Origin of the sequence: Natronobacterium texcoconense, assembly GCF_900104065.1 — an archaeon.
Lineage (GTDB): Archaea > Halobacteriota > Halobacteria > Halobacteriales > Natrialbaceae > Natronobacterium > Natronobacterium texcoconense.
The window spans coordinates 1-55,065 of record NZ_FNLC01000003.1; the positions used below are offsets into that span (position 1 = coordinate 1).

Sequence of the window (55,065 nt, forward strand, 5' to 3'; positions counted from 1 at the left end):
ACCGTCTCCGGGCTCTTGCTCTCACAACCCGTACCGATTACTGGCACGGTGGGCCGTTACCCCACCGTCTACCTAATCGGCCGCAGCCACATCCTACAGCGCCGAAGCATTTCGAGCTCTCCGCAGTTCCAGCGTGAGAGCCGTATGCAGGATTAGCCTCAGTTTCCCGAGGTTATCCCGCTCTGTAGGGTAGTTTGGCCACGTGTTACTGAGCTATCTGCCACGAGTCTGAACTCGTGCGACTAGCATGGCTAAATCGGACTCCAATAGCAATGACCTCCGGCAGGATCAACCGGAATGCTCTTCCCCCATACGGGGGAGGTCTGGCGGGTGACTGCAAAGAGTCACACCATAATTTTGAGTCCACGTTCGACGACGCCAATCGAGCGGTCGACTGGGCGTCACCGAACTGTCGAGGCTAACATCAGATCCCATCTGTACGGAAGACCGCAGGGGTGGAATCCTCATCTCCTTCGTATTACTCCATAATCCCCGACCACTACTTAAGGCCGTTGAATCGGGACTCCAGAGGTAGTGAGTAACACACAATTTCCCGAATCCGCACGCAGGTAATATTTCGTTCTAAATCATCTCCATACAGACAGTCAATCGATATCGAACGGGTGACCTTGCCGCCGGATCCCGTACAGTCAGTATGGTCTAAACCCTGCTTCCAGAAGTTCACACGGCGAAATCAGCAGGAAGTCGATCCCGACGGGATGGTCCGAATAGCAATCGTCGGGGCCGGAGGATTCACTTGCAATCGTACTTCCCCGCGATTACCGAACTCGCCAGCGAGTTCGACACCGAAGCGGCCATCGACCACGACGAATTCCTCGAGAAGCAGGCCAGTGACGCGTACGCTGCGGTCTACGCCGCGACGCCGAACGGTCCAGAAAATCATCGACGCCTACAGTACGTTATAACGCGCACGCGACGCGTGGACTCCACGTGATCGGAACGAACAGTCCGGTACCGGTTTCTTTGCCGTTCGATAGCATCGTCCCGCAGGACATCTACGTCGGGCGTAGCGATATCGGGATGGAGTATCGGGGGCGACCGGCCAACGAGATACTCGAGGAGTCCGACGACGTCGGCTACTGCACTCACTGGAACCGATCCCGAGCCGACAGCGAAGACGTCCGTCGAGAGACAGTGGCTGTCGAGCCAGCGTACGAATCGACAACGTCGCGAACTCGCCTCGAGATCGGTCGAGATATCGGTTCGATCAATCACCGTCATCGTTCCGGGGCCGATCCTCGATCGAGATCGTGATCCCGTCGATGGCTCTCTCGAAGTCGATGTTCCACATTTGTCCGATTACCAGGAACGCGACGGCGGTCGTCGTAAATCGAATCTCCGGCGGTGGTGGGTCGGCTTCGGGGAAGAACATCGGTCCGAGGACGATCGCTGCCCAGACGCCAAAGAGGATTAGCGTTGCACCGGTTCGCTCGAGTGAATCTCTGGTAGACATGGTGTTTCGGTAGTTTTCGTCGGGTCCGGCGGACGGCGGAACGGGGAACTGCGGCGTCGATCGAGGCACAATCTGCTGGGACAGACGTTCTCGGTGATTTGGCCGGGTAGAGTGGTCGATATCGCCGAATCGTCGCTGCTCAAACGGTCGCGATTTCGATTCTGCTGGATCTGATCTGGTTATCTGATGGGCCACGTTCGATATGTGGATCGGGAGTACCGTTAAACCGATTTAGAATTCCGAAAGGCAAGCGCATCGTCGAACGATCGGCAGGCTGGGGGGGGACGGAATTTCGTGGAGCCTCAGTACAGGAGACGGTCGGCCGACGACGACAACTCGAGTCGCGGCGTGACGCTCTCGTCGACCACCCAGTAGGTCCGGTCTCGAGTCGAGCCTTCGTAGTCGACGAGGTCGTATTCCCGGAGTTTCGGGAACTTCTCGCGGCGCGCTCGTTCGCCGATCGGGCACGCGGGCACGCCTCGATAGACGTCGTCTTTGATCTCGTCGTAGCGGTCGTGCAGTTTCTCGCCGGAGATTTCGCCGGCCTCGTGAACGATCGCGTACAGCACCTGATGGTGGGTGGGAAGCGACTCGAGGTTCAATTCGCGGACGCGACGCCACGCGCGTTCTTTGCCGTCCCGGACGTCGTCGGTATGGATTGTAACGTGTTCGCGTTCGTGCGCGACGGTGGCGGCACCCCAGAGCCACTGGATGCCGTTGCGGGCGACGCCCGCGACGCCGTCGGCGATGTATCGAAGCTGGTCTCCGGAGACGACGTCGGGCTGGTGGAATCCCTGGCGGGCACGCCGTCTGAGGATTTCGGTCAGTTCGGGGATGCCGTAGCGCTCGAGTTTGACGTGGCCGCGGTCGAACGAGTGGCCGTCGTCGACGTCGAGTCGCGAGAGCCACCGTTTCTTGTCGTGGGTGATTACGATGAGCGTCACGTCCCGAAAGCCGAGCAAGTCGCCGACGGCGTCGGTCTCGGGGAGGTCGTCTCCCTCGTCGAGCACGACGACCGTCTCGCGGTCGATCGCATCATGGAGTTTTCGCCGAACCGAGTCGGTCGCGGTCGTTCGGGGGACCGTCTCGGGGCCGTTCGGGTGGGCCTCGAGGACGGCGCGGTGGATGCCGGCGGTGGTCTTGCCGAGACAGTTGACGTGGACGCGGTGGATCGGCCGTCGCGTCTCGAGTCGATCCAGCGCTTTGTGGGCGAACAGCGTCTTGCCGACGCCGCTCGGCCCGGAGATCAGTACGTCGCCGCTCCCAACCGATCCCGTCACTCGCTCGAAGAGGTCTCGCATCTCGCCTTCGCGATGGAGTAGTTCGACGCCGTCGTACCCGTCGTCGAACGCCCTGGGATCAGCGATCATGCGTTCGAATACTATCACGTTCCCTAAAAACGCTGGTTGTCGTTCCGAATCCCGAGAGCGGGAGACGTCGTGTGAACTGGAAGGCGAGTCCCTCGAGTCAGAGGGCGGCGATCAGTCCTCGGTCCACCACATCAGGTTTTCTTTCTCGGTCCCGCAGTTCGGGCACGTCCCCGGGAGCCCTTCGTCGATCTTCCCCATCTCGCCACAGTCCGTACACCGCCACATGAGGTGAGCCTCACCAAAGTCGTGTCCGGAACGGGAATGCTCGACGCTGAGTGCCCCCATTCCCTCGCGCGTGGTCACGAAGAAGCCGTCTTCTTCCAGACCTCGTACCGTTCCGAGTTCGTCACCGTGTTCGTCGTAGACTTTCTCTCCGAAATCGATCGAGTCGCGCGTTCGTCCCGATTCTGTTCTCGGCCCGCCGTATTTTTCGTTGGGTTCGTTCATGGGTGGATAGTGTTGCGCTGTTCGTGCTCGGTTCTCGTCAGGTCGGATGCTGGATCGGGGGACCGACCATACCTGTGCTACGACACCACACACTAAAAGACGCAGGTAGAAGAAGAGAGCGCAAACACGTTTGAGAGGCCGAATGTAGCGATATATTGTATTTTACTACGAGTCGTGTTTCGTCACTCGCCGGTGGAACAACGACCGATTCGAACCGGTTCGGTTGGTCCCAGGTGAGGTCGTTGAGATCATCGAACTGAACGGCGGTCGAACCCGGTAGCTCAGCACGACGGGCACGAGATTGTCGACGACAGCGACGACCACAACTGTCCTGCGCGGACGACGGGGAGTCGCCGACGACTCGCGACCGATGGCACGCGACGAGGAAGAGACGGAGAACAATGTGCCGAATCAGTCGGGATGGGGCCATGCGATGGGCAAATCGGTACCGCTGAGTAGGTTGTCTCGAGAAAACGGAACGAGCGCGACGCTACCGACGGTTGCAGGCGTCGGCGTTTTCTGCAGGTGGCGGGTACTGGCGGTGGTGGTACCCATGAGTGAAACACCAACTGACACTGACCCAGGGGCCGATCCGGAGACTGCGCGGAACAGAAATGCCCTCAACACGGACACGATGCAGTGGCTGAGCGCGCTCATCGCAGTACTCGGGCTGTACCTGGTCGCGTCGCCGTTTATCTTCGAGGCGACGGATGCGGCGATCTGGAACGACACCCTCGTCGGGACGGCGATCTTCCTTACCGGCGGGTACAACTTCTATCGCATGAGCAAGGACCGCCTGGCGAGCGTCGGCGTCGCGTCGTTGACGATCCTGCTCGGACTGTGGGTGCTCGCCTCACCGTTCGTCATCGAAATGGGGAGCAACGAACTCGCGACGGGGACGGCGATCACCGGTGCGCTCGTCGCCCTCCTCGCCGCCTACAACGCCTATGCCAACAACAAGGCTGACACGCCCGAACGCGCCACCGCTCGTACGTAATCGGCTGGCAGCGGGCGACTCTCATTTTCGATCAACGTAGACTGCCCTCGAATCGGCAGTGAAAGATTCGTAACAGCCTCCTCGAATCTCACGCCAGTGGACGATAATGGATGACCTCGACGGACTCCATCACGGACTCGCGAGACGACAGTTCAGTCCCATCGGCGTCGTGAGCGTCCGTCGATCCGTTGTCTGATGGATTACAGGAGCTGATCGGCGATGATGTTCTTCTGGATCTCGCTCGTCCCCTCGTAGATCTTCGTGATCCGGGCGTCGCGGTAGTAGCGTTCGGCCGGATAATCGGTGACGTAGCCGGAGCCGCCGTGGACCTGGATCGCTTCGTCGGCGACGTCGACCGCGTGCTCGCTGGCGAACAGCTTCGCCATGCTCGAGAACTGGGCCGCGACCTCCTGGTTGCCTTCTTCGACCTGCGTCGCGGCGCGGTAGGTCAGCGACCGGGCCGCTTCGACGTTCGTCGCCATCTCCGCGAGTTTGTGCTGGATTGCCTGGAACTCCGCGATCGGCTGGTCGAACTGCTCGCGTTCGCTGGCGTACTCGAGTGCGGCGTCGAGTGCTCCCTGTGCGGCACCGACGGCCTGGGCAGCGACGCTGGTCCGTCCGGTGGCGAAGAACTCCATCAGCTGGTAGAAGCCGCCGTCGACCTTGCCGATCACGTTCTCCTCGGGGACGCGGACGTCGTCGAGAATTACCTCAGCGAGGTCCGACGCGCGGATTCCCAGTTTGTTGTCGATCTTTTCGGTCGTCACGCCATCGGTGTCCATCTCGACGAGGAATGCAGTGATGCCGCGGTGACCCTCGCCCGGATTCGTCTTGGCCATGCAGACCCCGACGTCGGCGACGGTGCCGTTGGTGATCCACATCTTGTTGCCGTTGATGACGTAGCCGTCGCCGTCCTCCTCTGCAACCGTCTCGATGCCGGCGACGTTCGAGCCGTGTGCGGGTTCGGAGATCATCGAACAGGAGGCCGACTCCCCGTTGGCGATCCTGGGAAGCCACTCCTCTTTCATCCACTCGTCGCCGAACTCGACGATCATGTTCGTCCCGAAGCCGGCGCTACCGACCGCGCTCCCGATTCCAGGATCGGCACGCCACAGTTCCTCGGTGACGATCGTCGAGGAGAGTTTGTCCATCCCCGCGCCGTCGTACTCGATCGGAATGTTCGGCGCGACGAAGTCGTACTCCGCGGCTTTCCGGCGGATCTCTTCGGGATACTTCCCCTCGCGGTCGTACTCCTCTGCGACGGGCTTGATCTCGTTCTCACCGAACTCGCGGACGGCGTCACGAATCGCGACGTGCTCGTCTGACAAACTGAAGGCCATATCGAACGCTCGACCGAGAGTTACAAAATACCTTCGACGATAACAAACGATGGAAGTTATATCCCATTATAAAGAAACGATGGTAACTAGTGTAGAGTAAGATCTACTGTTGTACGATACCGACCGGATCTCCTCGAGAGGAGTCCCCTGCCGATGGCTCGCGTCTTACTTACCCTCGAACTCGGGGTCGCGGTCCGCTGCGAACGCGGCGGTCCCTTCCATGACGTCCTCGGTCGAGAGCAACAGCCCGAAACTCTGGCTTTCCATCGTCAGTGCGGCCTCGAGGTCCGTGTCCTGCCCGCGGTTCATGACCTTCTTGGCGAAGTCCAGCGCGACGGGCGGCCCCTCGAGGATGTCGCCGACGAACTCCTCGCAAACGTCCTCGAACTCGTCGTCCTCGACGGCGCGGTTGATGAGCCCCCACTCTTCGGCGGTCTCGGCGTCGATGGGCTCACCGCGGAAGACGAGTTCCTTGGCGCGCGCTTCGCCGATCATGCGGATCGCGCGCTGGGTACCGCCGCCGCCAGGGAGCAGTCCCAGGGTGATCTCCGGGAATCCAAACGCCGAGTCTGCGGTCGCGATGCGCATGTCACAGGCCAGCGCGAGTTCGTGGCCGGCACCGAGACAGTAGCCGTCGACCTTGGCGATGGTCGGCCGCGGGAAGTCGTTGACCGTCTCGAACATCGAGGTAATCTCCCCCGCCTCCCAGGGCTCGAGGCCCGCGAAACCACCGATATCGGCACCGGCGGAGAACGCGCGGTCGCCGGCCCCCTCGAAGGTGACACACCGGACCGTCTCGAGGTCGGCGGTTTCGAGGACGTGCTCGATCTCGTCCATCAGGTCCTCGCTGAGGGCGTTCATCCGCTCGGGACGGTCGAGTTCGATCGCCAGCACCTCGTCGTCCCGGAGGACGTTCAGATTGCGGTACTCGCGGTCACCGCCGTCGTCGCCGTACTCGTAGAAGCCTGCGCCGGCGTCCTCGCCGGTCTCGCCCGCCTCGACGCGTTCGACGAGATAGTCGGCCGGCGCGAAGCGCGCCTCGCCGGTCTCCTCGTGTAGCTCCTCGAGTTTCTCGAGAACCGTCTCGAGTCCGAGTTTGTCGGCGCGGCGGCACGGCCCCTCGGGGAAGCCAGCGCCGAGACGCATTCCGGTGTCGACGGCGTCCGGGGTCGCCACGTCGTCGCCGACGAGTTCGGCGGCCCGGTTTATCATCCGTGCCTCGATGCGGAGCCAGTCGAACTCCTCGGAGGCGTCCTCGTGACCGTAGTCGGCTCCGTCGCCGTCCTCGTAGTCGTAGTAGCCCTTCCCGGTCTTCTGACCGAGTTCGTCGTCCTCGACTTTCTCCTCCGTGATCGGCGGGATCGGCTGGCCGGCCTCCTTGCGGACGTGATAGCCGACGTCGATGCCGGTCAGGTCCGCGAGTTCGAACGGCCCCATCGGGTACCCCCGCTCGTGGACCATCGTAGCGTCGACCTCGCGAATACCGGCCTCGCCCTCGCTGACCATCCAGGCGGCCTCGTCCCCGAACGGCCCGAGGACCGTGTTGACGACGAACCCGCGGACGTCCTTGCGGACGTAGATCGGCGTCTTCCCGATCGACTCGACGAACTCGTAGGTCGTCTCCGCGGTCTCGTCAGTCGTCTCCTCACCGTAGATGACCTCGACGAGGTCCATCTTCACCGGCGGGTTGAAAAAGTGCATTCCGACGACCTGTTCGGGCCGATCCGTCGCTTCCGCGATGTCCGTAATCGGCAGCGACGACGTATTCGACGCCAGAATCGCATGATCCGAGGTGAACTCCTCGAGGTCCCCGTAGATGTCCCGCTTGATCTCCAAGTTCTCCGGCGCAGCCTCGATGACGAGGTCCGCATCCGCGACCGCAGACTCGAGGTCGACCGCCGTCTCGATTCGCTCGAGGATTCCTTCGGGCTCTTCCTCGAGGCGGTCCTTTTCGGCGAGTTTCTCGAGGCTCCACTCGATGTCCTCGTAGCCGTCTTCGACGATTTCCTGTTCGATATCGCGCATCACGACGTCGTAGCCGGCCATGGCCACGACCTCCGTGATCCCGTGACCCATGTTTCCGGCACCGAGAACCGTTACCTGGTCGATGTTGTCAACTGACATGGGTAAGGGTGCGTCCGCTATCGGTATAATTCCACCGGAGGTTCGCTACAGACGTTCGTATTTAACCCAATAGAACTTCCAAAGATATGCTCTATTACCCCCAGTCCGAATTTCGTTAACAAATTGTGTGGGGTAAAGAGACAGGTTCGACGATTTAGGGCGTGTTAAGCGGGTCAGTCAGGCCTTCGTAGTTCTCGGGTTCGTCGTAAACGAACGCAGGCATCGAGAGATCCAGTTCGAGCGTGACGACGAGTTCCCACATTTTCGAATCCGCGATGGGTACAGAAATCACGACGGTGGCGTCGATCACCACCCTCGTTCGTGCGTCTACTCCAATCCTCTTTCGACGCGCTTGCGTCCACTTACGTCGATTGTGTCCGCGATTTCCCGAGCGTCACGCTCTATGAGTCCGCTCTCATTGGTGAGCTCGTCCATCACCTCGAGCGCCTCGAACTTTCTTCTGGAGAGGTCAAATTAGAACAACAGGATTGGCTCTTCGCGTCCGTTCGTAGAAGAACGCCGGGCGCTGGCGGGCATAAATAAGCGAGTGTTGCTCCTTCGTCCACTGAACGTGGAGTCATGGCTGAACAGACGAAGTATAGTTACGATATAGGCTGGAGAGGGAACATATTCTAACAGAGTATTAAGATTGTCACGGTCACAGATACCGATATGCAGAATACAATTCCTACTCACGGAGATATACGGGTTGATGCCGAACGTCGTCAGAGTATTGATGGTTCATTACTCACAACGGAACTCGGCATCGATCGTAACGAAATCCAGTGGCGGAAATCGTTTACCAACTTCGAGAAGGCCGACGAACGAGCACTCAAAGAGATTAGTGATCTAATCGAGACCAAAGCAACGGATCTTCCAGATCGATTAGAGGCGCACGTCCACGAGCACGAGGAGGCACTAGTCTATCTCGACCGGTCCACAAAAGGATTCGACCAATTAAAAGATGCCCACTCGTCGTATTTGACGGATCTTGGCCGTGGATCCTATGGGCAGCAGTATTTCGACCAACGAGCTCGTATTGGGCGGATTCACGATATGCTTGGACTTGGTCCTGAGGTCTATCTCGGCGCATATAGCGTGTATTTCGGGGGGCTAGTCGAAGCGATCGGGAACGAAATGAAATCACGATCGAAACAGGACTCTCTTTCGATCGACGAGACAGTGGACCAGACGCTCGAGTACGTCATGGCGCTGTTCAAATTGATTAATCTCGACCAGCAGGTGGTGATGGATACGTACATTCAGTCAGCCAATCAGGAACTCGAAGCGGAACTCGAGCGTCAACAAGCGGTTGCTGATGAGGTCGAGACGAATGTTACAGATGTGAAAGAGAGTGCTGATGACGTAGCTGATAACAGTGACGAGATCAGTGATCTCGCTCGCTCTCAAGCGGATGCTGTCGAAGATGTCTCGTCTGAAGTCGCAAATATGTCTGCGACGATCGAAGAGATCGCAGCGACGACGGATCAGGTTGCCGCGACCAGTGAAAATGCCGAAACCCTTGCAGAAGAGGGACGAAAATCAGCGACGGAAGCAATCGGGGTCATGGAACAGGTCGACGAGTCGACCGCTGATGTGAAAGACGATATCACACGACTCGAAAATCGCGTCGATGAAATCGACGAAATCGTCGAGGTAATCAATGATATCGCCGATCAAACGAATCTGCTGGCACTCAACGCCTCGATAGAGGCTGCACACGCTGGTAAAGAAGGAGATGGATTTGCTGTCGTTGCAAATGAGGTGAAGTCCTTGGCTGAGGAATCACAGGAGAACGCGGGCGAGATCGAGGCATTGGTCGATGGCATAAAGACGGATACGACCGAGACCGTGTCGAGTCTCGAGGAGATGACCCAGCAAGTAGAGCGAGGAATCGATCAGGTGACCGAATCGATGGAGACGCTCGACGAAATCGTAAACGCCGTTCGGGAAACGAGTGCTGGCATACGGGAGGTTTCCGAGGCTACCGACGATCAGGCGGATAGTACAGAAGAAGTCGCGACGATGGCTGACGACCTCTACGAACAATCGGAGCGCGTCGCTACCAAAATCGAAGAAATCGCAGCTGCCAACGCGAGGCAGGCCGAGAAAATCGACGAAATCAACGAGACCGTTGCTCAACTCGTAGATAAGTAGTGAACTCTCGGTAACATTCGGTCGGGACCCCCTATATTGTCGCCTGGTTACATTCCGTCGACAACTCGGAATATGTACCGCTCAACGTATTTGATGCGACAGTACCATTGTGATCCTACCGACAATGGATGAGGGTTCTGCTGGACTTCGGCGATGGACACAGCGCTTTACGATCGTGAGCGGACTATCGTTTCTCGGCTTTTTGTTCACGGCCTCACTCGGTGGTGACCCTCGAGTAGCTGTGATCATCGGGCTGTTCGGGTTCGTCTGTCCGATGATCTTCGGAATGGGCTATCTCTTGTTGCCTCCGTATTTCGGTCGGACGCTTGTCGATTACCGACTCGCTGGTCTCCATTTCGTTCTCGCGTACATCGGTGTTCCGTTGCTGGTTCTCGGATGGGTTCGTGACGGAATCGGGACGATATTCACTGTCGGTGCAGTCCTCTGGGCGCTGGGTGTCGCGACGTTCGTCGGGTCACTGCTCGTGACGGTCGGTCCGGTCTTCGTGTCGAATCCGAGCGAACTCGTTCGCTTCGGCGATCGCCCACAGCGTTCGACCAAACTTGCGACCGCTACGTTGCCGATTGCGATCTGTTATCTCCTGGTCGGGACGGTTGGGTTAGTCGCGGTGACGCCCGTACTCGAGGTTGGTTCGGTTACAGTGACACAGGTTCATCACTACCTTGCCGTCGGCTTCGGTGCGTTACTTGTCTATGCGCTTAGTGCACGCCTGTTGATCGGCTTTTATCACGTGACGCCGCCACGGTTCCTCGTTTGGCTAACTCTTTTTTTCTGGGGCAGTTGCACCGGTGTTGTTAGGAACGTTCCTTTGGCAGGACCCGTGGTTCACAGTCGGTGGAATCCTGGGGACTGTCGCGATGAGCAGCTATTTTCTTGTGGTCCTCATTGTTATGATTTCCACCGATCGATCCCGCGTCGAACTTACCGGCATCCTCTGTGGTGCACTCGCGGGTGTCGCCGCCGTCGCGGTCGCACTTCCGCTGGCTATCGGCGACGGATTACGTGACACGACAGTTCTCCACTGGACCCTGATCCTCGGGGGTTTCTTCCCGCTGACGATCGTCGGCTACGCCTACCAGTTCTTCCCTGTTACGACCGGGCGATTCCCCGGTGCGACGACCCGCGGTGTCGCAGCGACGATCGGTCTGTTGGCCGTGGGTGTTACGGTTCAGACTGCCGGTATCGTCGGTGACGGCTCGACCATTCGATCCGTCGGGATCGTCTGCTCCGCGCTCGGCGGCCTCGGGTACCTGTATCTCCTCACGGGCCGGTTCATGTTGCAGTAACCGTCTCGAGCGCCGACCGTTCGGGACGACACTTATGCTGTTATTTGTACAACAAAAAACGCATGCCAACGACTGAAGACACTGCACCGACGTTCACGGCGACGGTCGGCACCAGCGACCACGAATCGTTCAACCTTGAGAACCACCTCGGGGACGGTCCAGTTGTCCTTGCGTTCTTCCCCGGGGCATTCACACCGCCCTGTACGAACGAGATGGTCGCCCTGCAGGAACGGCACGAGCAGTTCAAGGACGCTGGCGTGACGGTCCTCGGAGTAAGTGCGGATTCGCCGTTCTCACAGGGCGCGTTCCGCGAGAAACACGGACTCGAGTTCGACCTCGTCAGCGACATGGCCCGTGAGGCGATCGACGCTTACGACGTCGAGACGGATATCCCCGACCTCGGCCTTTACGGCATCGCGAACCGGGCAGTCTTCGTTCTCGATGAGGAGGGTACGATTTCGTATCGATGGGTTGCCGACGATCCGACGAACGAACCGCCCTACGATGACTTACTCGAGGCTGTCGGATCGGCCTGACATTCGGCCGAAATCGTACGTCCAAGAACAAAAGGCTACCTCACTGGCGGCGGATTTGCCGCCGATCGGTTAGTTCACTCTTCGTTCAGTTCCGTCGTAACGTAGTATGGGTCGTCCCACTCCTGCACCCACGTCGGGGCTTCTGGATGATCCTGAAGTTGGTTCGCCTCGTATGATTCGTCCGGGTAGACGGTTCCCGCTTCGTCGGTCCCGTCCGCCAGTGGGACGACGTAGGTCACCGGGTCGCGTTCCGGGGCGGGGATCAACTGCTTTCTGTTCCACTCGTGTGCCTGTGCCGAGGTGTCGGTCCACTTTTGCGGATGAAAGGTCACGGCAATGCCGGTTTCGTGGTCCACGTCAGTACGTTCGCTCATGCTTAGAACGGGGGGCCAGAGGATTCAGTCGGTTCCGACGCGGCGGCCGCCGTCTCGGTTTTCCCGATCAGGACCCGGAACTCACCCGGCTCCTTCTTGCGGTATTCCCATCGGAACTCCGGACCAGCTTCGGCGTCGAACTGGTGGTATAGCGGTTTGGGATCGTGGTCGTTCACCAAGACGAACCCTTCTCCACCGGTCAAGTCGGCGTATGAGTCGAAGATCTTTTCGTGGCGCTGGGCCGGCGGCAGGTCGCGGACATCGAGTTCCTCGATGATTTCGAGCGATGTCGATCCGTCGTCGGTCTCGGCGTTGTCGGTTTCACCCCGTTTTGTGATGTGGACGCGACACTCCCCCGGCTTCTGGTCGACGATCTCCCACTCGAAAGAGTCGCTGTACTTCTGTTGGAACTCCTGGCGGAGCGGTCGGGGTTCGTGCGGCGCGATAATCTCCATCGTCCCGCCCTCGGGAATCATACCGTACCGGTGGTGAATCGTCGGATGCCGTTCCTGTTTCGGGATTTTGCGCACGTCGTAGCTTGTGACGACATCTCCGTCCTCGGCCTCCGACTCGCCGGTCTTTTCGATCTCGACGCGCCACTCCCCGTCACCTTTATTCTCGTACTCCCAGCCGACTACATCGCCATGCATCGAACTGAGTTCGTGGTACAGTGGCTTGGGGTCGTGATCGTTCACGAGCACGAACCCCTCGCTGGCATCCAATCCGTTGAAAATTTCGAGCAGGGCTTCGTGGCGACGCTGTGGCTTGAGATCTCGAACGTCGATCGTCCCGAATTCTCCATCGAGCAAATCGCCGACGCTCAACTGGAGTTTCCGCGGTTCCGCATCGGGATGGTCGTACTCCCACTCGAGCGCACGGTCGTGTTCGAGCTGGTAGCGGACCAGATACGGATCGACGTCCTCCTCGGCGACTATCTCGAAGGTGTCCCCGGCCCCGGCGTCGTTCAATACCTCGAAGAGGTACGTTCGATACTCGTCGACAGGTTGCTCGCGAAGGTCGATTTCAGTGGTCATTTTCGTCGTTGGTTCGAATACTCAGTACGAGCGGATGTCCCCTGTGCCGAAGCGATTCGGGACGGGCCTCAAAACACGACTAGTGATCCTCCGAGAGACGGAGCCGTATCGCCGAGTCCATCCCTGCAGCCGTCGGTTGGAGCGATATTAGGATGGATACGAACTCGGTTCGTAGGGAACGAGATGAAGTATTGTACCGTCCCGGTCGATCACCGCTCTGGTTCGAACTCGTCGTTTTGCAGACCGCGTCGAACTGGATCGTGTTCGGCGTCAGTCGGCGGCGGTGCGACCACGAGTACGGCCTCGAGGCGCTCGTCATCGGCGCGGATGCCGCGATCTTGTCCGGCCGGTATTGTGACGAGGGATCCCGGTGAGACGTCGTGTTCTTCGTTACCGTCACGGACGATCCCCGATCCTGACTGGACGACGATCGTGACGTCGCTGTCGGGGGAATGAACCGGGATGAACTGCCCGGGTTCGAAGTAGCCACAGACGGTTTTCGATCGTTCGGTTCGGGAAATTTCTCGGGTGGTGAACTGATCGTCGTCGTACGTCCGCTCGTCGCCGATGGTCGTTGCCGGCATGCCGGACAGTTCTGACTCGACGGGTTCCTATTTTGTGCCGAATATTTTCTTTCTCGATTCCCGGCTACGACGAACTATTCTTTCCGCAGATGGCGCCATAGAACGATTCGAATGCTGTCTTTCAACTCCATTTGAACTGAACTATTCGTTCGCTATACGTACAGACTGATCGGAGACCACTGGAAGAAACCGTACTACTGGCTGACGACCAAACCGTCTTCATCCATTCGAATCGAATACTCATCGAGAGCAAACGAAATCGAGATTGGTTTGTCATCAGTGATGAGTGTATCGAGGGCATCTGGGTTAATATGATCAAACAAGGTGCAGTCAAGTGACATAGACACGTCGAGCGGATCAATATTTTCGAGGGTAGCAATAGCTTCGACGATGGCGATACTCGGTTCAGCAGTTGACCAATCGTATTGAGCGCAAACTGAGGTACTCATTGTGTCAAAATCACCCATGACTTCTCATAAGCGGTGAAGATGCATAGTCCACCGCCCGAACCTGTTCATGATCTTCACCTGTCGATTTAGTCCTGACTTGAACTGATGTCTCTGTTGAATTCCTTAATGAGTTACAGCTTCAGTCGGTGGTTTGAGTAGATGCAAACCCTCCCAAAGTCTCGGTTTTCGGTGTGAAATAAATGAGGTCGTCGTGCTGCACTCCTTCTCTGCATTTATCATGGTAGGACCATGTGCCAAGCCCATGATTTCGTCGACGGTGGCTCCCAGATTCTCCGCCACAATCTCCAGGGCCCGGTCGTATTCTCCTGACATAGGTTAAGAGATCCGGTGCTGGACGATCGCGTCTGCGCCACATGCCGGACAGGTCTCGGTATCCCTCTCGACAGTGGTTCCGCAGCGTCGGCACTCGCATACGACCTCTGTCTGGGTTGTCCGGACCAGCAACCGGCTCATCTCTTCAAATAGCATGCTACGGCGGTTATTGTGGGTTCACGTCGTCTCGACACTCGAGGCACTCGGCGTATACTGCCGGTCCCGTCGCTGTTTCGTACTCGAGGAACACGTTGGTTGTCGTAATCTCGGCGGGACAGAACGGGTATGTACCGAGAGATAGTGAATTCGTTGTGGACATGGGTTCTGAAACTGGTGTGGAAGGGGAATTACGTGTGACTCCGACAGGGTGTGGTGTGTCTGCCCTTCTACAATCAGTATCGAACCCAGAGCGGGATATATGCAATCCAACTACAGTGAAACTGAAATCACAAATATCAGGACTCGAGACTCCGCTTCACTAGTATATTCCGAAGTAGCCGTCGCCAGTAGATTCGTTGAGCGACCGAAGAAACAGGTGTCCAAAGAAGAGAAATTCAACAGAGCCTCTCACATTTCAATTCGAGACAATGCCAGTTGTTTCGCGGTATCGGCGTCTGTGAACGGACTCTCGTCGATCACGATCTCCGAGACCCACTTGATGCTCTCCCAGCAGTCCCGGTCATCATCGAGCGGAACGAGCCGGGCCGGTCCACCGTGTTCGACGGGTAACGGTTCGCCGTCGAGTTCGAGCGCGAGGATGGAGTCTGATAGTCGGGCTAACGGGAATGAACAGGCGTACTCGCCGTCCATCGCACGGACGAGGCCGTACTCGCTTTCTGCTGTCGGTTCGCTGTGTTCGAGCAGTGTTCCGACGTGGACGCCGTACCAGGAGAGCCCCTCGGCAACCCACCTCTCGGCGCACGCGAAGTCGTCGGCTGCTGTTTCGGAGGAATAGGATGCGAGGTCGTCTAGAGTGAAGCGGACCGATCGATCGACCGTACCGCTGATACGAAGCGTCCATTCGGCGGGATCGACGTCCTCAGGAACACCGTGTGGTTTGAGGTCATTCATCAAATCCTTCTACGACGGCTTTGCGTAAGCGGTTGGTTCCGAACATATTTCGACCCCGTCCGAGACTACGTGGATTAGTTTTTGGGCGAACATATTCTCCGCGTTTCCCGGCAGGTAAGAATCTCAACGACCCACTATTTGCAGGTCTTTCAAATATGCCCATATGCCTGAACGCACGAAGAGGTCCGGGAAGTCAGTCTCACGACGACAACTCCTTCTGGCCTCAGGTGTAGCGAGTGTCTCGGCCCTCGCGGGCTGTACGACGGACGAGAATCCATCTAACACGCACGAAACACCATCGGAGACCGAAGCGAAGCCGGCAACTGTTGCATCTCACTCGTCACCAGACCTCGAGAAGTGGATCGACGAAGTACCACGCCCGGGAGTCGTAGAGCCGACGGGAACGAAGAACGGACAGCCGTACTACGAGATCGAAATGCAGGAGTTCGAGCAGGAACTGCACAGCGACCTGTCGCCGACGACTGTCTGGGGATACGAAGGTCACACCCCTGGCCCGACGATCGAAGCCGAACAGGGAGAGCCAATCTACGTGCGCTGGAAGAACGACCTGCCCGACGAGCATCTTCTGCCCGTCGATACGACGGTCCACCCGGAGATGATCCCCTACGATATCGACGGCGTTCGAACCGTCACACATCTCCACGGCGGGAACATCGAGTCCGAAAGTGACGGGAAGGCCATGGGCTGGTTTACCCGGGACTTCGAGAAGACGGGCCCCGTCTTCGAGAAGAAAGATTACTACTACGTCAACGACCAGCCGCCGGCGACCCTGTGGTACCACGACCACGCGATCGGCATCACGCGGCTGAACGTCTACGCTGGTCTCGCGGGCTTTTATTTGCTCCGGAGCGATCACGAGCGACAACTCGACCTCCCCGATGGCGAGTACGACGTCCCCCTTGCTATCCAGGACCGGAGCCTCAACGAGGACGGCTCGCTGTTCTATCCGTCGGCCGTCTCGGAAGAGCGAGGACGCGGACACGATTCACACCCTGATCCGAGCATCGTCCCGGAATTCTATGGGGATGTCCCCGTCGTCAACGGAAAAGCCTGGCCGCGGCTCTCGGTCGAACCACGAAAGTACCGTTTCCGGCTCCTCAACGGCTCGAACAGTCGCTACTACAACCTCGAACTCGTCGAGTACGACGAAGAATCGAGTGAGGTCGGCGACGACGGCCCGTCGTTCGTCCAGGTCGGCAACGACGGCGGTCTCCTCTCCGAGCCGGTCGAGTTCGACGATCGTCTCGAGATCGGACCGGGAAAGCGAGCCGACATCGTCGTCGATTTCAGCGACTACGCGGGGGAGACGCTGTTACTCCACAACGACGCACCGACGCCGTACCGTGGGACGCGGACAGACGACCACATGAAGCCGCTACCCGAGATCATGCTCGTCGACGTCGAGGGGACCAACGAGGACGCCGATACAGACCCAACACAACTCCCGGACGAATTGACGACGGTTCCCGAGATTCCCGTCGAGTCGGTAGACACTCACAGACACCTCACGCTCGCCATGGACACCGACGAGCACGGACGGATGAAACACCGTCTCGGAACGAAAGACCAACCGGAGGGATACAATCTGGAGGATCCTGTGACCGAGGAACCTACGCTCGGGGAGACTGAGATCTGGAGCATCGCCAACAACACGTCGATGTCTCACCCGATGCACCTCCACCTCGTCCACTTCCAAGTGCTGGGTCGAGAGCCGCTCTCCGACTACGACTCCTCGGAGGACGGCGTCGATCCGTCCGAACTCGAGTCGCCCGAACCGTACGATCTGGGCTGGAACGACGTGGTGTCCGTCGATCCCGGCGAAGTTGTCCACATCGTCGTTCACTTCGGGGAATACGAGGGCGTGTTCAACGACCAGACGGGCGAGTACATGTGGCACTGCCACATGGTCGAACACGAGGACTATGACATGATGCGCCCCTACCGGGTGCTGCCGGCCGACGGTTCCGATGGTGATGAGCAGGCTGTGCCCGACGACGGAACGGAGGAACACAGCGAAACAGAACCCGACGACGAGTAACCGCTTACTGGGCCGTGGTTGTCGCTACGAGCGGGCAACATACTGGAGTCGTGGACCGCGAGACGGGAACCGCCCGCTTCACTCGGCACAGGCGGTGACGAAACAACTCCCCGACTCGGGCCGAATCCGATGACACGCGTCCTCACGCGGAGAATCGACCTGCCGTTCCAACCTCTCGATTGCTTCGAATGGGAGACTGAACCCGATCCGGTAGGCGGTCTGACCGTCGATCTCGTACCCAAGGACGCGATCGAAAAACGACACGACGACGCACTGTCGCCACGCGAGCGATTCGGCGATCGCCGTACCCTGAGCGGTCGTCTTGACGCCGTCGTACTTCTTGTGGTGGACGAGATCGGTCGCTGACAGCTTCGTCACCATTTCGGTGACGCTTCCAGGTTCGATACCGAGTTCGGCGGCGAGTTCCCCGGTTCGGACGCGGGTGTCGTTCCGACTCGAGAGCCAGTAAATGGAGAGCAAGTACCTGCCTTCGGTCTCGTTTAGCGACTTGGGGATGGGAGTTCCTCCACCGATATCCGTCGACGAATGTGTTGTGGCCATCGTTCGATCCAATGTAGTGCGGGAATCCGGGAGTTTCGTTTCCCGAATACCTTCGGAGAAACGAGACATAGGGTTGGGCTCTCCAGTCGTCGAACGGATGTTCTATTAAGTAGTTGTGATGACGTCTTCCGTCGATTCCAAGGGGATCGACGATACTCTGTTCGGCTACCGAGATGGCGGTGTCAATCACCGTATAAGCGCACTCCGAAACGTGTTCGGGTGTAACGATTCGTGAATAGATGATATACATACGTACGAGGATGGTGATGTCCATGAGCAACACGGTTCGTATTCGAGTACGGGACGCGATGTTCGACTGTGAATCGTGTGCGAACACGATCGAACACGTACTGGAGGCGACTTACGGCGTCGAACAGATCGACGTCGACGAATCGACCGAACGGGTCGAAATCGATTACGATCCCGATATCGTAGCCCCGACCGAACTCGAGATGACGTTCGAGGCGTGGGGATACACGCCCCGACCGTGATCGCTTCGTCCGACGAGGCGACGGACATGTGGCTCGATGCCGTCCGGAAGGGGACCATCCAGGACGTTCCCGGTCGAGCTATGAAACCGGGATCGAGACCGACGCGACCAGGGAACCGACACGATTCCACCATGACCAGTTCTACATCGAACACCAACACGTATCTCGTCGAAACGAAGCCGGGAACCGAGGCGTACGTCGATTCGACGCTTAAGAAGTATTACGGGGATCTATTCACCGAGGTATCGATCGCTTCCGCTTCCGACGACACGGCGGGGACCATCCTGATCGATTCGGACTACGAACTACCACTAGATGCGATACGCCGGATCAACGATGTCGAACGCGCCGCTCGGGTCGCTCATCGGATATCGGCCGTTGACGGCGAGAGACTTGAGGCAATCGAACGGCTGTGTGCGAACGCGGCGGCATCACTGACCGACGGAGGAAGCGTCGAACTGCGAGTACGGGTGGTCCCCGGGACCGACAACGCGATCACAGCTGCAGAGATCGAACGAGTGTGTCGTGAGGCGCTCTGCAACACTGCAAGTGACGTGACGATCGATGAGGAAACAGCAGACTACAAACTCAAGGTTGTTAGTGGTGTCAGCTGTGTGTGTCTTTCTATCGTTGAACGATAGTTCTCTTCCGTTCGTCTTTCAGCGACTTCGAACAGGGTTCGGAACTGGTGACCGCCACGGAATTCGACCCCCATATCAATATGGAGACAAACGTATTCGACATCCTGCTTTTGAGTGGCGAACGCGTACGTGAGCCACGTATGCCAACGATTCAATCCCTCTCGGAACTGGAAAGCACCCCTCACGCGAACGTCTTCCCGACGTCGGAACCGAAGACGATCCGGCTGGAACTCGAGGCGGACGAAGCGGTCGATCGCCACTCGCATCCGGGACGTGACATCGTCTTCCACCTGCTTGAGGGCGAAATCGAACTGGAACTCGACGGCGACACCCACGAGGTCACTGCGGGCGACGTCGCCCGCTTCGATGGCGATCAGGACATCGCACCGCGTGCCCTCGAGCCGAGTACAGCACTCATCGTCTTGGCACAGCAGGAGTCAGCGTAGCTCTCTCCTTTGAACGGCGAACCAGGCGGACGACAAGCCCTACAGTTCGCCGCGTCGGTCGCACGGAACGCTAACCAGAACGAAACACGGCTTCGCACTAATCCATGACAGACCCGACCGACATCCAGGAGCAAGAGTACGTCGCGATCATCGATCAGGACGAAGTCACCGACGAAGTCAGAGACATCGCGGTCAAGTACGATCCGCTCAACCGATCGGGGCGCGAGGGGTTTCACGTTACCGATGACGGGGGGTTACATATCGACGACGCCGTCGTCATGCGCGAGCACAAGCTGATCGAGAAGAAGATTCCCAACGACGCGATCCGGATCGTGCCGCTTCCGGCCGAAACCGGCCAGCTCGTCCACCAGTACGGCGATAACGGCTTCCGGCTCTACGAGCTGCCGATGCCCGAGGACGAGGCCGTGATCGGCCTGCTCGGGCGCAACGGGATCGGGAAGAGTACGGCACTTCGGGTCCTCGCCGGGGAGATAATTCCGAACTTCGGACTCGAGGAAGATCCCGACTGGGATCGGGCGGTCGACTCCTTTCGCGGAACGACGCTCCAGACGCACCTCGAGCAGCTTCGTAACGGAGACGTGACGACGGCGACAAAACGGCAGCGAGTGGAGGCGCTCGTGGACGAGGCGGCCGCAGACGAGACGGTTCGGGAGCGGCTGGCCGCGTGCTCGAACGGAACTGACGGAATTTCGGACGAACTCGATTTGACGCCGCTTCTCGACCGGCGGATGGGGGATCTCTCGGGTGGCGAGCGCCAACGTCTCGAGATTGCGACTACGCTGGCGACCGACGCCGACCTCTACCTGTTCGACGAACCCTCGTCGTTTCTGGATGTCGAACGACGACTGAGCGTCGCCCGGACGATCCGTGACCGGATCACCGAGATGGGGGCCGCAGCGGTCGTCGTCGAACACGATCTCGCGACACTCGACCTCCTCGCTGACGGGATCTACATTGCCTACGGGGAGCCGGGTGATTTCGGCGTCGTCTCCCAGCGTCTCGGGTCCCGCGAAGGTATCAACCAATTCCTCGAGGGTCAGCTCCAGCAGGAAAACGTACAGATCAGGAAGAAATCGATCTCGTTTCCGGGGCCACGGGAGCGGTCAATCCCCAAGAAGGAGGGAGTCCTCGAGTATCCGGACCTCGAGGTTGGCTTCGAAGAGTTCTCGCTGTCCGTCGAGGGCGGCACTGCCCACGAGGGCGAGTCGATCGGGATCGTCGGAGCGAACGCCCTCGGGAAGACGACGTTTGCGAAACTGCTCGCTGGGGGCATCGAACCCGACGTTGGGACCGTCCCCGATCATGCGACCGTCTCGTACAAACCGCAGTACATCGCTCCGGACGGCGACGAGACGGTCCGGGAACGGTTCGTGAAGGTTGCCGACGTCCGTTCGCAGGCGTTCGAGACGCAGGTCTCGAAGCCGTTCGATCTCGAGACGCTGTTCGATCGTCCGCTCTCTGCGCTCTCCGGTGGCGAACTCCAGCGGGTCGCAGTAGCGCTGTGTCTCGCCCGTGAGGCGGATATGTACCTCCTGGACGAGCCGTCGGCGTTTCTCGACGTCAACCGTCGTGTCGCAGTTGCCGACCAGCTTCGTCGGTTCGCCCGAAAGCGTGACCGGCCGCTGCTCGTGATCGACCACGACCTCTTCTTGCTCAATCGCGTCTCGGATCGACTGGTGGTCTTCGACGGCGAATCCGGGACGTACGGGGAGGCAACCGCACCACAGCCCATGCGTGAGGGGATGAACGACTTCCTCTCTTCGCTCGGCGTGACATTCCGCCGGGACGAGCGAACTGGCCGACCTCGAGTCAACAAACCCGGGAGCCAGCTCGACCGAAAACAGAAACGCTCCGGGGAGTACTACTACACGGGGTGAATCTCGTACCCGTCGTCGACTAACCTTGCCACGTCGGGTGCATGGTCAGTGCCTTCGCTCTCGACGGCCTCGGCAACGCCCTTAAACGAGGTGCAGCGATTACAGATTCCCGCAACGAGGTCGCGGTCTTTCGTACGGATCGTCAGTCCTCCTCCGCCCTACGCCTCCGGCGTCGCGACCTGTTCGTCGGTCTCTTTCATGTACTCGAATGCGATCGACCTGGCCTCCTCGAGCTCCTCGACGAGTGCGAGTTCAGCCGATTCACTCCCATTGACACGGACGAAGTACCCCCAACCGCCGAAACTGTTCGGCTCATGGACGTCGCTGACTCGGAGCGTTACGTCGCGATCGGCGTGGGTGTACGCGATCCTCGTGTACTCTCGTTCCATGATCGGGTCGTAGGTCGTTTGCTCGAGCTCGAGTTCCCAGTTTTCGGGGATGGAATTGGATTGCGTCATAGGAGACAATTCGACAGGAAAGGCGATGGTCGTTCTGACGAATATATTCCAGTTTCCTTTGAAGGTCGCCAGGCACAGTTCTAGCAGCTTCGTATACGAGCTGTCGTAACGACGGACCGCCGTATCTGTGAACTGACTACGAGGATATCGGTCACGCCTCGGTCGTAGCCAGTTCTTCGCGGAGCCACGCTCTTGCAGCCCAGACGCAGTCATCGGCGGTGCGTCGGCTCTCAGGGTGGTTGTCGACGAGCGTCGTACACGCTGTCTCGAATGCTGCCCGGTTCGGTACTCCGAAGTCGGAGACAGCAACGAACTTCCCCTCCTGATAGTGGTGGAAGACGACGTTGCGGTCGACGTTCGGGACGCCGTGGTCCGCGAACCATTCGGTCAGGAGTCGTTTCACCTCGCCGGTGACCTGGCTGTTTTTCCGTCCGTTGGCTCGAACGCGGAGATGGGTCATCGTCAGTGTGTCGTGAAGGTGTTCGAATGGCTTCGACAGGCACTACGTGAGCGGGACTTCGATTAGGGACATCCCGTCTCCGACGGCGTCCTCGAGTACCTTGCGGAGTCCCTCTCGTGTCGTCGGTCGGTAGCCGTCGATACCGAAGCTCTCGGCGAACGCGACGAAGTCGGGGTTCGTCAGTTCGGTGCCGACCGATTCGCCAGTATGGGCTCGCTGTTTGCTCGAGATGAGGCCGTAGTCGTCGTCGGTGAAGACGACGGTCGTGAATTCAGCGTCCAGTCGTGTCGCGGTCTCGATCTCTGCGGCGTTCATCAGGAAACCGCCGTCACCAGTCACCGTCACGATGTTTTCGTCGACGGCGAGATCGGCGGCCAGCGCCCCCGGAACTGCGATCCCCATCGACGCCAGACCGTTCGAGATCACGACGGTATTCGGCTCGTACGTCGGGAACGCACGGGCAATGTCCATCTTATGACTTCCGACGTCCGAGACGAGGACATCCGATGGATCCATCACCTCCCTGAGGACCGGGAGTACGCCGCGCACGGTAAACGGTTCCTCGGCGGCCGGTGTTCGGTCGACGTCGTCGACGATTGACGCCCGTAGCGGCTCGTACCACTCCGTCTCGAATGGGAGCCCGTCGGCCCGACAGCGGTCGGTTACCTCCCGGAGCGTCCAGGCGATGTTCGCGACGACCTCGAGTTCGGGATCGTACACGGCCGAGACTTCCGCGGGCTCGGTGTCGAGGTGGACGAGCGTCGTCTCACCCAGTTCCCAGTCGGCCGGGTCGTGCTCCGCGATATCGAACCCGACCGAGAGGACAAGATCCGTACGGTGGATTGCCTCGAGTGCTTCGCCGTCTGGACCCGAGTCTAGCGTCAGCAGTGATCGGGGCGACTCGTCGGAGACGACCCCTTTACCCATGTACGTTGAGACGACCGGAATTCCGGTCTCGTCGACGAACGATCGCACGGCGGTTGCCGCCCCCGTTCTGATGGCTCCGTTGCCTGCGATCACGACTGGGCGACTCGCCGCCTCGAGTTCGGTCAGCAACCGATCGACCGACAGGGGATCCGGCGGCGTTGGGTGGACGCGATCCCGGACGGGCAACGGGTCGGCAGACGTTTCCCGCGAGGCGATGTCCTCCGGTAGTTCGAGGTGGGTCGCACCGGGCTTCTCGTGGGCCGCCGTCTTGAACGCTTTGCGGACGGCCTCGTGGACGACGTCGGGGTCGGTCAACTGTGCATTCCATTTCGTAACTGGCTCGAACGTATCGACGACGTCGATCGCCTGATGACTCTCTCGATGTAGTCGCTCGAGTGCCCCCTGTGCGGTGATCGCCACTAGCGGGCTCTTGTCGAGGTGGGCGTCGGCAACGCCTGTCAGCAGGTTCGTCGCCCCCGGGCCGAGGGTAGCGAGACAGACTCCCGGCTCGCCCGTCAGTCGCCCATGCACGTCAGCCATGAACGCCGCCCCCTGCTCGTGGCGAGTCGGGACGAACGTGACGTCGGACTCCTCGAGGGCGAACAGCAGTTCCTCCATCTCCTCGCCGGGGAGCCCGAAGACGTGGTCGACACCCTCCCGCTCGAGGCAGGCCGCCAAGAGCTGGGCGGCGCTTCTCTCGCCCTCGGAGTGACGGTCGTCGTTCGTAGCGTCGTCGGATCGATGGTCGTCGTACATGTCGGTTTCGTCGGATCGGTGGTAGTCGTCTCCGTTCGCTACGTCGGATCGTCGATCGTTGGCCCCGGTAGGGCCGTTGTCGAGTCGCTGGTCGCTCATCTCACTCCACCCAGACCGTCTTTCGGTTGACGAACTCCGTGATCCCGTCCGCCGCGAGTTCGCGGCCGTAGCCCGACTCTTTGATCCCGCCGAACGGAACGCGGGGGTCCGACTTCACCAGCTGGTTGACGGAGACACAGCCCGCCTCGAGGTCGTGAGCCAGTCGACGGCCACGCTTGCGATCTGCGGTCCAGATGCTGGCCCCGAGCCCGAACCGGGTGTCGTTGGCTTTCTCGATCGCCTCGTACTCGTCGGCGACCTCGTAGACTGCTGCCACCGGGCCGAACGTCTCCTCAGCGTCGACCGGACAGCCCTCGGGAACGTCTGTGAGGATTGTCGGCGGATAGTACGCACCTTCCCGATCGAGCGGTTCGCCGCCGGTCACCGCGTGTGCACCCGCCTCGAGGCTCCGTTCGACCTGCTCGTGCAACTCCGTCAGAAACGCCTCGCTTGCCAGCGGACCGACGTCGGTCTCGGCATCCATGGGATCGCCGACAGTCAGGGACTCGACTTCGGCCACGAATCGATTCACAAACTCGTCGTGGACGTCCGTGTGGACGACAAATCGTTTGGCCGCGATACAGGACTGGCCGGCGTTTTGCATTCGTGCCTGCGTGCCGACTTCGGCGGCTGCTTCTACGTCAGCATCCTCGAGAACGACGAAGGGATCGCTGCCGCCTAACTCGAGTACGCTCGGTTTCAGTTGTTCGCCGGCGGTCGCGGCGACCGCCCGGCCCGCTGGACCACTGCCGGTGAGGGTGACACCCCGAACCCGGTCGTCCCCAAGAATGCCGTCGACGAGGTCGGCATCGATCAACAGTGTGCGGAAGGTGCCTTCCGGAAGGCCGGCCTGCCGGAATGCGTCCTCGATGGCCATCGCACAACCGGGGACGCTGGAAGCGTGTTTCAATAGGACGACGTTGCCGGCCGTGAGTGCTGGCACGGCAAAGCGGAATACCTGCCAAAACGGATAGTTCCACGGCATGACGGCCAGTAACGGACCGAACGGTTCGTAGACAGTCCGAGCGTCTACTCCAGGTGGACTCGGATGGCCCTCAGGTGTGAGATACGCACTCGCGTGTTCGGCGTAGTGCTCACAGACCCAGGCACACTTCTCAATCTCTGCGAGCGCCCCCGAGATCGGCTTCCCCATCTCGCGGGTGATCTGTTCTGCATACGTACGGTCGTTCTCACGTAGTTCCTCGGCCACTTCAGTAAGGAGACGTTCGCGCTCCCGGAGCGGTCGTATTCGCCACTCCTCGTAGGCCTCATTCGCGGCCTTTAGGGCGTTGTCGACGTCATCGGCCGTCTCTATTTCGTACGTTTCCACTCGTTCGCCAGTTGCAGGGTTGATAGCGTTCATCTATTCGGACATATCAGGCGAACGGTTGTGAGGACTCTCGCGAATATCCTCGGCACAACGTACTTACAGAATGGGCCCCCGGTCCAACGGGTCTTTTTAAATACAAACCGAATATATACGCGCCAACCTATTCTTAGGTGGGCCTAAAACAAGGGGGCAACGACGAACCAATCGACGATACTCGGCGATCGGGTTCGTTCACACAACATCATGCCTTACATCGAACTCACCATCACGATGCCGACGGACGCGTGGCTCGGTCGACTATCCCGCGAGTACCCCGACCTCCGGTTCCGAGTCCTCGCAGCGACCGTAACTGACGGGGTTGGTGCCGTCCGTCTCGAGATAATCGGTTCCAACGCGCAGGCAGTCTGTGACAAACTGGAGACACTCGAGTCGGTACCGACACATACTGTCCAGGAGTCGGCCCATCACCGTCGACGCGTCCAGCTCGAAACGACGACACCACACGTGTTGGGTGCAATCCAGTCAGCCGGGGTCCCGCTAAGTATGCCGTTCGAAATCAGTGATAGCCGGATGACCCTCGAGACGACGCTGCCACAGGACCAATTGTCGGACCTCGTCGATAGTTTTGATGCGTCCGATATCCAATATAGGCTCCACCGAATCCAGCCAGAGGCCGACTCCGATTCCCTGTTGACGGACAGACAGCGGTGGATCCTGCACGAAGCGATCGACCGGGGCTACTACGACACCCCGCGGCGCATTACATTAGTCGAACTCGCCGAAGAACTCGATATCGCGAAATCGACGTGCAGCGAAACCCTCCACCGCGTCGAAGAACGGGTGCTTAAGCAGTTCGTCACCGGCGACTGCGAACACCAGCCGGATATCTGTATTCGCGCCGATTGAACGAGTCTTCCTCCTCTCCGTAGGAGATGATCGCTTCGCGCGCCACAAAATCTAACTGAATTTCGGTGCTAGACTCATTGAGGCGGTCGAATTTAGGCATGGATACCTCGAATTCCACCGTCTCACTCCTTCAAACGCTACTCTGAACAACGCCATCACTACCCAAAACCAAAAATAAGGGTGAATCACCGTACCCCATAGATCCGTTGCTCAGAACCGTGCAGTTTCTGGATGGGCCCTGACGGATTCGAACCATCGACCACTCGGTGTCTCACGCGACCGCACTATCGTACGACCTCGTTATGAGCCGAGCGCTCTAACCAGACTGAGCTAAGGGCCCTTCACTCGGAGGAAAAAGGGGCCGGAAGTTAACGTTTACGAGGCTAAGTCCCCGTCCTCAAGGAGTCGCTCAAGAATCGAAAATCAGCGAGGAGTACGACGGAGTTATCGGCGTAGACTTCGGCATCAGGTGGGTGGCAACGTCGGTGGCGTTGCCGTCCCGTAACACCGAGTTCTACGGTAGAGAGATTCGCCGTATCCGCCGACACCATCACGACCTCCGCACTCGTCTGCAAGAGAAGGGGTGCTACGACACGCTCCAGTCGGTCAAGGCGAAGGAGTACCGCCGAGTGAACGACCGCCTCCACAAAATTTCTCGCGCTATCGTGGAAGAAGCCAAAGAGCGCAACGCGCTCATCGTGGTCGGGAACCTCGAAGGTATCCAGAATCAAGACCTCGGAGCGGAGATGAATCGTCGGCTCCACTCGATGCCACACCATACGCTCAAGAACTACATCGAGTATAAGGCGACGTTCGCGGGTATCGCGGTGAAGTCCGTGAACGAGTATATGACGAGCCAAACGTGTTGGCGGTGTGGGGAGCAGGAAACGACGACTCGGAACGGGAAGGGCCAACACCTGTGTCACGAGTGCGGATTGGACGACAACGCGGACAAGAACGGTGCGACGAACATCGCAAAGAAAGGACTGGGTAAGGACATCGTGTGCCCACTATCCAGTCTCGGCGCAGTCTGTGAACCTGCGCTCGAACCGAGCGGTGCTGACCGAGCCTCTGCAACAGTACGCTTGCGAGCCGACTTGGAAACCACTGCCTCAACAAAGCGAGCTGTCAGGCGAGCGAAGTAGGCTGAGGTAGTTCACCCCTTACTCTCCGCCTCGTACACTCGAGCACACAGCTCTCGAGCCCACCGGCGACGGGTCTATGTGGCAGGCGGCCGAACGAAGAGTGAATGCCGGATCGTCGTCGCCTCGAGCGGTTCCTTCGTTCGAAACTCCAGGAAGCAGGCGAGCAGTACGAACAGCTACGTGAGTCGACCGACGGCCAGCTCGAGGACGCACGCGAGGCCTACGAAGTGGCGAAAAACGCCCGCGGGTTGCCGTCGGACGAGGAGGGACGGGTCAGGATCGTCTGTCGGCGCTACGCCGAACAGCGGGCGGCGATGCTCGACGACCAGTACCGGCCGGCCTGTTACGAGGCGGGACACCCGGACTGTGAGGGGTGTGCGGAGGACGTCCACGAGGGTCGGATCGAGACCTGGTAACCGCAAAGCGAAGTTTTTTTCGAGATCAGTCGACTATCCCGAGTTCGGCTCGGCGCCGTTCTCTGGCCAGACTGCCCAGAGAAGGACAGCGGCGATCATCGCAACGGCGAGTACGATCGACTCGAGGACGGTCAGTTCGACGTGGAACCACGCCAGTACCGTCCGGAGTTCGACCACGATGGGGACGATGAAAGCCACGAGTATGAGCAACGCGGCTTTCGAGATTCGCAACTCCACTACCGGATCACCTCACCGACGGACGGAAGCGAGTCGACGAGGACCGTCTGGGCGGTCGAGATTGCCACGTCGATGGTCACGGGGAAGCCGCTGATCTCGTATCCGAAGAGGCCGCCACGTTCGACGATGCTCAGGATCGGGAACGTGTACGCGAAGATCACGAGCACGATCGCGATGGCCGTCCAGAGCTTCATGTTGTCCAGCACGAGCGGCGCGTCTTCGGGACCCGACAGCGTATCGGCGTAGCCGTTGGCAGGAACGCCGCCATTGCGACTTCCGAGGACGGTCGCGACCATGATCGTGAGGAACAGCGCGACCGAGAGACCCAGCAGGATGCCGCCGAGAACGACCTGTGCGTCGAGTTCGGCGACGGAGCCGACGCCAGCCTCGAAGGAGAATTCCTCGTACTGGGGTTCTGCGGTTCGGCGGGGAATACCCAGGAGTCCGCCGCGGTGCATCGCGTTGCTCATGAACGTCATCCCGACGAACCACAGCAGGACCTGGACGAGTGCAAGCGAGCGGTTCCAGAGTCGCTTGCCGGTAACCTGCGGAACGAACCAGTAGGCCGCGGCCATGAACGTCAGCGCGACGGCCGTCCCGACGGTCAGGTGGAAGTGACCGACGACCCAGAAGGTGTTGTGCACGAGGTAGTTGATGTTCATGCCGGCGTTGATCATCCCCGAGAAGCCGGCGGCGGCGAACATCAGGCCGGCCAGCGCCATCCCGGTGAAGACGGGGTCGCGCCACGGAAGTGCCTTGAGCCAGCCGAAGTAGCCCTCACCACCGCGCTGTCGGCCACCGTGTTCCATGCTGGCGACGACGGTAAACGCGGTCAGCAGGCTCGGCAGCAGGAGGAACATCGTGTTCGTCATCGCGATGAACTTGAACCCTTCAGAGATGCCCGGGTCCAGATACTGGTGGTGGATCCCGGTCGGCACCGAGAGAATCAGGAAGAGGACGAACACGACGCGGGCGAGCGGATCGCTGAACAGCTTGCCGCCGGAGAGCTTCGGCAGCATGATGTACCACATCATGTACGCCGGCATGAGCCAGAAGTAGACGACCGGGTGGCCGAAGAACCAGAACAGCGTCCGGGTCAGCGTCGGGTTGATCCCGTCGACGATGCCGAGCGTCCAGGGGAGGATGAAAAACAGGAGCGCTGCGGCGACGCCGAGGGTAGCGAGATACCACATGATCGTCGTCGTCACGACCATGAACGTCGGCAGCGGGATGCGTTCACCGGGGTTCTCGGACCGCCAGGCCCACCAGGTGCGCAGCCAGTCGAAGCCGGCAACCCACGTCCCGACGACGAACAGCACGAGACCCACGTAGAACAGCGGGTGAGCCTCGAGTGGCGCGTAGAACGTAAAGAGCACGGACGCGCTCATGTCGATGACGTCGGTGAAGCCGGCGAACATCGTGATCCCGGCCAGCAGCGTCCCGAGCGACATCAGGCCGTACCAGCCCCACGCGAAGCGCATGCTCTTCAGTTCGCGATCGAGGCTCGTCGTGACCGCCCACGTGAAAAGGCCCACGAGGAAAAAGATCGTGAACACGATCGCGAGCAAGACGCCGTGGATCGTGAGCACGGTGTAGTAGTCCGTCGAGTCGATAAACCGGACCACGTCGGCACGGTGGAGTACCTGGATCACGCCGAAGAGTGCGCCGATACCGAGCGCGATGAACGAACTCCAGAACGCGGCGTGGATCAGCTTCGCTTCACTCGGGAAGTCGTCGAGGTAGACGTTCTCGCTATTCATCGTCCTCACCTCCGTCGTCGCCGTCAGTCACAGTCACCTGGCCGCTCTCCTCGTAGTCGTCGACGGTGACCGTCCAGTCGTGGTCGCCCTCGCCGAGGTCGGCGGCGTCGACGGTGAACGTCACCGTCTCGCTGTCGGCGACGGTCACGTCTTCCTCGAACTGCTCGCCGCCGACGTCGGCGGTGACGGTCGTCTCGAGGTCCTCGAGCATGCCGTTCTCGACCGTGGCAGCGACCTCGATTTCCTCGCCGGAGGTGACCTCGCCGGGTGCATCGACGGAGAGTTCGGTCATGTCGAACTCGTCTTCGGGGACGACTTCGACGGTCCCCTCCATGTCGTGGTGGTACTGGCCACAGTACTCGTTGCAGACGACGCCGTATTCGCGGGGTTCGTCGAACTCGACGGTCATCGAGGAGACCTCGCCGGGGATGACCATCGTGTTGACGTTCGTCCCGACGAGGCTGAAGCTGTGAATGACGTCGGGACTCGTGACATAGAAGGTTACTTCACTGTTTTCGGGCACCTCGATCGTGTTCGGGTTGTAGGTCCAGGTCTGGGCGCGGACGTAGGCCTCGTACTCGTTCTCACCGACCTGGACGACGCCTGGATCGCCGAACTGTTCGTGATCGTTGATCTCGTTCGGGTCGAGGGTGTCCTCGCTGTCGTCGACCATCGCGATTCCGAGGCCGACGGAGCCGTAGGTGATCGTCGCGATGAAGCCGACGATCAGGACCATCGCCGCGACCAGCCAGAGTTTTTCGTAGGTGTGAATGTTCATGCGAGCCCCACCCCCGTTCCGATCCAGCCGACGACTGTCGGATCGTTACCGAGGAACTCGACGAAGTACATGAACAGCCACAGCAGTACCAGTATGAGGAAGTACAATGCAATCAACGCGAGCGTTCCCACCGGATCGTACTCGTCGTGGCCGATCTCACGAATTACGGGTTTATCATGACCGGCCTCACGAGTGGGTTGCTCGGACTCTCTTGACTCTGTCGCCGAACTCATACGGTCGAGTAGGGAACAGACAGGACTTACGAGCAGTTCTCGTTCTTATCGGTTGGGAACCAATCCACGTTTTAAGTATCCTCTATACCCAGGTACCGACATGGCGTTTGAAAGTCTCACACCGCGTCGAGCGCTCATCGTTGGCCTCCTGGCACTCCTTCCCGTATCGTGGTACGGGCTCGCAGGTTCGTTGAGCGCGGGCGTCGTCTCCGCGATAAACGTCCTGATTATCCTCACCTGTCTGTTCATCGCGTTCACCCCGGTCGAAGGCCATCACGCTCACGGATCGGACGGATCGTCGTCGTAACTTCACATGTTCGAACTCGAGGTACTCGCACACGCCCACGACCATGGAGCGACGGCGATGGCCGCCGAGAACGTCGACCTCGCGGTGTTCCTGCTCGTCGGCCTGCTTGCGGGCGCACACTGTCTGGGAATGTGTGGCCCACTCGTAACGACGTACGCCGATCGAATGAGCAAGGGAGCCGAATCGAAACGCAGGGGCGAGAACCGCCTCTCCCTGTTCGAGGTCCGCCAGCACGGACTGTTCAACCTCGGTCGTGCAGCGAGTTACGCGGCGATCGGCGGCCTGTTCGGTCTCCTCGGTGGCCTGGCGTTTACCTCGGTCGACGTCGTCTCGAGCAGCGGGAACGCTGTCAGGGGAGCGATGGGAATCCTCGTCGGAATCGCGATCATCGCGAGCGGACTGTACTACCTCCGTGGCCAGGCCGGTCTCCCACACGGACTTCCCGTCGTCGGCCCCCTCTTCCGCTGGCTCTCGGGACTGCTCGCGAGTCGGGTCGATCGACTCGCCGGTTCGCCAGGGATCGTCGGGCTGGGAGCGGTCCACGGGCTGCTCCCGTGTCCGATCATCTACCCGGCGTACATGTACGCCTTCGCGCTCGGCGATCCGATCCGCGGCGCGCTTTCGCTCGGGATCCTCGGACTCGGGACGATTCCGACGCTGTTTCTCTACGGAACGTTGCTGAACTCGATCGAAACGTCGACTCGAGTTCGGCTCCACCGGGCCCTCGGCCTCGGGTTCATCCTGCTCGGCTACATCCCCTTGCAACACGGCCTGATGCTGTACGGCATCCCCCTCCCGCATCCGCCGTTGCCGTTCTACCAGCCGCTGTAACGATCGTCCCGTCTCCCGACACATGACGGACCACCCCTCACTCCCCGACCCGGACGCCACCACCAATAGCGACGCGACCGTAGTGAACGACGACGAATCGGGCGCGTGCAGCCTCTGTTCGCTCCCAACGGCGGACAACCCCGTTACCGCTCCCGACGTCGACGGCACCTTCTGTTGTCAGGGGTGTCTCGAGGTCTCCCGAACGGTCGACGCTGTCGACGACGTCGACGCCGACGAGGTCCAGGGTCGACTCGACGAGTCCGACGCCACCGACCTCGACGATCTCGAGGGCGAGGACGCTTACCTCGCGGTCGAGGGGATGCACTGTTCGACCTGCGAGGCCTTTCTCGAGACGACGGCAGAATCCGAAGCCGGCGTCCTCGGCGCACAGGCAAGCTACGCGACCGAAACCGTGCGACTTGTGTACGATTCGGATCGGCTCGCGGAAGACGACCTGCCGGAGGTCGTCTCGGGATACGGCTACACCGCACGGGATCGTGCGACCGACGAGAGCGAGTCGAGCGGCGACCAGGCGCTCGTGAAGTTCCTGATCGGCGGCGGCCTGTTCGGGATGATGGTGATGGTATGGTATGCCGTCTTCCTCTATCCGACCTACTTCGGCTACGAACCGGTTGCCGACTTCGGGAGTTACGACGGCTACTACGTCTCGGTGAACATCTGGCTGATGACCTCGTTCGTCCTTTTCTACACGGGGTATCCGATCCTTCGGGGTGCATACGTCAGCCTGCGAGCGGGGATGCCGAACATGGACTTGCTCGTGACGACGGCCGCCGTCGGTGCCTACGCCTACAGCACGCTCGCGATGGTGCTCGGCCGGACCGACCTCTACTTCGACGTCAGCGTCGCCGTCGTTCTCGTCGTCACTGCTGGCACGTATTACGAAGAGCGGATCAAACGCCGCGCCACGAACCTCCTCTCGGACCTGACCGAACAGCAGGTCGACGAAGCGCGTCTCGAGGACGGCGAGACGGTTTCGCTCGAGATGGTCGAACCTGGGGATCGACTGCTCGTGCGGCCAGGAGAGCGGATCCCGCTGGACGGCGAACTGCTCGAGGGGGAAGCCGCCGTCGACGAGTCGCTGGTGACGGGCGAATCCCTGCCGGTCGAGAAGGAACCGGGCGACCCCGTCCGCGGCGGCACCGTCGTCACCGACACGCCGGTCGTGATCGAGGTCGGCGAGGACGCCGAGAGCACCCTCGATCGACTCGTCTCCTTGCTGTGGTCGATCCAGAGTTCCCGGCCGGGCGTCCAGCGACTCGCGGACAAACTGGCGACGATCTTCGTGCCGCTCGTACTCGTGCTGGCGACGGCTGCGACCGTGATTTTACTCGCGACTGGCTCCCCTCTCTCGACGGCCCTGCTCGTCGGACTGACAGTCGTGATCGTCTCCTGTCCCTGCGCGCTGGGGCTGGCGACGCCGCTTGCGATCGCCTCGGGCGTCCAGGCAGCCGCGAAACGCGGGATCGTCGTCGCCGCGGAGACGCTCTTCGAGGAAGCACCCGACGTGGACGTCGTCGTCCTCGACAAGACCGGGACGCTCACGACGGGGACGATGACCGTCACAGCGATTCACGCAGGGGGAGACGAGAACGCCCTGCTCCGGCGGGCCGGTGCCGTCGAACGACTCTCGGAGCACCCGATCGCAGCGGCGGTCGCGGACGCAGCCGTCGAGAGAAACGACGAGAACGCCGACCTCGAGACCAGCGTCGAAACGTTCGAACGCGACTCGCGCGGCGTCAGCGGCGTCGTCGACGGTGACCGCGTCGTCGTCGGCCACCCGGACTACCTCCGCGAGTCCGGACTGACGATTCCGGACGCGCTCGAGCCCCGGATCGACGACGCTCGAGCGGCCGGCGACGTCCCGGTCGTCGTCGGCTGGGACGGGCGGGCCCGCGGCGTGATCGTCGTGGGCGACTCCCCGCGCGAAGAGTGGAAATCGGCGGTCGACGCGCTGGCCGAGGACCGCGAGGTCGTCGTCCTCACGGGCGACGAAGGGGCTGCAGCAGATCGGTTCCGTGCCGTCGACGGCGTGAGCGAGGTCTTCGCCGGCGTTCCACCCGAAGCGAAGGCCGAGACGGTCAGACGACTCCGTGCTCGCGGCACCGTCGCGATGGTCGGCGACGGGAGCAACGACGCCCCTGCGCTCGCGGCGGCGGACGTCGGAATCGCGATGGGCAGCGGGACGAAACTCGCGACCGATGCGGCCGACGCCGTCATCGTCGGCGACGACCTCGAGTCAGTCACCGAGACGTTCGAGATCGCCGGTGGGACCAACAGCCGGATCCGACAGAACCTCGGCTGGGCCTTCTTCTACAACGCGGTCGCGATCCCACTCGCGATCACTGGACTGTTGAACCCGCTGTTCGCGGCACTCGCGATGGCGACGAGCAGCCTGCTGGTCGTGATCAACTCCGCACGATCGATCCGGTAACCAGTCCGCTACTCCTCTGGCCTCTCGTCGGCGGTGACGACCCGCTCGACGACCTTCCGTTCGCCGTCCTCGTAGACGTAGGTCTCGTCGTCGGCTTCGTCTCGGGTTCGGCGGTGACTGCCGTCACAGAACGGGAACGACTCGGAGAGGCCACACTGACAGACCGCGACGTCACCGTTCTCGTCGTCGATATCGGACGGGTCGAGTTTCCGCGGGCCACTCTCCTCGAGTTCGACGAGTCGCGTCATAGGGGGTCTCCGGCTGCCAGCGGCAAAATTCCCCCGTTCGGCTCGTGAGCGCGGAACGATATCGACAAGTTACTTGTTCGTCGTGCGCAAGGACAGATCGAAGACAATGAGTCCGTACGCCGAGGCGCCGACCGCGATCGCACTCGCCGTCGTCAAGACGCTCATACTGCTCGTCGGTAGCCTCATCACGTTCTTCGCGTTCAAGGCTTATCGTCGAACCCGACAGCGATCGCTCGGCTTGCTCGCGGTCGGCTTCGGGTTCGTCACCCTCGGGCTGGTACTCGCCGGAATGCTGTACGAACTGCTCGACGTCCCGCTGATGACCGGGATCTTCCTCGAGAGTCTCCTGATGCTCGCCGGCTTTCTCGTGATCGCGTACTCGCTGTACGTCAGTTGATCACGGCTCGAGGCGTTTGCTTTCGGACGCGACCGTCTCGACCCCAGGGCTGTAGAGGTATCGCGGTTCGCTCTCCGGCGTCGCGAACCCGTTGGCCCGAAAAACCTCGTCGGGTTCGATTTCGGCAGTCGCGTCGTACAGCGGCCACGGCTCGTGCTCGACGACGGCGTACCGGAGCTCGCCGCTCGGCGATTCCGTGTAGTACCGGTCTCGAGCCGTAAGGAAGAACTCGAGCGATCCCGCATCGGCGTGATACCGGTCGCCAGTCGGTCCGTACGTCGAATCGAACCGGAGGGGTCTCGCACCGGGATGACGACGGCGACTCTCGAACCTGACACGGTAACCGACGACCTCGAGCGCGATCCGCGCGTAGTAGTACGGCAAGTGATGGAACGCTCGAGCGCCGAGTACGGCCAGCACCCCCTGTGCATCGAGGCTGAAGAAGTAGACGCCCGGCCTACCCTCGTAGGTAACGTACGTCCGGAGGTTGAGTTCTGGCAGCGGTAGTCCCACGCCGGACGGAGCGCGTTTCGGCCGAACGTCGACGTTCGTGAACGGAACCACCGAGAGCCACGCCCGTCCGTCGTGGGTGTCGACCTCGAGGGCGTCGGGGAGACGTGCCTGCACGACGTCGGGGTCGACCGGCCAGTTGGCGAAGAGGACGTGCCGCCAGCCCATGTTGAGGGAACCAAGCATTTCAGTGGTGTTACAACTCGAGGGAAGGTTAGTGTGGTGGACAGTGGTATATCCAGACGTCCCGGACCCTGGACAGCTACGTCCGATACTCGCTACCTGAAAGCCGATCGCCGAAGAAACGATATTCGGGCGGCATCACTCGATATAGCTCTCGATTTCAGCAATGACAGTATCGACGAACTCCGCCGTGACCCGGCCCTGCCACGCAACGATATCTTCAGTTCTCGGAGAATGGACTGCCCATGGAGAGACGAACGATTCGCGAGGGACACCCCCCACTTCCCAGACGTCGGATGACAGTTCGATCGAGGGTTCGTACTGCTTGGTCGAGATTGCGACGGCGAGATGCTGTTCGCCGTCGAACGGGTGCGTCTCGTTGTTCACTACGAGCCATGGCCGCTGTTTCTCGGCACCGAGTTTGAACGGATCTGACTCCGCACGACGTCACCGCGCTCCGGTTGCATCGATCAGTTTCCCTCGTCGGATGCCCGCTCGCTCGGATGGAACGTGTCAGGAGCGGCTTCCTGCCACTCGTCCGGATCGATTCCGCCATCGGACTCGTCGAGCCGTTGGGTAGCAGTGTGAAGATCGTACGCGGCAGCTACTCGCTCAGTATCGTCAGTGATAGCCCAGTACTCTCCCTTATGACGGACGAGATTTCGCTCTTTCAGTCTCGAGAGAGCCGTCCCGACGGTGTTCGGATCCTCGTCGATCGCGGTGGCGATTTCGGATCTGGTAAATGCCTTGTCGCGCTGTCCGTACAGAAACGTGACTACCTGTTCGGGGACGCTCGGCCCCTGTGGCAACTCGCCGGATTCGAAATCGTCGATACTCACCGGCATGGTCCGTAATTAGCGTGCTGACGTAATCAGTGTAGTGGTGTACTTTCTGGATATAGAAATAGCTTCCAATCGCCAGATTCCTTGAGGAACATCTTTCTATACGAACGAGGCTTCGCTCATATCAGGTGTAGTGCATCCAAAACAGTGTCAGGGGACACTATCCGACGAGTGAATCAAAAGAAGCCTAGGCCGGGATTTGAACCCGGGCTCTCGTCCTTACCAAGGACGCGCTTTACCGCTAAGCTACCCAGGCACGCATTATACCGTTACCCGGAGCCATCTTTATGGCTTTCGATTCAACTCGGTTGTGCGTCGGTGTGTCGCGGTGCACTCGTGCGATCGTGGAGGTCACGGATCCGTCGCCGACGTCGCTCGATCGGTCGTGTGATCCTCGAGCGACTGCTCGGACGGCGAACGGTCGAATCCGGCGAGACAGTCCTCGGCGGCGGGAAACGACGTGCCGGCGGCGTCGGCGATCTCGTCGGCGGCTGCGAGCAGCCGTGGTGTCGGCGTTTCGCCGGCCGCGGCCGCACCGGTGCGGACGGCCAGTTCGAGGACGTCCCGTTCCAGGTTGGCGTCGATCTCTGTGGCTCGAGCGGACTGGTCGCTGCCCTCGCCGACGATCGTATCGCGTCTCGTCTGATCCCGGCCGAAGGCCCGGACGGTTCGGACCGCTTTCCCGGCCGCGTCGGTGCGTGCGAGCAGGTAGAACCCGCGTGCCACGAGGATGTCGGCTGCGAGGATCTCGAGGTCGGGTTCGACGTTTGCCTCGTCGTGGTCGTCGTCCCGCCAGGGTTCGTCATGGGCGAGCGTGCGTGTGAGTCGGAGCCCTTCGTAGATGAGCTGGACGCCTGCGGCGTGGGAGACCACGCCATCGACGTCGTCGGTTTCGCGGCGTTCGGCCGTCTTCCCGTCGGCGGAAACTGCGGGTGCGTCGCCCGTCGATTCCTCGAGTGAGGAGTTCACGTTCGCGCTGGTGCCGCCGGTAGTCTCCGGAGCGACGGCAGCGGCGCTCTCGAGGGTCAACACGGCGGGAACCATCGATGCCCGCTCGAGAACGGACTCGATCAGGTCGTACAACCGCGGTGGTTCAACGTCCGCGACGGCCTCGGAAGCGGCACGCCGACAGGTGTCGGCCTTCTCCATTGGCGGGCCCTTACGAGGGAGGAGGCAAAGACCTTTGGAAACGCCCGGTCGACTCCTGCCATGATCGAGGTCGAATCCGACACCGACCGATCGATACGTACCGTCACGCTCGCCCGTCCGGAGGCCAGAAACGCCCTGACGATCGATGCTCTCGAGGAACTCGAGGCGGCGATCGACGACGTCGAGGAACCCGTCGTCTACCTCCGTGGGGCAGGCCCGGCGTTCTGTGCGGGTGCCGACCTCGAGACAGTGAGCGACCTGGACGGAGACGAGGAGCGAGCCGAGGCGTTCGCCCGACTCGGCCAGCGAGTCGCCCGGACGATCGAGGACACGCCAGCCATCGTCGTTGCGGGAATCGACGGCGCAGCGCGAGGTGGCGGACTCGAACTCGCACTCGCCTGTGACGTCCGCGTCGGGACGCCCGACTCGACCTACGGCGAACCCGGCGTCAGTTTCGGTCTGTTCGGTGCCTGGGGTGGGACCGTCCGACTTCCCCGTATCGTCGGCGAGGGTGACGCGCTCGAACTGGCGCTCACCGGGCGGAGTATCGACGCCGAGACGGCGCTCCGGATGGGGCTGATCTCGCGGATCGAGTCGAACCCGCGGACGGTCGCGGAAGAGATTGCAGCCAACGCCGACGATACGCTGACCGTCCTGAAGCGACGGCTCCGGGACGACGCGGGCCGGACGACCCAGGAGGAACGCGAGGCGGAGGCGTTCGTCGACCTCGTCGCGGCTCACGCCGACGACGTCGACGCTCTCCTCGAGTGAACACGACGTGTGATGGATCCATCATATTTTTCTCGGTGTAAAGAGACGAGAAGACGATGCCCGATTCGACGTTTCTCCCCGGCGACCGCGTCGACCTCCGACCGATCGAGGAAGACGACCTCGAGTTCCTCCGGGACGCGATCAACGATCCACAGGTCTGGCGGCCGATCGGCGGTTCGCACCCGCTGAACCTCGAGCAGGAACGGGAGTTCTTCGAGAACGTCGTCTGTGGCGACGACGGCGTTCACTTGCTGATCACCGCCGACGACTCGCCCGTGGGGACGATCGGACTCCGCGAGATCGACTGGGAGTCCGGCACGGCCGAGGTCGGCTACTGGATCGAGCCCGACGAACACGGCCAGGGCTACGGCTCCGAAGCCGCGGAGCTGGTCGTCGGATACGCTTTCGACCAGCTCGGTCTCCATCGTATCAGAGCCCACGTCTTCGAGTTCAACGACGCCTCGCAGCGGCTCCTCGAGTCGATCGGTTTCACCAGGGAAGGCACCGAGCGAGAGTCGCAGTTCATCGACGGCGAATACTGGGATACCTACTGGTACGGACTGCTCGAGGACGAGTGGCGAGCGGACGAATCGTAGTCAGTCCAGCTGCTCTGGCGCCGGCGGAACCGTCCGCTTGTGTTCGCTGCGCTCGTACATGCCGCGGACCTTCTCGACCGTCTCCTCGTCGATGCCGAGTTCTCGAGCGGTTGCAGCGACCGACAGCGGGCCGTCGACGTGGGTCGCGAGGATCGAGTCGAGTGTCTCGTAGCTAACCCCCATCTCCTCCTCGTCGGTCTGGTCGGCCCACAGCTCCGCCGTGGCGGTCTTGGCTGCCAGTTCCTCGGGAACACCGACGTGGCGCGCGAGTTGGCGGACCTGTGCCTTGTAGAGGTTCCCGATCGGATGACAGTCGACCGCGCCGTCGCCGTACTTCGTGAAGTAACCGACCGCTGCCTCGCTGCGATTGCCGGTCCCCAGGACGAGTCGGTCCTCGTGGTTCGCGACGAGGTAGTTCAGGACGGCACGCACACGTGCTCGAGCATTGCCAACGGCAACGTGGTCGCCCTCGGCGTCAGGGTAGGCCTCGAGCAACGAGTCGACGATCGGTTCGATCTCGATGACGTCGTAGCTCATCTCGAGGTCCTGTGCGACTCGCTCGGCGTCGCTCATGTTGTCGTCGCCGCTGACACGGGCCGGGAGAACGAGCCCGTGGACGTTCTCGGCACCGAGTGCTTCGACGGCCAGATGAGCGGTGAGCGTGCTGTCGATGCCACCAGAGAGACCGAGAACGGCTCCGTCAGTGCCTGCGGCGTCGACTCGTTCCTGAATGAACGAGGTAATGTGGTCGTGTCGCCGATCCAGTTCCGCCTCCGAGAACCGAAGGTCGATCATTTAGTGACGTCTACACGTGGAACCGTCTAATATCCTGCCCTCGAGTTCGATCAATGGACGTATGGGCAGTTTTGACAGGAAAGCGGAGAACGAACGCTACGTTGAAGTGGAATCGGCGGGTAGAATGATGTACGCTCGAATGCGCCGCAGTGAGGCGAACAGGGTTCGTCGAACGACGGCGCACAAACGAACGTAGTGCGGCAGTGCGCCGGTGGTGAGCAAATCCGTCGGATTTGCGAGCCACGGGGCACGAGCGAACGAAGTGAGCGAAGTGCGCCGGTGGTCTAGTGGTAGGACATGAGCTTCCCAAGCTCATAGCCCGGGTTCAATTCCCGGCCGGCGCACTTCTGCCGCTCGCAAATTCGCGAGCGGCGAATGCGTAATCGAGGGAATTGAACCACGCGAGTCGCAGCATGCGAGCAAAGTGAGCGTGACCGTCTCGCCATCGGGTTCAGTTCCCAGTCGGTGCATGACTCGCCATTTCGAGGACAGTCAGTGAGAGTCAGCCGTGCTGTCGTCCAGTGGAAGACGGGAACAGGCACTCGAGTGCCGGGCGGGAATCGTGTCCCGATTCCCCGTACCACACGGGGTTCGATTGAAAAGCCTTAATACTATCACCGGGATACGTTGAGTTGCAAGCCCGGGTGGTGTAGTGGCCCATCATACAACCCTGTCACGGTTGTGACGCGGGTTCAAATCCCGCCTCGGGCGTCTTCTTCCGCGAACAATACCAGCGAGCACCGCGTAGCGTGTGCTTGCCACCCGTGAGCGGCAAAGACGGAAAAAGGGATTTGAACCAGGGAGCACGCAGCCGAGCGAAGCGAGGTCGTGCGACCGCGGTTCAAATCCCGCCTCGAGCGTCTTCTCGGATTTCTAATTCGCGAGCGGAGATGCTATCAACCGGTTTATTAGTACTGGTCGGGACGATCCTGAATATTTGTTACAGTAGTACGGTGGGGGCCAATAGAGTTAATGACGAGATATGACACAAGGTAGTATGGACCAACGAGAGGAATCTGATAACTCCCCTCTCCGGGAAATTTACGATACGCTCCGGGGACGGTACTTCTTCAAAATTACTGCCGCAATACTCGTTGTGACGGTTTTGCTCCTCGGTGCAGGATACGTGACGTTCGCGCAGGCACAGGCAAGCGTTCAAGACGATGCAGAAGAGACGCTGGTCAACGCCGCGGACCGAGAGGTGCAGGGGCTCGACCAGTTCGTTAGCGAACGAAACAACGACGTCGCTCGTCTTTCGGGAAGTGCAGAACTTCGAAACGAAGACGACGAGGAGATTCGGGAGGTACTGGAGGCGAACCTCGAGCAACTCCCGATGGAGGTCGAGGCGATCCATTATTACAACATGGAGACGAACCGCGTCGAGGTTAGCACCGAGAACAGTCTCGAGGGACAGACGGTCGACGAGGCTGATCGGTCGTGGGCTGTCGATCCCGACGATATCGGGAACGCGCTGGCGGTGCGATCGTTCGAACCGTACGAGACGGACGATGGGCCGCGGATCGGATTCGTGAGCCCGATTTCGGGCCAGACGAGTCACGCAGTCGTCGTTACTGTCGACCTCGCCGAACGGAGCGATCTGCTGACCTCGCCCGTCGACGGCGGCGTCATCGAAGTCGTCTCGACTGACGGGCAGGTGGTGCTGGCCGAAGAACCCGACGACATCCTCACCGAGTTCCAGTTACTCGACGAACTCCCACATCTCGAGGAAGACGGGGCGCTCGCCCATCTCGCGGAGGACGACGACGCGACGGGCGAAGTAGAGACGGTAGCTGGCACGCACGATCGTATCGACGACGATCAGGCGGTCGTCGCGACGATCCCGCTCGAGGAGACGTCGTGGACCGTCGCTGTCGTCGCTCCCCACGGAGCGGTGTTCGACACCGTCGGCGACGTCACCCAGAACATCCTGATTCTGATCGGGATCGCACTGCTTGGCTTCGTCGCCGTCGGTGCGGTCATTTCGCGAGACATCAGCACCTCCCTCGACGAGATGACCAGCTACGCAGAGGAGATCGAGAGTGGGAACCTCGAGGTGACGATCGATCAGTCCCGGCGGGACGAGTTCGGTCAACTGGCGGGCTTGTTTGCCCGCATTCGGGATACGATGAGCGAGCAGCTGGCGGAAGTCGAAACGCAGGCCAAGGAAGCCGAGCAGGAACGAAAGCGCGCTCAGGAAGCCAAAGACGAGGCTGAACAGGCTCAGGCAGAGGCACAGCAGGCCAAAGCCGAAGCCGAAGAGCTCAGCCAGCACCTCGAGCAGAAGGCCGAAGAGTACCGCGTTGCGATCGAAGCTGCGGCGGACGGTGATCTGACCCAGCGGCTGGATACGACCAGCGAGAGTCAGGCGATGGTCGATATTGGGAACGCGTTGAACGGGATGCTGGCCGACGTCGAGCAACTCGTCGTTCACATCCAGCGTGTCACTGCCGAACTCGACGAGGAGAGCGACGAGGTAACTGCCTCGACGGAGGAGATCGAAGCCTCGAGTGCGGAAGTCGCTGGCAGTGTCGAGGAGATTTCGGTCGGTGCGAAGCAACAGAGCGAGCAGCTTTCGACGGCGGCGACGGAGATGAGCGATCTTTCGGCGACCGTCGAGGAGATCGCGTCGTCGTCGGATGCAGTTGCGGAGCAGATGGCGCAGGCTTCGGAGTGGGGACAGGACGGCCAGCAGGCGGCGGCCGATACCATCGAGACGATGGACGAGATCGAATCGAAGGCGACCGATACCGTCGAGGAGATGGAGGCGCTTCAGGACGAGGTCGAACGGATCGGCGAGGTCGTCGATCTGATCGACGACATCGCGTCGGAGACGAATCTGCTCGCGATGAACGCCTCGATCGAGGCGGCGAACGCGGCCGACTCCGGTGACGGGTTCGCGGTCGTCGCCAACGAGGTCAAGTCGCTGGCCGAGGAAACGGCGGAGGCGACCCAGGAGGTCGAACGGCTCGTCGAGACGGTCGAAGAGTCGACGGAGTCCGTCGCAGCGGACGTCTTCGAGATGCAGTCCGGCGTCGAGAACGGGAGAGAAACCATCGACGAGACGGTCGACACTTTAGAGCGGATCGTCGACGCAGTCGAGGACGCCAACGCGAGCGTCCAGTCGATCAACGAAGCGACTGACGATCAGGCCGATTCCGCCCAGGAGGTTGCGTCGATGGTCGACGACGTCACGGAGGTCAGTGAGCGGACGGCGGACGAAGCCCAGAACGTGTCGGCTGCCGCCGAACAGCAGACGAGCGCGATCCAGGAAATCGCCGGCAACGCCGAGTCGCTTTCGGGGCGTGCCGAAGAGCTCCAGACGCTAGTCGGTCGGTTCAGCACGACGGAAGTCGACGACACCGACGAAGACAACGATCTCGTCGCGGTCGACGACTGATACGGATTGCTGTAACGATTTACCGGCGCAATCGCCGCTCGTGTCGCGGTTGCGCCGGAAATGACTTACAGTAAACCGTATGAACTGCACCCGACTTCGGTCACGATCTGTCATCCTGCAGGCGATTCGAACTCACTCGAGAACAAAACCCTTAATACTGTCACCGGGAAACGATGGGATGCGAGCCCGGGTGGTGTAGTGGCCCATCATACAACCCTGTCACGGTTGTGACGCGGGTTCAAATCCCGCCTCGGGCGCTTCTTCGATTACTAATCCGTGAGCGACCGGCGTGGCCGTGTCGCGAACACTCTGAATCGAAGAGCGACAGGACCGGGATTTGAACCCTGGAAGACGCAGCGGTCGAGTGGGACGAGACCGATCGTCTTCCTTCGGTTCAAATCCCGCCTCGGGCGTCTTCTTCCGCGGACAATACCAGCGAGCACCGCGTCGCGTGTGCTCGCTACCCCTGAGCGGCAAATCCGGCCTCGAGCGGATTTCTGCCGCAATCCGGTTCCCAAAACGAACTTTCGAGCGGTCAGGGTGCTGTAGCGCGACCGCTCGAGTAGCCGCGGTATTGATCGATGATCGACTGTCGTCTCGTGAGGGACTGTAGCCCTCTCGAGTGGGATCGAAACGGGTTGACTTCGGCCACGGGATGTAATCTCACTCGCGGTAACGAGTATCATTCTCAAATATAGGAATAAAGATAATTGATACAGAAACACATTCACGGGAGCCATCAAGCTTAATGAATTCATCTGATATTAGCAATTTATGGGAACGAGAGACGACGGGGTTGATGGGGCGTCCAGTCGGAGCGTGTACGACAGGCTCCGGGGACGATACTTCTTCAAGATCGCCGCAGCAATTCTCGTACTGACGGTCGTACTGATCGGTGCCGGGTACGTCACGTTCGCCGAAGTGCAAGCGAGCGTCGAGAACGACGCCGAGGAGACGCTGCTGAACGCGGCCGACCGCGAAGCGGAGGGGATCGATGACTTCGTTCGGGAGCGCAACGACGACGCTGCCCGTATCTCGGGGAGCGTCAGTTCGACGGATACTCACGAAGACGAGATCCGTAGCGAGTTACTGCAGAACCTCGAGATGTTACCAGGCGAAGTCGAGTCGATCCACTACTACGATCTCGAGTCGGATACGATCGAGGTGAGCACGCACGTTACGAACGAGGGTGAGCGGTTCGACGAGTCGGATCGGCCGTGGGCGGTCGATCCAGATGCGTTCGACGGCATACACGATGTGCGGTCGTTCGAACCGTACGATGCCGGGGGTGGCGTCCGGATGGGGTTCGTCAGTCCGGTCGTGGGCGAGTCTGATCACGCGATCGTCGTCACGGTCGATCTCGCCCAGCGTAGCGACGTGTTGACCGCACCCGTCGACGGTGGCCTCATGGAAGTCGTCTCGACGGAGACGGGACAGGTGACCCTCGGCGAGGAGACGGACGCAATCCTCGAGGAGTACCACCTGCTCGACGACCTCGAACATCTCGAGAACGGTGCGGATCTCGAGCCACGAACCGACGGAATCGAACTCACGGGTGCTGCCGACGAGGATACTGACGCGGACGTGGTTCACGACCGAATCGAGGACGATCGGGCGGTCGTCGCGACCGTGCCGATCGACGAGAAGCCGTGGGCTGTGACCGTCGTCGCGCCCCACGGGACGGTGTTCGACACCGTTGGCGACGTCACCAGAAGCATCGTGGCACTGATCGGGATCGCGGTCGTCGGCTTCGTCGCCGTCGGCGCGGTCATCTCTCGCGACGTCAATAGTTCCCTCGAGGAGATGACGGGCTACGCCGAGGAGATCGAAGCCGGCAACCTCGAGGTGACGATCGATCAGTCGCGACAGGACGAGTTCGGCCAGCTCGCGTCGCTGTTCGCCCGCATCCGGGATACCTTGCAGGAACGGCTGGCCGAGGTCGAGCGACAGGCCGAAGAAGCCGAGCAGGAACGCGAACGCGCCCAGGAAGCCAAAGACGAGGCTGAACAGGCTCAGGCGGAAGCACAGCAGGCCAAGGCGGAGGCAGAAGAGCTCAGCCAGCACCTAGAGGAGAAAGCCGAGGAGTACAGCGAGACGATCGAGGCTGCGGCGGACGGTGACCTAACTCGGCGGCTCGATACGACCAGCCGAAGTCAGGCGATGACCGACATCGGCACGGCAGTGAACGCGATGCTGGCCGACGTCGAACAGCTCGTCGTTCGCATCCAGCGCGTGGCTGGTCAGGTCGACGAGCAAAGCGACGACGTGACTGCCTCGACGGAGGAAATCGAAGTCTCGAGCGCCGAGGTCGCCGAGAGTGTCGAGGAGATTTCGGCTGGTGCGGAGCGCCAGAGCGAGCAACTCGCGACTGCGGCGAGCGAGATGAGCGATCTCTCGGCGACAGTCGAGGAGATCGCGTCCTCGTCCGATACGGTCGCCGATCAGGTGGCACAGGCGGCTGACTGGGGTCAGGATGGACAGGAGACGGCTGCCGAGGCGATCGAGACGATGGACGATATCGAGGACGAGGCCGCCGACACCGTCGACGAAGTGGAGTCCCTCCGGAACGAGGTCGAGCGCATCGGCGAGATCGTCGACCTGATCGACGACATTGCCGCGGAGACGAACCTCCTTGCCCTGAACGCCTCGATCGAAGCCGCGGCTGCCGGAGAGGAAGGAGACGGGTTCGCAGTCGTCGCCGACGAGGTCAAGACCCTGGCAGAGGAGACCGCGGAAGCGACCCAGGAAGTCGAGCGGCTCGTCGAGACGGTCGAAACGTCCACCGAGTCGGTCGCCGACGACGTCTTCGCGATGCAGGCTGGCATCGAGGACGGTCGGGAGACGATCGACGAGACGGTCGATACTTTAGGGCGGATCGTCGACGCGGTCGAGGACGCCAACGCCAGCGTCCAGTCGATCAACGAGGCCACGGACGACCAGGCGGAGTCGACCCAGGAAGTTGCGTCGATGGTCGACGACGTGACGGCGGTCAGCGAGCGAACAGCCGACGAAGCAGGGAGCGTCTCGGCTGCGGCCGAAGAACAGACCAGCGCGATCAAGGGTATCGCCGACAGCGCCGAGTCGCTGTCGGGTCGTGCCGACGAACTGCGGACGCTCGTCGGCCGCTTCGAGACCGCCGAAGCCGACGACCCTATCGAGAACGACGAGCCGACCGAACTCGTAGCGAGCAACGACTGATACGGATTGCTGTAACGATGTACCGGCACAACCGCGACCCGGAGGCGGTTGCGCCGAAATGACCGGTAGTAAACCGTACGACGGTCCGACAGTCACCGATCGGGGGACGGCTCAGCGACTCGGACCTAATAAGAATATATTTCCGGCCAAAAGTTAATTATACGGTAACCAGTTGGGGACCGTCGTATATCGGCGGGAGATCGTTCGGGGGTCGGCGACGAGCACCGACGATCGCCACAGCAGACTACGCAGATCTATGACGAAGATTACCGTCCTTGTCGTCGACAACGAACCTGGGTTCGCGGAACTGGCCTGTGAGATGCTCGAGCGCGAGCGCGACGCGATCGATGCCGAACCAGCGACGAGTGCAGACGAAGCCCTCGATCGCCTCGAGGCCGCCGGAGAGCCGCCGATCGACTGTATTGTCAGCGACTACGAGATGCCGCGGATGACCGGCCTCGATCTGCTCGAGCGCGTTCGAACGGAAAATCCCGACCTGCCTTTTATCCTCTTTACCGGCAGAGGGTCCGAAGCGGTCGCGAGCGAGGCGATCGACGCCGGCGTGACACACTACTTGCAGAAGAAAACAGGCGGCGAGCAGTACACCGTCCTGGCCAACGAGGTCGTCAACGCCGTCGAGCAGTATCGGACCGAGACCGAACTCCGGGAGAACGAACGACGGTACCAGCGGACGGTAACGGCGTTACACGAGACGACGCGAGAGTTGATGCGAGCCGAGAGTAAAGCCGAGATCTACCGGACGGCAGTCGAGACCGTCCGAGAGGTACTCGACGTTCCCGTCGTCGTGGCCTACGCGTTCGACTCGAGCGAGGGTGTTCTCGAGTTGACCGCGTCGACGGGACGACCGACGGAGACGAACGCGGGTGGCAGAACGAATCAGACCGCAGAGTCGTGTCCCGACTCCGAACCGACGGCCACAGGAACCGCTGTCGTCGATCCGATTCAGCGGTTCGAGCGTGGCGAGGGAGTCGTCTGGGAGGCCTTTTCGGAAGGGGAAAGTGCTACCTGCGGGGCGGATTCCGGTACCGTTACCGCGACTGATGCCACGAACCCGGCTTCACCCGACCGGAGCGAGTTGATCGTTCCACTGGGTATCCACGGCGCGCTGGTTGCCGGAACGGACGACGCCGACGGCTTCGACGAGACGATGACCGAACTGTTGCACGTGCTGTCGGCAAACACCGAAGCGGCCCTGGATCGTGCCGAACGCGAGGAACTGCTCCGGGAGCGCGACCGGATGCTGACCCGCCAGAACGAGGAACTGAGCCGCCTCAACCACACGAACGGGATCGTCCGCGACATCAACCACGGGATCGCACAGGCGTCGACGCGATCGGAGATCGAAACGACCGTCTGTGAACGGCTCGCCGACACCGACCGGTATCAGTTCGCCTGGATCGCAAACACCGACGAGCCACCGAAGCCGACGACGTGGATCGGCGTCGACGCGACCTACGTCGATCTGATCCGTGGGGATGGCAACTGTGCTCCCGAAATCGGGCTCGTTCGCGACGCCCTCGAGAGCGAACAGGTCCAGGTCGTAGAGGACGTCCTCGAGGCCGACGACTGGAACCAGCGTCGGAAGGAGGCGCTGACCCACGGCTACCAAACCGTGCTCGCAGTCCCGCTTGCCGACGACGAGCGGCGATACGGCTCCCTGGTCGTCCACGTCGACGGCGTCGACTCGATCGGCGACGGCGAGCGGGACGTCTTCGCCGAACTCGGGGAGACCATCGGCTACGCGATCCGGGCGGTCGAGCGAACGCGGGCGATGCTCGTCGACGGCCGTCTCGAACTCGAACTCGAGTGTCGGGACGATCGACTCCTGCTCAACCGGCTCTCGGATCGCATCGACGGCCGGGCGACCCTCGAGGGGATGATCGACCGTGGCGACGAGGAAGTCGTCAGTTTCGTTACCGTTCCGGACACTGTCTCGCCGACCGCGCTCGAGCAGGAGTCGGCGGCCGTCGAACGGGTCACGGTCGTCTCGGAGAGCGACGACGAACAGTTGCTCGAAGCGACCACCGACTCGAGGCCGGTTCTGGAGGTGTTACACAGCTACGACGTCAGGCTTCGGACAGCCGCCGCGGAGGGGGGAGTGACGACGATCGTTCTGGCGGTCCCCCAGGGGATCGACACTCGCGAACTCGTCGAGGCGATCAAGGCCGAGTACCCCGAAACGTCGCTTCAGGCCCGCCGGGAGACGACGGCCACGCCTTCGGCTCGAAACCTCGATACGTATCTCGAGCAGCGACTGACCGACAGGCAGTTCGAGGCGTTGCAGGCGGCACACTACGGCGGCTTTTTCGCCTGGCCACGCGAGACGACGGCCGAGGAACTCGCCGAGGTACTGTCGGTCTCCCCGCCGACCTATCACTACCATCTCCGGGCCGCAGAGCGAAAACTCGTCTCGCTCGCGTTCGACGAACTCTAATTAATTAGTACCGAACACTGTCCATCGCTAACTGGTTATAGATTATATTTAACCAGTATGGACTCGTAGGATGAAGTGGCGATTTGCGGTATTTGTCGCCACCCCCCAATCCCCAATTTCCCCCACCCCTTTGGTACGACGTCCTCAGCGACCGCTTCGTCTCGAGTCGGCACAGCAAAACCAGGTCAGTTCGATCCCGACTCGACGCGACGGTCCCACTCGATCCACTCCTGTTCCCAGCCAGAACGAGACTCGAGACGTTTTCGGGCACGTTCCCGGTCCTCGCGTTCCGTCCGATTTCGCTCGACGGCACCCGACTGCTCGCCCTCGACGAGCAACGGAGCGAACGAGACGGCGTCGAACCCCTGGCGTTCGTCCTCGGGCGTCGTCGAGACGAGTCGCTGTCGCTGGGTGCCACGCGGGAAGACGAGTCGGCCGTCCTCGGCCAGTTGCTCGAGCAACGCTCGCGGCGGGTCGACGACGGCCGCCTCGAGCAGGATGCGATCGAACGGGGCGTACTCCGGCAGGCCGTTCGCGCCGTCGCGACGGTCGACGAGCACGGCGTCGTACCCTGCCCGCCCCAGGTTCTCGCGGGCCAGCGCGACCAGCGGTCGGGCGATGTCGACGGCGTGGACGTTCGTCTCGTCGGTCAGTTCCGCGGCGATCGCGGCCGTATAGCCGACGCCGGCGCCGACGATCAACACGCTGTCGCCGTCCTCGATGGAAAGCGCCTCGAAGAGTCGCGCGACCGTGCTCGGCGAGAGAACGCGCGTCCCGAGGGCGTCGTGTTCGCGGTCGGCGTAGGCTGCCCGCTCGTCGTCGAGAAACTCGTGACGCGGGGCGTCTCGCATGGCGAGGGCGACGGCCTCGTCCTCGAGTACCTCCTTCGGCGGCGAGGTGAGGCCGTCGACCATGTCGTCCCGTAGTACCGCGGGCTCCATAGTCGGGGTATCGCTCCGGGCGTAATCAATGGCGCGCTTGCCTACCCGCGCATCCGAACGAACCGAACGCCGCCGTGTTCGGTCCGCTCGAGGCTCCCGTCCGCCCGCTTGGTGGCTTTCACGAGCGTCTGGAACCCGCTCCCGATCGGCGCCAGGATTCGACCGCCAGGACGGACCTGCTCGACGACCGGGTCGGGAAGTTCCGCCGTCGCACAGGTGAAGTAGGCTGCATCGTAGGGGGCGTGCTCGGCCCACCCCTTTCGGCCGTCGCCGACCCGAACCGAGACTTCGCCATAGCCCGTCTCCTCGAGACGCTTACGGGCGTCTTCCGCCAGTTCCTCGCCGTACTCGACGCTGTAGACGTGCGCCGCACCGACGAGTTCGGCAGTGACGGCGGCGTGGTAGCCACAGCCGGTTCCGATCTCGAGGACCGACTCCCCCGCCTCGAGTGCCAGCCTGTCGGCCATGATCGCGACCATGTGCGGCGCGCTGATCGTCTGTCCCTCACCGATCGGCAACGGCCGGTCCGCGTAGGCGTCGCCGCGTCGATCCGACGGGACGAACTCGTGGCGCGGCACCGACTCGAGCGCCTCGAGGACGCGGTCGTCGTCGACGCGGGAGGCGACGGTCCCGACCATCCGCTTGCGGGCGGTTTCGTAGTCGTCGCCGTCGCCGGGGTCGTCGGACCCGAAGCGATCGAACATGATCGACAGTACGCGCTCGCAGGCAATAGGTAGTGGGCCAGAATTACGGAGAGGTCAGGAAAGCGACGACTCGAGGTCGTCCCGGTCGACGGACCGGAAACTCGTGGCGCGCGCAGTCGGGTCGCCGAGCGACGTGCGAGGCGACCCTGCCGAATTCGTGCGAGGGGTGAGGAGCGCAGAGGCGACGGTTCGAGCACCGCAGACGGCTGGGGAGGGTGAAGGTCGGGCGGGACTGAAAGGGGCCGGCCGGTCGGGGAGGGTGGTGGCCGGTAGCACCGCAGGCGAGCGACGCGAGCCGAGGAGCGCACGCCGCCAGCCGACTCGAGCGGCCCGGGGGGCTTTCTGGGTGGTGGAAGTTCGTGCGTTGTCGGTTGCAGCTATCCAGAGAGAAACCGACTACCAGGCAGACCAGGCGCTGGTCTGCTCGTCGTAGGCGTAGATCCGTTTGGCGTCTTTCGCGAGTACCGTGTCGCCTTCCACCTCGTAGCGGTCCCGTTCGTAGTCCGAGGCATCGGTCCGGACGACGAAGGCGTCGATTTCGAATTCGTCGTCGCCGAACTCCTCGACCGCGCCGACCTCGAACTCGTAGTCGCCGGGGACGTAGACCGTCGTGGAGCGGCTGTCGTCCCGGGAGCCATCCTGCGGGTGGATCGTCACGTTGACCGCGACGTTGTCGACCTCGCGGGTCCAGACGGTCTCGACCTTCTCGGCGGGCGCTTCCTCGACACGCCTGTGACCCTCGAGTTCGACGCTCGTGACTCGGACGGTCGAGAGCACTTCCTCGGTCTCGAGGATGAACTCGTCGCCGACCTCGACGGTCTCGTCTTCCGGCGTCGTGACGTTCGCCGTGAAAGACTCGCCTTCCTGGGAGATGACGACGTCCAGGGTGACCTCGGCCGTTTTCTCGGGCTGTACCTTGTGGACGTGGTTACACTCGCTGCAGCGGACGGTAACGGTCCCGCCGCCTTCGGTCGCGGTGAGGACCTCGTGGACGGTCTCGAGCTCCGGCGAGCACGACGGGCAGGGTGTCGGGACCCGATCCGGCAACTCAGGTGAATCGCTCATAGCACTCCGTAGCGGTTACGTACCTAAAAGGCGATTGGACCTGTCTTGATACCGTTTCGGACTACGCCTCGGGTAGCTCGACTTCCTCGCCGTCGGCGTACACCGTCGGCTCCCGCAGGATACCGTCGAGGTGGATCGGTGCCTCGACGTCCCCGCCGATCCCCGCGTCGTCGCCGATGGCGATGTGAACGGTGCCGCCGGCCTTCTCGTCTAACAGGACGGAGCCGACGAGTTCCGTGACCGCGACGTTCGTTCCGATACCAAGTTCCGCGAGGTTGTACGCGGCGTCGCCGACCTCATCAGCGGCTCCCTCGACCGTCTCGCGGATCTCGTCGTCCGAAATGTCCGTGACGAGGCCGTCCTCGACCTCGAACGTGAGTTGCTGGCCGTCCTCGAGCAGGCCGTGCGGACGCATCGTCCCGTCGACGACGAAGGTGCCGTCGGCACTCGAGGGGCTGACGAACACCTCGCCGGCGGGGAGGTTAGACATCTCGCCGCCGTCGTGGACGATGCCGGTGTCCTGAAGCCACTCGCGGTCGGCGACCTGGAACGTGATGTCGGTGCCGGCGTCGGTCGTCACGCGGACCTCGTCGGCGTCGGCGACCTGATCGTGGAGGTCCTGAGAGTGAGCCGCGATCGACTCGTAGTCGGCGTCGAGGCCGGTCGTGAACACCTCCTCGGTGATCCCCGGAAGGGTCGCGACGCGGGCACCTTCCTCGTTGGCGTCGGTTCGGGCACGGGTGTGGCTCAGGCTCTTGGTCGTCGGTGCGAGGACGACGTCGGCCCCGGCCATCGCCGACGCGACCGGTTCTGGCGGCTCGCTGCCGTGAGTCTCCCCCGGCGGGTACCGAACGACGACGGCGTCGTCGGTGATCTCGCTCGCGACCTCGTAGATCGCCTCGCCGATCGGCTCCCGTTTGTCGTCGGTGACGACGGCACAGCTTTCGTCGCTCTCGAGTGCGAGGCACTGTCGAACCGCTGTCTCGGCGGCGGCACGGAGTTCGCTCATGGTCGTACGTGTGCCCGTAGAGCCGATAGTTCTTGCCTTCTTTCCCCGCAGAGACGGCTGCGATACCGTTTTGACACTCCCGACGGGAACGTACGATCATGACCGGAGCCGGATCTGCAGTCGACGACGTTCTGTTCGACGAATCGACGAACGAGGCGGTCAGAAACACGCTGCCGGACGTCGGAATTGCGTTTTTCGAACTCGTCACGCATCTGGGCGACGGGACGGTGTTGATCCTGTTCGCGACGCTTCTGTACTGGTTCGGCAGCGAGTCACGTCGGCGACAACGGGCGCTCGTGATCGCTATCGGGATCGCAGCACTCGCGGTCAGCGCCGGTATGAAAGGAATCTTCCTCGAGCCGCGACCGACGCTTGCCGGCGACTACGGCGGCTATAGCTTCCCGAGCGCACACGCGATGGGAGCGGCCGCGTTCTACGGGACGATTGCCGTCGTCGGCGATATCTGGACGAAACGGACGCGATACGCCGTCGCCGGGGCGATCATCCTGCTGGTCGCCACGTCGCGGGTCGTCATCGGCGTCCACTTCGTGGGCGACGTCCTCGTCGGGACAGTTCTCGGACTGGTACTCGTCGCCGCGCTCACTCGCGACGGGGCCGATCCCGGATTCGTCTTCGGCGTCGCGTTCGCCATCGCCGCCGTCGCCTACGGACTCGGCTCGAGGGAGTTTACGACGATGAGCGTCGGCGCGGCCGTCGGCGGCGCAATCGCCTGGCAGTACGTCACGACCCGGCCCGCAGATCCGCATGGCGCCGCGATCCTCGTTCTCGGCGTGTTGACGCTACCGGCGTTGCTCGCGCTCCGACTGGTCGAGGGAATCTGGGATCCCGCGATCCACGAGATCTTCGAGATCGTCGGCTATGCAGCGGCGGTGGGCGCAGTGCTCGTCGTTCCGATCGTCGCCGAACGACTGAACGGGTGGTCGACCGTCCAGTGGCTCCAGATACACCTCCCCTTCAGCGGCCGGACGATCGATTCGGATCAGCTTGTGACAAGAGAAAAATAACCGGCTGAAAACTCCATACCGAGTAAATATCACGCGAGAAAGCTCGAAACGGTTATCCGGCTCGGTGGAAGACACCCGGGTACATGATACAGGTCGCGATCAACGGGTACGGGACGATCGGCAAACGCGTCGCGGACGCCGTCCGGCTCCAGCCCGACATGGAAGTAGCGGGCGTCGCGAAGACGCGCCCGAACTTCGAGGCCGAGGCCGCTCTCGAGAAGGGGTTCGATCTCTACGCTGCCGTCGAGGAACGCGCGGATCAGTTCGACGAGGCTGGCCTCGAGATCGCCGGTCCCGTCGAGGAGCTCGTCGACGCGGCGGACGTCGTCGTCGACGCAACGCCGTCGGGTATCGGTGCGAAGAACAAGTCGATGTACGAGGAGTACGACACGCCCGCACTCTACCAGGGTGGCGAGGACGCCGACATCGTCGACGTCAGCTTCAACGCCCGATCGAACTACGAGGACGCGACGGGTGCCGACCACGTCCGCGTCGTCTCCTGTAACACGACCGGGCTCTCGCGAGTTATCGCACCTCTGCGCGAAGCCTACGGCGTCGAGAAGGTCCGCGCCACGCTCGTCCGGCGCGGCGGCGACCCCGGCCAGACCTCGCGCGGTCCGATCAACGACATCCTGCCGAACCCGGTTACCATCCCCTCCCACCACGGCCCCGACGTCGAAACCATCTTCGACGATCTGGACATCGACACGCTCGGGATGAAGGTTCCGGCGACGCTGATGCACATGCACAGCTTGAACGTGACCCTCGAGGAGGAGGTCGACGCCGACGACGTTCGCGAGTTGTTCGCCGACGAATCACGGCTATTCCAGATTCCCGCACACTTCGACATCGACGGCAGCGGGAAACTCAAGGAGTACGCCATGGACGCGGGTCGACCGCGAGGCGACATCTGGGAGAACTGCATCTGGGAAGAATCCATCTCGACGGTCGGGACGGACCTCTATCTCTTCCAGGGCATCCACCAGGAGAGC

55 protein-coding genes, 5 tRNA genes and 1 rRNA gene (1 of these 61 only partly in view) are annotated in these 55,065 nt (G+C 61.4%); 27 read left to right on the forward strand and 34 right to left on the reverse strand.

Going from position 1 to position 55,065, the window contains the following annotated elements; translation table 11 throughout:
* Positions 1-299, reverse strand: a 16S ribosomal RNA gene (locus BLR35_RS13575); the annotation flags it as partial.
* 458 nt (positions 300-757) lie between these two features.
* Between BLR35_RS13575 and BLR35_RS13580 the strand changes: the two genes are divergently transcribed.
* Entirely contained in the window at positions 758-955 is a 198-nt protein-coding gene (locus tag BLR35_RS13580; protein WP_090383014.1) for a hypothetical protein, read from the forward strand.
* Between the two features lie 273 nt (positions 956-1,228).
* On the opposite strand, the gene BLR35_RS13590 is transcribed toward BLR35_RS13580, so the two are convergent.
* From BLR35_RS13590 to BLR35_RS20730, 4 genes are all read right to left on the reverse strand, one after another.
* On the reverse strand, positions 1,229-1,474 hold the full coding sequence (locus tag BLR35_RS13590; RefSeq protein ID WP_090384107.1) for a hypothetical protein: 246 nt from the start codon (positions 1,472-1,474) through the stop codon (positions 1,229-1,231).
* Positions 1,475-1,776: 302 nt separating this feature from the next.
* Positions 1,777-2,844: a Cdc6/Cdc18 family protein gene (locus tag BLR35_RS13595; RefSeq protein WP_090383019.1), complete on the reverse strand. Its 1,068-nt coding sequence runs from the start codon at positions 2,842-2,844 to the stop codon at positions 1,777-1,779.
* 111 nt (positions 2,845-2,955) lie between these two features.
* Entirely contained in the window at positions 2,956-3,291 is a 336-nt protein-coding gene (locus tag BLR35_RS13600; protein WP_090383021.1) for a DUF7130 family rubredoxin-like protein, read from the reverse strand.
* A gap of 411 nt (positions 3,292-3,702) precedes the next feature.
* Positions 3,703-3,846: a hypothetical protein gene (locus BLR35_RS20730; RefSeq protein WP_170831033.1), complete on the reverse strand. Its 144-nt coding sequence runs from the start codon at positions 3,844-3,846 to the stop codon at positions 3,703-3,705.
* Between BLR35_RS20730 and BLR35_RS13605 the strand changes: the two genes are divergently transcribed.
* On the forward strand, positions 3,845-4,288 hold the full coding sequence (locus BLR35_RS13605) for an SPW repeat protein (protein WP_090383023.1): 444 nt from the start codon (positions 3,845-3,847) through the stop codon (positions 4,286-4,288). The genes BLR35_RS20730 and BLR35_RS13605 overlap by 2 nt on opposite strands.
* 200 nt (positions 4,289-4,488) lie before the next feature.
* Here BLR35_RS13605 and BLR35_RS13610 read toward each other — a convergent pair whose 3' ends face one another.
* The 3 genes from BLR35_RS13610 to BLR35_RS20735 form a co-directional block, all read right to left on the reverse strand.
* Positions 4,489-5,628, reverse strand: coding sequence for an acyl-CoA dehydrogenase family protein (locus tag BLR35_RS13610; protein WP_090383026.1), 1,140 nt, complete (start codon positions 5,626-5,628; stop codon positions 4,489-4,491).
* A gap of 165 nt (positions 5,629-5,793) precedes the next feature.
* Positions 5,794-7,752: a 3-hydroxyacyl-CoA dehydrogenase/enoyl-CoA hydratase family protein gene (locus tag BLR35_RS13615; RefSeq protein WP_090383028.1), complete on the reverse strand. Its 1,959-nt coding sequence runs from the start codon at positions 7,750-7,752 to the stop codon at positions 5,794-5,796.
* Between the two features lie 154 nt (positions 7,753-7,906).
* Positions 7,907-8,062, reverse strand: coding sequence for a PIN domain-containing protein (locus tag BLR35_RS20735; protein WP_170831034.1), 156 nt, complete (start codon positions 8,060-8,062; stop codon positions 7,907-7,909).
* A gap of 362 nt (positions 8,063-8,424) precedes the next feature.
* Here BLR35_RS20735 and BLR35_RS13620 point away from each other — a divergent pair, with 362 nt between their 5' ends.
* The 3 genes from BLR35_RS13620 (at position 8,425) to BLR35_RS13630 (ending at position 11,752) form a co-directional block, all read left to right on the forward strand.
* Positions 8,425-9,909 (forward strand): globin-coupled sensor protein, encoded by a 1,485-nt coding sequence (locus BLR35_RS13620; RefSeq protein WP_090383031.1) that lies wholly within the window; start codon positions 8,425-8,427, stop codon positions 9,907-9,909.
* A 911-nt stretch (positions 9,910-10,820) separates the two neighbouring features.
* Complete coding sequence (locus BLR35_RS21010) at positions 10,821-11,216, forward strand: hypothetical protein (RefSeq protein WP_244510251.1); 396 nt, start codon at positions 10,821-10,823, stop codon at positions 11,214-11,216.
* 62 nt (positions 11,217-11,278) lie between these two features.
* Complete coding sequence (locus tag BLR35_RS13630) at positions 11,279-11,752, forward strand: redoxin domain-containing protein (RefSeq protein WP_090383033.1); 474 nt, start codon at positions 11,279-11,281, stop codon at positions 11,750-11,752.
* Positions 11,753-11,826: 74 nt separating this feature from the next.
* On the opposite strand, the gene BLR35_RS13635 is transcribed toward BLR35_RS13630, so the two are convergent.
* The 6 genes from BLR35_RS13635 to BLR35_RS13650 form a co-directional block, all read right to left on the reverse strand.
* Positions 11,827-12,126, reverse strand: a complete 300-nt coding sequence (locus BLR35_RS13635) for a hypothetical protein (RefSeq protein WP_090383035.1) — start codon at positions 12,124-12,126, stop codon at positions 11,827-11,829.
* 2 nt (positions 12,127-12,128) lie between these two features.
* A complete protein-coding gene (locus BLR35_RS13640; RefSeq protein WP_090383038.1) occupies positions 12,129-13,160 on the reverse strand; it encodes a DUF2249 domain-containing protein in 1,032 nt (343 codons plus the stop codon).
* 209 nt (positions 13,161-13,369) lie between these two features.
* Positions 13,370-13,744: a cupin domain-containing protein gene (locus BLR35_RS13645; protein ID WP_090383040.1), complete on the reverse strand. Its 375-nt coding sequence runs from the start codon at positions 13,742-13,744 to the stop codon at positions 13,370-13,372.
* A 194-nt stretch (positions 13,745-13,938) separates the two neighbouring features.
* Complete coding sequence (locus tag BLR35_RS20340; protein WP_139169296.1) at positions 13,939-14,193, reverse strand: HalOD1 output domain-containing protein; 255 nt, start codon at positions 14,191-14,193, stop codon at positions 13,939-13,941.
* A gap of 499 nt (positions 14,194-14,692) precedes the next feature.
* A complete protein-coding gene (locus tag BLR35_RS21270; protein ID WP_449289333.1) occupies positions 14,693-14,845 on the reverse strand; it encodes a DUF7837 family putative zinc-binding protein in 153 nt (50 codons plus the stop codon).
* Between the two features lie 248 nt (positions 14,846-15,093).
* Complete coding sequence (locus tag BLR35_RS13650) at positions 15,094-15,597, reverse strand: molybdopterin-dependent oxidoreductase (RefSeq protein ID WP_090383042.1); 504 nt, start codon at positions 15,595-15,597, stop codon at positions 15,094-15,096.
* A 163-nt stretch (positions 15,598-15,760) separates the two neighbouring features.
* Here BLR35_RS13650 and BLR35_RS13655 point away from each other — a divergent pair, with 163 nt between their 5' ends.
* The gene (locus tag BLR35_RS13655) at positions 15,761-17,656 is read left to right on the forward strand and encodes a multicopper oxidase domain-containing protein (protein ID WP_090383045.1); all 1,896 of its coding nucleotides are present in this window, start codon (positions 15,761-15,763) and stop codon (positions 17,654-17,656) included.
* A 78-nt stretch (positions 17,657-17,734) separates the two neighbouring features.
* Here BLR35_RS13655 and BLR35_RS13660 read toward each other — a convergent pair whose 3' ends face one another.
* Positions 17,735-18,217 carry a metal-dependent transcriptional regulator gene (locus tag BLR35_RS13660; RefSeq protein ID WP_090383047.1) on the reverse strand — a complete coding sequence of 161 codons (483 nt, stop codon included), beginning with the start codon at positions 18,215-18,217 and terminating at the stop codon, positions 17,735-17,737.
* Between the two features lie 266 nt (positions 18,218-18,483).
* On the opposite strand from BLR35_RS13660, the gene BLR35_RS13665 reads away from it, so the two are divergent.
* The 4 genes from BLR35_RS13665 (at position 18,484) to BLR35_RS13680 (ending at position 21,693) form a co-directional block, all read left to right on the forward strand.
* Positions 18,484-18,708 carry a cation transporter gene (locus BLR35_RS13665; RefSeq protein WP_170831035.1) on the forward strand — a complete coding sequence of 75 codons (225 nt, stop codon included), beginning with the start codon at positions 18,484-18,486 and terminating at the stop codon, positions 18,706-18,708.
* A gap of 131 nt (positions 18,709-18,839) precedes the next feature.
* The gene (locus BLR35_RS13670; protein ID WP_139169298.1) at positions 18,840-19,349 is read left to right on the forward strand and encodes a hypothetical protein; all 510 of its coding nucleotides are present in this window, start codon (positions 18,840-18,842) and stop codon (positions 19,347-19,349) included.
* 140 nt (positions 19,350-19,489) lie between these two features.
* Positions 19,490-19,795 carry a cupin domain-containing protein gene (locus tag BLR35_RS13675; protein ID WP_090384110.1) on the forward strand — a complete coding sequence of 102 codons (306 nt, stop codon included), beginning with the start codon at positions 19,490-19,492 and terminating at the stop codon, positions 19,793-19,795.
* A 104-nt stretch (positions 19,796-19,899) separates the two neighbouring features.
* Positions 19,900-21,693, forward strand: a complete 1,794-nt coding sequence (locus BLR35_RS13680; protein WP_090383056.1) for a ribosome biogenesis/translation initiation ATPase RLI — start codon at positions 19,900-19,902, stop codon at positions 21,691-21,693.
* 158 nt (positions 21,694-21,851) lie between these two features.
* On the opposite strand, the gene BLR35_RS13685 is transcribed toward BLR35_RS13680, so the two are convergent.
* From BLR35_RS13685 to BLR35_RS13700, 4 genes are all read right to left on the reverse strand, one after another.
* A complete protein-coding gene (locus BLR35_RS13685; RefSeq protein ID WP_090383058.1) occupies positions 21,852-22,151 on the reverse strand; it encodes a hypothetical protein in 300 nt (99 codons plus the stop codon).
* Positions 22,152-22,302: 151 nt separating this feature from the next.
* Complete coding sequence (locus BLR35_RS13690; RefSeq protein ID WP_090383059.1) at positions 22,303-22,611, reverse strand: hypothetical protein; 309 nt, start codon at positions 22,609-22,611, stop codon at positions 22,303-22,305.
* A 42-nt stretch (positions 22,612-22,653) separates the two neighbouring features.
* On the reverse strand, positions 22,654-24,393 hold the full coding sequence (locus BLR35_RS13695) for an acetolactate synthase large subunit (protein ID WP_244510252.1): 1,740 nt from the start codon (positions 24,391-24,393) through the stop codon (positions 22,654-22,656).
* Position 24,394: 1 nt separating this feature from the next.
* Positions 24,395-25,756 (reverse strand): NAD-dependent succinate-semialdehyde dehydrogenase, encoded by a 1,362-nt coding sequence (locus BLR35_RS13700; RefSeq protein WP_090383062.1) that lies wholly within the window; start codon positions 25,754-25,756, stop codon positions 24,395-24,397.
* Positions 25,757-25,966: 210 nt separating this feature from the next.
* On the opposite strand from BLR35_RS13700, the gene BLR35_RS13705 reads away from it, so the two are divergent.
* Complete coding sequence (locus BLR35_RS13705) at positions 25,967-26,629, forward strand: helix-turn-helix domain-containing protein (RefSeq protein WP_090383064.1); 663 nt, start codon at positions 25,967-25,969, stop codon at positions 26,627-26,629.
* Between the two features lie 232 nt (positions 26,630-26,861).
* Here BLR35_RS13705 and BLR35_RS13710 read toward each other — a convergent pair.
* A tRNA-Ile gene (locus BLR35_RS13710) sits at positions 26,862-26,969 on the reverse strand.
* A gap of 82 nt (positions 26,970-27,051) precedes the next feature.
* Here BLR35_RS13710 and BLR35_RS13715 point away from each other — a divergent pair.
* Together BLR35_RS13715 and BLR35_RS13720 are read left to right on the forward strand one after the other, a co-directional pair.
* Positions 27,052-27,774, forward strand: a complete 723-nt coding sequence (locus BLR35_RS13715) for an RNA-guided endonuclease InsQ/TnpB family protein (RefSeq protein WP_280139371.1) — start codon at positions 27,052-27,054, stop codon at positions 27,772-27,774.
* 104 nt (positions 27,775-27,878) lie between these two features.
* Positions 27,879-28,190 (forward strand): DUF7091 family protein, encoded by a 312-nt coding sequence (locus BLR35_RS13720; RefSeq protein WP_090383066.1) that lies wholly within the window; start codon positions 27,879-27,881, stop codon positions 28,188-28,190.
* A 33-nt stretch (positions 28,191-28,223) separates the two neighbouring features.
* On the opposite strand, the gene BLR35_RS13725 is transcribed toward BLR35_RS13720, so the two are convergent.
* From BLR35_RS13725 to BLR35_RS13740, 4 genes are read right to left on the reverse strand one after another with little or no spacing between them, the layout of a single operon-like run.
* Complete coding sequence (locus tag BLR35_RS13725; RefSeq protein ID WP_090384113.1) at positions 28,224-28,421, reverse strand: CbaC protein; 198 nt, start codon at positions 28,419-28,421, stop codon at positions 28,224-28,226.
* A gap of 5 nt (positions 28,422-28,426) precedes the next feature.
* Positions 28,427-30,187, reverse strand: a complete 1,761-nt coding sequence (locus BLR35_RS13730; protein WP_090383069.1) for a b(o/a)3-type cytochrome-c oxidase subunit 1 — start codon at positions 30,185-30,187, stop codon at positions 28,427-28,429.
* On the reverse strand, positions 30,180-30,965 hold the full coding sequence (locus BLR35_RS13735) for a cytochrome c oxidase subunit II (protein WP_090383071.1): 786 nt from the start codon (positions 30,963-30,965) through the stop codon (positions 30,180-30,182). Before BLR35_RS13735 ends, BLR35_RS13730 begins: the two co-directional genes overlap by 8 nt.
* A complete protein-coding gene (locus BLR35_RS13740) occupies positions 30,962-31,198 on the reverse strand; it encodes a hypothetical protein (RefSeq protein WP_090383074.1) in 237 nt (78 codons plus the stop codon). Before BLR35_RS13740 ends, BLR35_RS13735 begins: the two co-directional genes overlap by 4 nt.
* A gap of 100 nt (positions 31,199-31,298) precedes the next feature.
* On the opposite strand from BLR35_RS13740, the gene BLR35_RS13745 reads away from it, so the two are divergent.
* Genes BLR35_RS13745 through BLR35_RS13755 form a run of 3 tightly spaced genes read left to right on the forward strand, consistent with a single transcriptional unit; the run spans position 31,299 to position 34,788 of the window.
* On the forward strand, positions 31,299-31,505 hold the full coding sequence (locus BLR35_RS13745) for a DUF8131 family protein (protein ID WP_090383076.1): 207 nt from the start codon (positions 31,299-31,301) through the stop codon (positions 31,503-31,505).
* A 6-nt stretch (positions 31,506-31,511) separates the two neighbouring features.
* A complete protein-coding gene (locus tag BLR35_RS13750; RefSeq protein WP_090383079.1) occupies positions 31,512-32,336 on the forward strand; it encodes a sulfite exporter TauE/SafE family protein in 825 nt (274 codons plus the stop codon).
* A 22-nt stretch (positions 32,337-32,358) separates the two neighbouring features.
* Positions 32,359-34,788 (forward strand): heavy metal translocating P-type ATPase, encoded by a 2,430-nt coding sequence (locus BLR35_RS13755; protein ID WP_090383081.1) that lies wholly within the window; start codon positions 32,359-32,361, stop codon positions 34,786-34,788.
* Positions 34,789-34,796: 8 nt separating this feature from the next.
* Here BLR35_RS13755 and BLR35_RS13760 read toward each other — a convergent pair whose 3' ends face one another.
* The gene (locus BLR35_RS13760; RefSeq protein WP_090383084.1) at positions 34,797-35,036 is read right to left on the reverse strand and encodes a CDGSH iron-sulfur domain-containing protein; all 240 of its coding nucleotides are present in this window, start codon (positions 35,034-35,036) and stop codon (positions 34,797-34,799) included.
* A gap of 106 nt (positions 35,037-35,142) precedes the next feature.
* Between BLR35_RS13760 and BLR35_RS13765 the strand changes: the two genes are divergently transcribed.
* Positions 35,143-35,433, forward strand: a complete 291-nt coding sequence (locus tag BLR35_RS13765) for a DUF7521 family protein (protein ID WP_090383086.1) — start codon at positions 35,143-35,145, stop codon at positions 35,431-35,433.
* Here BLR35_RS13765 and BLR35_RS13770 read toward each other — a convergent pair whose 3' ends face one another.
* From BLR35_RS13770 to BLR35_RS13790, 4 genes are all read right to left on the reverse strand, one after another.
* Complete coding sequence (locus BLR35_RS13770; protein WP_170831036.1) at positions 35,434-36,129, reverse strand: YqjF family protein; 696 nt, start codon at positions 36,127-36,129, stop codon at positions 35,434-35,436. It abuts the gene before it with no gap.
* Between the two features lie 467 nt (positions 36,130-36,596).
* Complete coding sequence (locus BLR35_RS13780) at positions 36,597-36,971, reverse strand: hypothetical protein (protein ID WP_090383089.1); 375 nt, start codon at positions 36,969-36,971, stop codon at positions 36,597-36,599.
* Between the two features lie 181 nt (positions 36,972-37,152).
* Positions 37,153-37,224, reverse strand: a tRNA-Thr gene (locus BLR35_RS13785).
* Between the two features lie 95 nt (positions 37,225-37,319).
* Positions 37,320-38,117: a DUF7114 family protein gene (locus BLR35_RS13790; RefSeq protein WP_090383091.1), complete on the reverse strand. Its 798-nt coding sequence runs from the start codon at positions 38,115-38,117 to the stop codon at positions 37,320-37,322.
* Positions 38,118-38,177: 60 nt separating this feature from the next.
* Between BLR35_RS13790 and BLR35_RS13795 the strand changes: the two genes are divergently transcribed.
* Positions 38,178-38,888: an enoyl-CoA hydratase/isomerase family protein gene (locus tag BLR35_RS13795; RefSeq protein WP_090383094.1), complete on the forward strand. Its 711-nt coding sequence runs from the start codon at positions 38,178-38,180 to the stop codon at positions 38,886-38,888.
* Positions 38,889-38,944: 56 nt separating this feature from the next.
* Entirely contained in the window at positions 38,945-39,484 is a 540-nt protein-coding gene (locus BLR35_RS13800) for a GNAT family N-acetyltransferase (protein WP_090383096.1), read from the forward strand.
* Here the strand turns inward: BLR35_RS13800 and BLR35_RS13805 are convergent, their stop codons facing one another.
* Positions 39,485-40,279 (reverse strand): NAD+ synthase, encoded by a 795-nt coding sequence (locus tag BLR35_RS13805; protein WP_090383098.1) that lies wholly within the window; start codon positions 40,277-40,279, stop codon positions 39,485-39,487.
* Positions 40,280-40,552: 273 nt separating this feature from the next.
* On the opposite strand from BLR35_RS13805, the gene BLR35_RS13810 reads away from it, so the two are divergent.
* The 6 genes from BLR35_RS13810 to BLR35_RS13835 all read left to right on the forward strand — a co-directional run bounded on the left by BLR35_RS13810 (position 40,553) and on the right by BLR35_RS13835 (position 49,329).
* A tRNA-Gly gene (locus BLR35_RS13810) sits at positions 40,553-40,623 on the forward strand.
* Positions 40,624-40,917: 294 nt separating this feature from the next.
* A tRNA-Asp gene (locus tag BLR35_RS13815) sits at positions 40,918-40,990 on the forward strand.
* Positions 40,991-41,276: 286 nt separating this feature from the next.
* A complete protein-coding gene (locus BLR35_RS13820; RefSeq protein ID WP_090383101.1) occupies positions 41,277-43,676 on the forward strand; it encodes a methyl-accepting chemotaxis protein in 2,400 nt (799 codons plus the stop codon).
* 184 nt (positions 43,677-43,860) lie between these two features.
* Positions 43,861-43,933: transfer RNA gene (locus tag BLR35_RS13825), tRNA-Asp, on the forward strand.
* 517 nt (positions 43,934-44,450) lie between these two features.
* Positions 44,451-46,874: a methyl-accepting chemotaxis protein gene (locus BLR35_RS13830; protein WP_090383103.1), complete on the forward strand. Its 2,424-nt coding sequence runs from the start codon at positions 44,451-44,453 to the stop codon at positions 46,872-46,874.
* Positions 46,875-47,130: 256 nt separating this feature from the next.
* Positions 47,131-49,329, forward strand: coding sequence for a bacterio-opsin activator domain-containing protein (locus BLR35_RS13835; protein ID WP_090383105.1), 2,199 nt, complete (start codon positions 47,131-47,133; stop codon positions 49,327-49,329).
* A 185-nt stretch (positions 49,330-49,514) separates the two neighbouring features.
* On the opposite strand, the gene BLR35_RS13840 is transcribed toward BLR35_RS13835, so the two are convergent.
* From BLR35_RS13840 to BLR35_RS13855, 4 genes are all read right to left on the reverse strand, one after another.
* Positions 49,515-50,270, reverse strand: a complete 756-nt coding sequence (locus BLR35_RS13840) for a protein-L-isoaspartate O-methyltransferase family protein (RefSeq protein WP_090383107.1) — start codon at positions 50,268-50,270, stop codon at positions 49,515-49,517.
* Positions 50,271-50,311: 41 nt separating this feature from the next.
* A complete protein-coding gene (locus BLR35_RS13845; RefSeq protein ID WP_090383110.1) occupies positions 50,312-50,974 on the reverse strand; it encodes a protein-L-isoaspartate(D-aspartate) O-methyltransferase in 663 nt (220 codons plus the stop codon).
* Between the two features lie 396 nt (positions 50,975-51,370).
* The gene (locus tag BLR35_RS13850) at positions 51,371-52,039 is read right to left on the reverse strand and encodes an HVO_0476 family zinc finger protein (protein ID WP_090383112.1); all 669 of its coding nucleotides are present in this window, start codon (positions 52,037-52,039) and stop codon (positions 51,371-51,373) included.
* Positions 52,040-52,100: 61 nt separating this feature from the next.
* On the reverse strand, positions 52,101-53,048 hold the full coding sequence (locus BLR35_RS13855) for an aminopeptidase (RefSeq protein ID WP_090383114.1): 948 nt from the start codon (positions 53,046-53,048) through the stop codon (positions 52,101-52,103).
* A 98-nt stretch (positions 53,049-53,146) separates the two neighbouring features.
* Between BLR35_RS13855 and BLR35_RS13860 the strand changes: the two genes are divergently transcribed.
* Both BLR35_RS13860 and BLR35_RS13865 read left to right on the forward strand, forming a co-directional pair.
* On the forward strand, positions 53,147-54,073 hold the full coding sequence (locus BLR35_RS13860) for a phosphatase PAP2 family protein (protein WP_090383117.1): 927 nt from the start codon (positions 53,147-53,149) through the stop codon (positions 54,071-54,073).
* Between the two features lie 83 nt (positions 54,074-54,156).
* Positions 54,157-55,065, forward strand: the 5' portion of a protein-coding gene (locus BLR35_RS13865; protein ID WP_090383119.1) for a type II glyceraldehyde-3-phosphate dehydrogenase. It continues 105 nt past the right edge of the window; only the first 909 of its 1,014 coding nucleotides appear in the window; the start codon lies at positions 54,157-54,159; its stop codon lies beyond the right edge, outside the window.

What these genes read in the sequence shown, in the direction of transcription:
- BLR35_RS13590 (WP_090384107.1), bottom strand. Translation starts at nt 1,474, where the DNA reads ATGTCTACCAGAGATTCACTCGAGCGAACCGGTGCAACGCTAATCCTC.
- BLR35_RS13595 (WP_090383019.1), bottom strand. Translation starts at nt 2,844, where the DNA reads ATGATCGCTGATCCCAGGGCGTTCGACGACGGGTACGACGGCGTCGAA.
- BLR35_RS13600 (WP_090383021.1), bottom strand. Translation starts at nt 3,291, where the DNA reads ATGAACGAACCCAACGAAAAATACGGCGGGCCGAGAACAGAATCGGGA.
- BLR35_RS13605 (WP_090383023.1), top strand. Translation starts at nt 3,845, where the DNA reads ATGAGTGAAACACCAACTGACACTGACCCAGGGGCCGATCCGGAGACT.
- BLR35_RS20730 (WP_170831033.1), bottom strand. Translation starts at nt 3,846, where the DNA reads ATGGGTACCACCACCGCCAGTACCCGCCACCTGCAGAAAACGCCGACG.
- BLR35_RS13610 (WP_090383026.1), bottom strand. Translation starts at nt 5,628, where the DNA reads ATGGCCTTCAGTTTGTCAGACGAGCACGTCGCGATTCGTGACGCCGTC.
- BLR35_RS13615 (WP_090383028.1), bottom strand. Translation starts at nt 7,752, where the DNA reads ATGTCAGTTGACAACATCGACCAGGTAACGGTTCTCGGTGCCGGAAAC.
- BLR35_RS13620 (WP_090383031.1), top strand. Translation starts at nt 8,425, where the DNA reads ATGCAGAATACAATTCCTACTCACGGAGATATACGGGTTGATGCCGAA.
- BLR35_RS21010 (WP_244510251.1), top strand. Translation starts at nt 10,821, where the DNA reads ATGATTTCCACCGATCGATCCCGCGTCGAACTTACCGGCATCCTCTGT.
- BLR35_RS13630 (WP_090383033.1), top strand. Translation starts at nt 11,279, where the DNA reads ATGCCAACGACTGAAGACACTGCACCGACGTTCACGGCGACGGTCGGC.
- BLR35_RS13635 (WP_090383035.1), bottom strand. Translation starts at nt 12,126, where the DNA reads ATGAGCGAACGTACTGACGTGGACCACGAAACCGGCATTGCCGTGACC.
- BLR35_RS13640 (WP_090383038.1), bottom strand. Translation starts at nt 13,160, where the DNA reads ATGACCACTGAAATCGACCTTCGCGAGCAACCTGTCGACGAGTATCGA.
- BLR35_RS13645 (WP_090383040.1), bottom strand. Translation starts at nt 13,744, where the DNA reads ATGCCGGCAACGACCATCGGCGACGAGCGGACGTACGACGACGATCAG.
- BLR35_RS20340 (WP_139169296.1), bottom strand. Translation starts at nt 14,193, where the DNA reads ATGAGTACCTCAGTTTGCGCTCAATACGATTGGTCAACTGCTGAACCG.
- BLR35_RS21270 (WP_449289333.1), bottom strand. Translation starts at nt 14,845, where the DNA reads ATGTCCACAACGAATTCACTATCTCTCGGTACATACCCGTTCTGTCCC.
- BLR35_RS13650 (WP_090383042.1), bottom strand. Translation starts at nt 15,597, where the DNA reads ATGAATGACCTCAAACCACACGGTGTTCCTGAGGACGTCGATCCCGCC.
- BLR35_RS13655 (WP_090383045.1), top strand. Translation starts at nt 15,761, where the DNA reads ATGCCTGAACGCACGAAGAGGTCCGGGAAGTCAGTCTCACGACGACAA.
- BLR35_RS13660 (WP_090383047.1), bottom strand. Translation starts at nt 18,217, where the DNA reads ATGGCCACAACACATTCGTCGACGGATATCGGTGGAGGAACTCCCATC.
- BLR35_RS13665 (WP_170831035.1), top strand. Translation starts at nt 18,484, where the DNA reads ATGTCCATGAGCAACACGGTTCGTATTCGAGTACGGGACGCGATGTTC.
- BLR35_RS13670 (WP_139169298.1), top strand. Translation starts at nt 18,840, where the DNA reads ATGACCAGTTCTACATCGAACACCAACACGTATCTCGTCGAAACGAAG.
- BLR35_RS13675 (WP_090384110.1), top strand. Translation starts at nt 19,490, where the DNA reads ATGCCAACGATTCAATCCCTCTCGGAACTGGAAAGCACCCCTCACGCG.
- BLR35_RS13680 (WP_090383056.1), top strand. Translation starts at nt 19,900, where the DNA reads ATGACAGACCCGACCGACATCCAGGAGCAAGAGTACGTCGCGATCATC.
- BLR35_RS13685 (WP_090383058.1), bottom strand. Translation starts at nt 22,151, where the DNA reads ATGACGCAATCCAATTCCATCCCCGAAAACTGGGAACTCGAGCTCGAG.
- BLR35_RS13690 (WP_090383059.1), bottom strand. Translation starts at nt 22,611, where the DNA reads ATGACCCATCTCCGCGTTCGAGCCAACGGACGGAAAAACAGCCAGGTC.
- BLR35_RS13695 (WP_244510252.1), bottom strand. Translation starts at nt 24,393, where the DNA reads ATGAGCGACCAGCGACTCGACAACGGCCCTACCGGGGCCAACGATCGA.
- BLR35_RS13700 (WP_090383062.1), bottom strand. Translation starts at nt 25,756, where the DNA reads ATGAACGCTATCAACCCTGCAACTGGCGAACGAGTGGAAACGTACGAA.
- BLR35_RS13705 (WP_090383064.1), top strand. Translation starts at nt 25,967, where the DNA reads ATGCCTTACATCGAACTCACCATCACGATGCCGACGGACGCGTGGCTC.
- BLR35_RS13720 (WP_090383066.1), top strand. Translation starts at nt 27,879, where the DNA reads ATGCCGGATCGTCGTCGCCTCGAGCGGTTCCTTCGTTCGAAACTCCAG.
- BLR35_RS13730 (WP_090383069.1), bottom strand. Translation starts at nt 30,187, where the DNA reads ATGAATAGCGAGAACGTCTACCTCGACGACTTCCCGAGTGAAGCGAAG.
- BLR35_RS13735 (WP_090383071.1), bottom strand. Translation starts at nt 30,965, where the DNA reads ATGAACATTCACACCTACGAAAAACTCTGGCTGGTCGCGGCGATGGTC.
- BLR35_RS13740 (WP_090383074.1), bottom strand. Translation starts at nt 31,198, where the DNA reads ATGAGTTCGGCGACAGAGTCAAGAGAGTCCGAGCAACCCACTCGTGAG.
- BLR35_RS13745 (WP_090383076.1), top strand. Translation starts at nt 31,299, where the DNA reads ATGGCGTTTGAAAGTCTCACACCGCGTCGAGCGCTCATCGTTGGCCTC.
- BLR35_RS13750 (WP_090383079.1), top strand. Translation starts at nt 31,512, where the DNA reads ATGTTCGAACTCGAGGTACTCGCACACGCCCACGACCATGGAGCGACG.
- BLR35_RS13755 (WP_090383081.1), top strand. Translation starts at nt 32,359, where the DNA reads ATGACGGACCACCCCTCACTCCCCGACCCGGACGCCACCACCAATAGC.
- BLR35_RS13760 (WP_090383084.1), bottom strand. Translation starts at nt 35,036, where the DNA reads ATGACGCGACTCGTCGAACTCGAGGAGAGTGGCCCGCGGAAACTCGAC.
- BLR35_RS13765 (WP_090383086.1), top strand. Translation starts at nt 35,143, where the DNA reads ATGAGTCCGTACGCCGAGGCGCCGACCGCGATCGCACTCGCCGTCGTC.
- BLR35_RS13770 (WP_170831036.1), bottom strand. Translation starts at nt 36,129, where the DNA reads ATGCTTGGTTCCCTCAACATGGGCTGGCGGCACGTCCTCTTCGCCAAC.
- BLR35_RS13780 (WP_090383089.1), bottom strand. Translation starts at nt 36,971, where the DNA reads ATGCCGGTGAGTATCGACGATTTCGAATCCGGCGAGTTGCCACAGGGG.
- BLR35_RS13790 (WP_090383091.1), bottom strand. Translation starts at nt 38,117, where the DNA reads ATGGAGAAGGCCGACACCTGTCGGCGTGCCGCTTCCGAGGCCGTCGCG.
- BLR35_RS13795 (WP_090383094.1), top strand. Translation starts at nt 38,178, where the DNA reads ATGATCGAGGTCGAATCCGACACCGACCGATCGATACGTACCGTCACG.
- BLR35_RS13800 (WP_090383096.1), top strand. Translation starts at nt 38,945, where the DNA reads ATGCCCGATTCGACGTTTCTCCCCGGCGACCGCGTCGACCTCCGACCG.
- BLR35_RS13805 (WP_090383098.1), bottom strand. Translation starts at nt 40,279, where the DNA reads ATGATCGACCTTCGGTTCTCGGAGGCGGAACTGGATCGGCGACACGAC.
- BLR35_RS13820 (WP_090383101.1), top strand. Translation starts at nt 41,277, where the DNA reads ATGGACCAACGAGAGGAATCTGATAACTCCCCTCTCCGGGAAATTTAC.
- BLR35_RS13830 (WP_090383103.1), top strand. Translation starts at nt 44,451, where the DNA reads ATGGGAACGAGAGACGACGGGGTTGATGGGGCGTCCAGTCGGAGCGTG.
- BLR35_RS13835 (WP_090383105.1), top strand. Translation starts at nt 47,131, where the DNA reads ATGACGAAGATTACCGTCCTTGTCGTCGACAACGAACCTGGGTTCGCG.
- BLR35_RS13840 (WP_090383107.1), bottom strand. Translation starts at nt 50,270, where the DNA reads ATGGAGCCCGCGGTACTACGGGACGACATGGTCGACGGCCTCACCTCG.
- BLR35_RS13845 (WP_090383110.1), bottom strand. Translation starts at nt 50,974, where the DNA reads ATGTTCGATCGCTTCGGGTCCGACGACCCCGGCGACGGCGACGACTAC.
- BLR35_RS13850 (WP_090383112.1), bottom strand. Translation starts at nt 52,039, where the DNA reads ATGAGCGATTCACCTGAGTTGCCGGATCGGGTCCCGACACCCTGCCCG.
- BLR35_RS13855 (WP_090383114.1), bottom strand. Translation starts at nt 53,048, where the DNA reads ATGAGCGAACTCCGTGCCGCCGCCGAGACAGCGGTTCGACAGTGCCTC.
- BLR35_RS13860 (WP_090383117.1), top strand. Translation starts at nt 53,147, where the DNA reads ATGACCGGAGCCGGATCTGCAGTCGACGACGTTCTGTTCGACGAATCG.